Source organism: Streptomyces sp. NPDC107654 (genome assembly GCF_055639035.1).
On record NZ_JBVKBI010000001.1, the window covers coordinates 635195 to 691848 of the forward strand.

Annotated in this window: 51 protein-coding genes and 2 pseudogenes (1 of these 53 cut by a window edge); 11 read left to right on the top strand and 42 right to left on the bottom strand. The window is 65.5% G+C overall.

The genetic code is table 11. The features are described from left to right. The 13 genes from ACZ7N4_RS02870 to ACZ7N4_RS02930 all read right to left on the bottom strand — a co-directional run. On the bottom strand, nt 1-128 hold the 5' portion of the coding sequence (locus ACZ7N4_RS02870; protein WP_471353040.1) for a DNA cytosine methyltransferase. The gene continues 1363 nt to the left of window position 1, outside the view; the window shows 128 of its 1491 coding nt (coding positions 1-128); it begins with the start codon at nt 126-128; its stop codon lies beyond the left edge, outside the window. Nucleotides 129-333: 205 nt separating this feature from the next. After that, complete coding sequence (locus ACZ7N4_RS02875) at nt 334-954, bottom strand: hypothetical protein (protein WP_467394098.1); 621 nt, start codon at nt 952-954, stop codon at nt 334-336. A 93-nt stretch (nt 955-1047) separates the two neighbouring features. Continuing rightward, entirely contained in the window at nt 1048-1332 is a 285-nt protein-coding gene (locus ACZ7N4_RS02880) for a hypothetical protein (protein ID WP_470532442.1), read from the bottom strand. A gap of 94 nt (nt 1333-1426) precedes the next feature. Then, the gene (locus tag ACZ7N4_RS02885) at nt 1427-1606 is read right to left on the bottom strand and encodes a hypothetical protein (protein WP_471353043.1); all 180 of its coding nucleotides are present in this window, start codon (nt 1604-1606) and stop codon (nt 1427-1429) included. 133 nt (nt 1607-1739) lie between these two features. Beyond that, entirely contained in the window at nt 1740-2342 is a 603-nt protein-coding gene (locus ACZ7N4_RS02890) for a helix-turn-helix domain-containing protein (RefSeq protein WP_471353045.1), read from the bottom strand. Nucleotides 2343-2429: 87 nt separating this feature from the next. Further along, nucleotides 2430-3584 carry a PD-(D/E)XK nuclease family protein gene (locus tag ACZ7N4_RS02895; RefSeq protein ID WP_471353047.1) on the bottom strand — a complete coding sequence of 385 codons (1155 nt, stop codon included), beginning with the start codon at nt 3582-3584 and terminating at the stop codon, nt 2430-2432. Nucleotides 3585-3634: 50 nt separating this feature from the next. Beyond that, entirely contained in the window at nt 3635-4630 is a 996-nt protein-coding gene (locus ACZ7N4_RS02900) for a recombinase RecT (RefSeq protein ID WP_471353049.1), read from the bottom strand. A 16-nt stretch (nt 4631-4646) separates the two neighbouring features. Then, a complete protein-coding gene (locus tag ACZ7N4_RS02905; protein WP_471353050.1) occupies nt 4647-4991 on the bottom strand; it encodes a hypothetical protein in 345 nt (114 codons plus the stop codon). Nucleotides 4992-5096: 105 nt separating this feature from the next. After that, entirely contained in the window at nt 5097-5258 is a 162-nt protein-coding gene (locus tag ACZ7N4_RS02910) for a hypothetical protein (protein WP_471353053.1), read from the bottom strand. A gap of 133 nt (nt 5259-5391) precedes the next feature. Beyond that, nucleotides 5392-5961 (bottom strand): hypothetical protein, encoded by a 570-nt coding sequence (locus ACZ7N4_RS02915; RefSeq protein ID WP_471353055.1) that lies wholly within the window; start codon nt 5959-5961, stop codon nt 5392-5394. 324 nt (nt 5962-6285) lie between these two features. Further along, nucleotides 6286-8700 carry an NACHT domain-containing protein gene (locus tag ACZ7N4_RS02920; protein ID WP_467394116.1) on the bottom strand — a complete coding sequence of 805 codons (2415 nt, stop codon included), beginning with the start codon at nt 8698-8700 and terminating at the stop codon, nt 6286-6288. Then, complete coding sequence (locus tag ACZ7N4_RS02925; protein WP_471353057.1) at nt 8697-9053, bottom strand: trypco2 family protein; 357 nt, start codon at nt 9051-9053, stop codon at nt 8697-8699. Before ACZ7N4_RS02925 ends, ACZ7N4_RS02920 begins: the two co-directional genes overlap by 4 nt. 344 nt (nt 9054-9397) lie before the next feature. Continuing rightward, nucleotides 9398-9850, bottom strand: a complete 453-nt coding sequence (locus tag ACZ7N4_RS02930; protein ID WP_359586453.1) for a hypothetical protein — start codon at nt 9848-9850, stop codon at nt 9398-9400. A 79-nt stretch (nt 9851-9929) separates the two neighbouring features. On the opposite strand from ACZ7N4_RS02930, the gene ACZ7N4_RS02935 reads away from it, so the two are divergent. After that, the gene (locus ACZ7N4_RS02935; protein ID WP_471353060.1) at nt 9930-11048 is read left to right on the top strand and encodes a DUF4062 domain-containing protein; all 1119 of its coding nucleotides are present in this window, start codon (nt 9930-9932) and stop codon (nt 11046-11048) included. Nucleotides 11049-11054: 6 nt separating this feature from the next. On the opposite strand, the pseudogene ACZ7N4_RS02940 reads toward ACZ7N4_RS02935, so the two are convergent. Continuing rightward, nucleotides 11055-11153 (bottom strand): annotated as a pseudogene (locus ACZ7N4_RS02940) (IS5/IS1182 family transposase); the annotation flags it as partial. Between ACZ7N4_RS02940 and ACZ7N4_RS02945 the strand changes: the two are divergent. From ACZ7N4_RS02945 to ACZ7N4_RS02955, 3 genes and pseudogenes are all read left to right on the top strand, one after another. Beyond that, nucleotides 11154-12113, top strand: a pseudogene (locus ACZ7N4_RS02945) (transcriptional regulator); the annotation flags it as partial. Between the two features lie 285 nt (nt 12114-12398). Continuing rightward, nucleotides 12399-13439 carry a P-loop nucleotide/nucleoside kinase family protein gene (locus ACZ7N4_RS02950; RefSeq protein WP_471353062.1) on the top strand — a complete coding sequence of 347 codons (1041 nt, stop codon included), beginning with the start codon at nt 12399-12401 and terminating at the stop codon, nt 13437-13439. Next, the gene (locus ACZ7N4_RS02955; protein ID WP_471353064.1) at nt 13436-13996 is read left to right on the top strand and encodes a guanylate kinase; all 561 of its coding nucleotides are present in this window, start codon (nt 13436-13438) and stop codon (nt 13994-13996) included. The genes ACZ7N4_RS02950 and ACZ7N4_RS02955 overlap by 4 nt, the downstream gene beginning before the upstream one ends. A 36-nt stretch (nt 13997-14032) precedes the next feature. Here ACZ7N4_RS02955 and ACZ7N4_RS02960 read toward each other — a convergent pair whose 3' ends face one another. The 6 genes from ACZ7N4_RS02960 to queC all read right to left on the bottom strand — a co-directional run bounded on the left by ACZ7N4_RS02960 (nt 14033) and on the right by queC (nt 18423). After that, nucleotides 14033-14890 carry an NAD(P)-dependent oxidoreductase gene (locus ACZ7N4_RS02960; RefSeq protein WP_471353066.1) on the bottom strand — a complete coding sequence of 286 codons (858 nt, stop codon included), beginning with the start codon at nt 14888-14890 and terminating at the stop codon, nt 14033-14035. Continuing rightward, nucleotides 14887-15561 (bottom strand): HAD family hydrolase, encoded by a 675-nt coding sequence (locus tag ACZ7N4_RS02965; protein WP_471353068.1) that lies wholly within the window; start codon nt 15559-15561, stop codon nt 14887-14889. The genes ACZ7N4_RS02960 and ACZ7N4_RS02965 overlap by 4 nt, the downstream gene beginning before the upstream one ends. Nucleotides 15562-15948: 387 nt before the next feature. Further along, nucleotides 15949-16716, bottom strand: coding sequence for a GTP cyclohydrolase, FolE2/MptA family (locus ACZ7N4_RS02970; RefSeq protein ID WP_471353071.1), 768 nt, complete (start codon nt 16714-16716; stop codon nt 15949-15951). A gap of 2 nt (nt 16717-16718) precedes the next feature. Then, nucleotides 16719-17075 (bottom strand): 6-carboxytetrahydropterin synthase QueD, encoded by a 357-nt coding sequence (gene queD / locus ACZ7N4_RS02975; protein ID WP_397948885.1) that lies wholly within the window; start codon nt 17073-17075, stop codon nt 16719-16721. Continuing rightward, nucleotides 17075-17710: a 7-carboxy-7-deazaguanine synthase gene (queE, locus tag ACZ7N4_RS02980; RefSeq protein ID WP_467394172.1), complete on the bottom strand. Its 636-nt coding sequence runs from the start codon at nt 17708-17710 to the stop codon at nt 17075-17077. Before queE ends, queD begins: the two co-directional genes overlap by 1 nt. Nucleotides 17711-17712: 2 nt before the next feature. Next, complete coding sequence (gene queC / locus ACZ7N4_RS02985; protein WP_467394174.1) at nt 17713-18423, bottom strand: 7-cyano-7-deazaguanine synthase QueC; 711 nt, start codon at nt 18421-18423, stop codon at nt 17713-17715. 204 nt (nt 18424-18627) lie between these two features. Here queC and ACZ7N4_RS02990 point away from each other — a divergent pair, with 204 nt between their 5' ends. From ACZ7N4_RS02990 to dbpB (ACZ7N4_RS03005), 4 genes are read left to right on the top strand one after another with little or no spacing between them, the layout of a single operon-like run. Then, nucleotides 18628-19419, top strand: a complete 792-nt coding sequence (locus tag ACZ7N4_RS02990) for a hypothetical protein (protein WP_397948890.1) — start codon at nt 18628-18630, stop codon at nt 19417-19419. Between the two features lie 3 nt (nt 19420-19422). Further along, nucleotides 19423-20565 (top strand): DGQHR domain-containing protein DpdB, encoded by a 1143-nt coding sequence (gene dbpB / locus ACZ7N4_RS02995; RefSeq protein WP_467394176.1) that lies wholly within the window; start codon nt 19423-19425, stop codon nt 20563-20565. Next, nucleotides 20562-21818, top strand: a complete 1257-nt coding sequence (gene dpdA, locus ACZ7N4_RS03000; protein ID WP_471353074.1) for a tRNA-guanine transglycosylase DpdA — start codon at nt 20562-20564, stop codon at nt 21816-21818. Before dbpB (ACZ7N4_RS02995) ends, dpdA begins: the two co-directional genes overlap by 4 nt. A 48-nt stretch (nt 21819-21866) precedes the next feature. Further along, nucleotides 21867-22961 (top strand): DGQHR domain-containing protein DpdB, encoded by a 1095-nt coding sequence (dbpB, locus tag ACZ7N4_RS03005; RefSeq protein WP_397948894.1) that lies wholly within the window; start codon nt 21867-21869, stop codon nt 22959-22961. A gap of 59 nt (nt 22962-23020) precedes the next feature. Here the strand turns inward: dbpB (ACZ7N4_RS03005) and dpdD are convergent, their stop codons facing one another. Genes dpdD through dpdE form a run of 8 tightly spaced genes read right to left on the bottom strand, consistent with a single transcriptional unit; the run spans nt 23021 to nt 40735 of the window. Next, nucleotides 23021-25072, bottom strand: a complete 2052-nt coding sequence (gene dpdD / locus ACZ7N4_RS03010; RefSeq protein WP_471353077.1) for a protein DpdD — start codon at nt 25070-25072, stop codon at nt 23021-23023. Then, nucleotides 25069-25590: a phospholipase D-like domain-containing protein DpdK gene (dpdK, locus tag ACZ7N4_RS03015; protein ID WP_471353079.1), complete on the bottom strand. Its 522-nt coding sequence runs from the start codon at nt 25588-25590 to the stop codon at nt 25069-25071. The genes dpdD and dpdK overlap by 4 nt, the downstream gene beginning before the upstream one ends. Further along, nucleotides 25587-30083: a protein DpdJ gene (dpdJ, locus tag ACZ7N4_RS03020; RefSeq protein WP_471353080.1), complete on the bottom strand. Its 4497-nt coding sequence runs from the start codon at nt 30081-30083 to the stop codon at nt 25587-25589. The genes dpdK and dpdJ overlap by 4 nt, the downstream gene beginning before the upstream one ends. Next, a complete protein-coding gene (locus ACZ7N4_RS03025; RefSeq protein WP_467394185.1) occupies nt 30080-30742 on the bottom strand; it encodes a hypothetical protein in 663 nt (220 codons plus the stop codon). Before ACZ7N4_RS03025 ends, dpdJ begins: the two co-directional genes overlap by 4 nt. 20 nt (nt 30743-30762) lie before the next feature. After that, the gene (gene dpdH, locus ACZ7N4_RS03030; RefSeq protein WP_471353082.1) at nt 30763-33897 is read right to left on the bottom strand and encodes a protein DpdH; all 3135 of its coding nucleotides are present in this window, start codon (nt 33895-33897) and stop codon (nt 30763-30765) included. After that, nucleotides 33890-34798: a protein DpdG gene (dpdG, locus tag ACZ7N4_RS03035; RefSeq protein ID WP_471353084.1), complete on the bottom strand. Its 909-nt coding sequence runs from the start codon at nt 34796-34798 to the stop codon at nt 33890-33892. Before dpdG ends, dpdH begins: the two co-directional genes overlap by 8 nt. Beyond that, entirely contained in the window at nt 34798-37434 is a 2637-nt protein-coding gene (gene dpdF, locus ACZ7N4_RS03040; protein WP_471353086.1) for a protein DpdF, read from the bottom strand. The genes dpdG and dpdF overlap by 1 nt, the downstream gene beginning before the upstream one ends. Further along, nucleotides 37424-40735, bottom strand: coding sequence for a protein DpdE (gene dpdE, locus ACZ7N4_RS03045; protein ID WP_471353087.1), 3312 nt, complete (start codon nt 40733-40735; stop codon nt 37424-37426). Before dpdE ends, dpdF begins: the two co-directional genes overlap by 11 nt. A 540-nt stretch (nt 40736-41275) precedes the next feature. On the opposite strand from dpdE, the gene ACZ7N4_RS03050 reads away from it, so the two are divergent. Beyond that, a complete protein-coding gene (locus ACZ7N4_RS03050) occupies nt 41276-41791 on the top strand; it encodes a VUT family protein (protein ID WP_471353089.1) in 516 nt (171 codons plus the stop codon). Between the two features lie 667 nt (nt 41792-42458). Here ACZ7N4_RS03050 and ACZ7N4_RS03055 read toward each other — a convergent pair. The 13 genes from ACZ7N4_RS03055 to ACZ7N4_RS03115 form a co-directional block, all read right to left on the bottom strand. Next, the gene (locus tag ACZ7N4_RS03055) at nt 42459-42800 is read right to left on the bottom strand and encodes a hypothetical protein (RefSeq protein ID WP_467394197.1); all 342 of its coding nucleotides are present in this window, start codon (nt 42798-42800) and stop codon (nt 42459-42461) included. 69 nt (nt 42801-42869) lie between these two features. Further along, nucleotides 42870-43157 (bottom strand): hypothetical protein, encoded by a 288-nt coding sequence (locus tag ACZ7N4_RS03060; RefSeq protein ID WP_471353091.1) that lies wholly within the window; start codon nt 43155-43157, stop codon nt 42870-42872. Further along, nucleotides 43157-44206, bottom strand: coding sequence for a major capsid protein (locus tag ACZ7N4_RS03065; RefSeq protein ID WP_471353093.1), 1050 nt, complete (start codon nt 44204-44206; stop codon nt 43157-43159). The genes ACZ7N4_RS03060 and ACZ7N4_RS03065 overlap by 1 nt, the downstream gene beginning before the upstream one ends. Nucleotides 44207-44221: 15 nt before the next feature. Next, nucleotides 44222-44638, bottom strand: coding sequence for a head decoration protein (locus ACZ7N4_RS03070; RefSeq protein ID WP_470532524.1), 417 nt, complete (start codon nt 44636-44638; stop codon nt 44222-44224). 107 nt (nt 44639-44745) lie between these two features. After that, a complete protein-coding gene (locus tag ACZ7N4_RS03075) occupies nt 44746-45228 on the bottom strand; it encodes a hypothetical protein (RefSeq protein ID WP_471353095.1) in 483 nt (160 codons plus the stop codon). 27 nt (nt 45229-45255) lie between these two features. Next, nucleotides 45256-45450, bottom strand: a complete 195-nt coding sequence (locus ACZ7N4_RS03080) for a hypothetical protein (protein ID WP_471353097.1) — start codon at nt 45448-45450, stop codon at nt 45256-45258. 90 nt (nt 45451-45540) lie between these two features. Next, nucleotides 45541-47310: a hypothetical protein gene (locus ACZ7N4_RS03085; RefSeq protein ID WP_471353098.1), complete on the bottom strand. Its 1770-nt coding sequence runs from the start codon at nt 47308-47310 to the stop codon at nt 45541-45543. A gap of 574 nt (nt 47311-47884) precedes the next feature. Continuing rightward, nucleotides 47885-49378, bottom strand: coding sequence for a terminase large subunit domain-containing protein (locus ACZ7N4_RS03090; protein ID WP_467394212.1), 1494 nt, complete (start codon nt 49376-49378; stop codon nt 47885-47887). Next, nucleotides 49375-49908 carry a hypothetical protein gene (locus tag ACZ7N4_RS03095; RefSeq protein WP_467394214.1) on the bottom strand — a complete coding sequence of 178 codons (534 nt, stop codon included), beginning with the start codon at nt 49906-49908 and terminating at the stop codon, nt 49375-49377. Before ACZ7N4_RS03095 ends, ACZ7N4_RS03090 begins: the two co-directional genes overlap by 4 nt. A 25-nt stretch (nt 49909-49933) precedes the next feature. Continuing rightward, the gene (locus tag ACZ7N4_RS03100) at nt 49934-50836 is read right to left on the bottom strand and encodes a ParB N-terminal domain-containing protein (protein ID WP_471353101.1); all 903 of its coding nucleotides are present in this window, start codon (nt 50834-50836) and stop codon (nt 49934-49936) included. Between the two features lie 2 nt (nt 50837-50838). Further along, nucleotides 50839-52275, bottom strand: coding sequence for a putative antirestriction adenine methyltransferase (locus ACZ7N4_RS03105; RefSeq protein ID WP_471353104.1), 1437 nt, complete (start codon nt 52273-52275; stop codon nt 50839-50841). Between the two features lie 31 nt (nt 52276-52306). Beyond that, a complete protein-coding gene (locus ACZ7N4_RS03110; protein WP_471353106.1) occupies nt 52307-52720 on the bottom strand; it encodes a DUF488 family protein in 414 nt (137 codons plus the stop codon). A gap of 208 nt (nt 52721-52928) precedes the next feature. Next, on the bottom strand, nt 52929-54077 hold the full coding sequence (locus tag ACZ7N4_RS03115) for a ParB/RepB/Spo0J family partition protein (protein WP_467394222.1): 1149 nt from the start codon (nt 54075-54077) through the stop codon (nt 52929-52931). An 858-nt stretch (nt 54078-54935) separates the two neighbouring features. On the opposite strand from ACZ7N4_RS03115, the gene ACZ7N4_RS03120 reads away from it, so the two are divergent. Both ACZ7N4_RS03120 and ACZ7N4_RS03125 read left to right on the top strand, forming a co-directional pair. After that, nucleotides 54936-55469 carry a hypothetical protein gene (locus ACZ7N4_RS03120; protein WP_471353108.1) on the top strand — a complete coding sequence of 178 codons (534 nt, stop codon included), beginning with the start codon at nt 54936-54938 and terminating at the stop codon, nt 55467-55469. Nucleotide 55470: 1 nt separating this feature from the next. Beyond that, entirely contained in the window at nt 55471-56271 is an 801-nt protein-coding gene (locus ACZ7N4_RS03125; protein ID WP_471353110.1) for a hypothetical protein, read from the top strand. Here the strand turns inward: ACZ7N4_RS03125 and ACZ7N4_RS03130 are convergent. Further along, the coding region (locus tag ACZ7N4_RS03130) for a transposase (protein ID WP_471353112.1) at nt 56237-56654 on the bottom strand (418 nt) is incomplete at its 5' end. The two genes, ACZ7N4_RS03125 and ACZ7N4_RS03130, sit on opposite strands and share 35 nt — an antisense overlap.

Consider the following 56654-nt stretch of genomic DNA (forward strand, 5'->3'; position numbering starts at 1 on the left):
TGGTTGAACTCGAAGGTGTCGACAGCGGTCTGCCAGTGGTTGATGCCCAAGATGGGGTCGAATCCGGCTTCGAGCAGGCCGGTTGCGTCTCCGCCCGCTCCGCAGAGCAGGTGGATGGATCGGGGCACGGGTTTGTCTCCAACATCTGGGGCCGCACGGCCCGGCGGGCCGGGCGGCCGTGGTTCAGGACTGGTCAGGGGCGCGTAACGCGCGGTTGTGGCGGCTGTCCTCGATGCCGAGGGCGGTGAACGCCACCAGGCTGAGGGCGCACACGATCAGCAGCCAGATCACCGCTCCGCGCTCCCGATGGGACGCGGGGCGCGGCGTGGCCGGTCAGCCATCGCTGACGGTGACGCGGACGGTGGTGATGTGTCCCGCGCTCTCGAACAGCGCCAGCGGGTAGCCGTCGCGCTCGGACCGCTGCCAGACGCGGCGGTAGCCCTCGTGGTCGGTGAGCCGCTTCGACCACTCCGTGAACCGGGTGATGGCGGTGGCCGGGCCTTCGATCCCGGCGGTCTGGTTGTGGTTGGCGCCGTACGGCGAGGTGTGCGTGGCGGAGACGATCAGCCGGGGTGCGCGGCGGAGGACGTCCAGCGAGTCGATGCGGGCGAACAGCGGGATGAGGCTGTTGCCGTGGTGGCGCTGCGGGCCGTTGGGCGTGGAGTCGTACAGCACGGTGTGGCGGGCCGGGTCCTCGCGGTGCTGGCGCAGCGCGTGCCAGCCGTTAACGTCGGCCGGGTCCTTGGGAAGGGCGTCGGTAGAGGCGATGATCAGCTCGGTTCCGTCGCCGAGGTCGGCGCGGACGTGGTACTGCCCGCCGCAGGTCTCCAGGTCGGTGATCCATCCCGAGTAGCGCAGGGGGGTGATGAGGTGCCGGTAGGCGTGGAACAGCCGCTGCCACTGCGGGTCGTTGAGGCGGTTGTGGTCGGGCAGGGCCGCGATGGGGGTGGTCATGGTCTGGTCTCCAAGAGTGTGTGCACGGCGGGCACGCATCAGACGCGCCCGCCTACCTTGAAAAATGTCACCTATCTGAGGTGAAAGCGGATGTCAGATGGCGGGCAGTTCACTGCGGGCGAGGATCTGCACCGCCCACATCCGCCCACCGGGTGTGACGACGCAGCCGACCGCGCGCCCCTGGTAGGGCAGAACGAAGCCACTGCCGCCCTGCTCGGCGCGCAGGTCGCTGACGAGTTCACGGACGCCGTGTTCGGCGCACTCGGCCGAGCAGTACAGGGCGCCGCCGAGGCGCGGGGTGAGGCGGGGGCCGTGGATCACTTCGGCGACCACGACGTAGGCGTCGGGGGCGGGAGTGAGGGTGTCGGTGTCGGTCACTGACAGTCTCCAAGAGGTTGGTGAGGTCGGCCAGTTCCGAACTCATACTTATATTTAAATCGCAGACACGGAGGCGTCAATGTTGCTGATCTTGCTAACCACCCTGTCTGCGCCGGGAGTTGGCCGCTTGTTCCCGTCCCATGCGGGCGAGTTCCCGGGTGCGCTGGCGGGCCATCTCCAGCTCCTGGGGGTCCGTCTGCGCCACTCGGCGCTCCTGCTCGGCGAAGAACTCCCTTAGCCAGTCCTGCTGCTGGCGGTGGGCACGGTCGGCCACCTCGCGGCGCACCTGCTCCCGCCCGGCACGGGGGTTCGTGCCGCACCCGCGGCAGTTCCCCACCGGCTCGGCGTGCTTCGGGCAGCCCCTCTGCTGCTGCTCCCCGCGGCGCGCCTCGGCCTCGCCCGCGGCGTCAGCCGTGGGGGTAGGGGGGTGAGGAGGAAGGAGGGGGAAGAGAAGGGGTTTCCCCAGGGGAACCCGCTCGGTTTCCCTGCGGCAACCCACTGGGTTCCCCTGGGGCAACCCTGTCTTCGGGCTCACCAGGGTTCCCCTGGAGCAACCCTGTCGCCTCCGCACCTCTATGCACCGCACGGGCTTCCTCGCGGGCGACGACGTCCTGCTGGGTGCAGGCGGCCGAGGATGGTTTGCGGCGGGAGGTCTTGCGTGCCAGCCGGGGATTGGTCGGCGCGCTCTGCGCTGCACGGCGCCGCTCGACCAGCTCCTCCGTCGACGGGATGGGCGGCACGCCGTGCGGGAACACCCGGTACTCGGCGCGGCGGCCGACGCGGCCGACCGAGATACGTTCGACCAGGCCCAGGCCGACGAGCTGTGTGACGACCGTGATGACTTGCTTCTCCCCCACGCCGGCCCAGGCCATCATCCGCTCCAGTCCCGGCCGGGCCAGCCGCGTCTGATCGTCGGCCGAATCCGCGATCTTCATGAGGACCAACTTCTGCGTGGTGTTGATCACCTCCTTCGGCAGGTAGGCGGCCACCACCATCAGCTGGATGCTCACCGGCACCTCTCCGTGTTCCGTCCGTTTCCCGCCGCGCTGGAGCGGGAGCGGAGCGCACGTCGGCCCCGCCCCCGCCGGGTAGCGCGATCAGGGCTCCTTGTACGCGGTGACGTTGATGCTCACCGCTGTCCGCCGGTCGTGATCGAGGCGCGTGGGCACGGGAATGCCCACCTCCTTGAGCGTCGCCTTCATCGCCGCCGCGTCCGGCACCATCGGCACCTGCAGACCAGCGCGGCGGTACAGCGCGACCATCGCCTCGACGTCGTCGACCCGGGTCGGGTTGCCGCCGCTCCACTTCAGGACGTTGTCGCCGTAGACGCCCGGCTCGGAGCCGTCGAGCTTGGCTCGCAGGAACTTTTGCTTCTCCCTGAGCGGCTTGATCTGCTCGGAGACCTCGGCGTACTCGGCCAGCGCCTTGGCGCGTTCTTCGTCGTCGTGGATGAGCTGGCTCTGCGGGGAGCGACCGGCAACCAGCGGCCCCCAGCACGCCGTACGGAACGGGCAGTGGTCGCAGATCGCGGAGATGCCCGGCCCCTGGAAGGTGCGCGGCAGCTCCTCCGGGGAGGCGGCGGCCCGAACCTGCTGGACCCACCAACGAGCCCGGCGGGCGCGCTCGGCGTCGTAGGCGATCTCCTGCACATGGTCGTCGCCGTTGTCGCGGTTGATGAACCGGAAGCGGATGCGGGTGACCGGCACGGGCCCGAGGCGGGCAATCTGCCGCTGACCCCGGACGCCGGCGAACCCTTCAGTGCGCAGCAGGTCCGCGTACAGGTAGACCTGTCGCAGTTCGGCTTCGCTGGCGCCGTACCGCAGGACGTTGTCCCACTGATAGGTGCTCTTGGTCTTCACGTCCTCGACCGTCGTCTCCTCGGACGGGAGCGCGGGGCGCAGCCGCTTCGGCAGCCGGGCCGCGGTCGTGCTGTCGAGTTGGACGGCATCGATGTGGCCGCGGACGGTGTGGTCCTCGACCTGGCGCTCGACGAGCCAGCCGTACTCCTCGCGAGCCGCTTCGAGTATCCCGGCGTGCAGCCAGGTGCCGAGGATGGCCTTGCGCTTCTCGCCGGTGTCGGTCGGGGGACGGCCGTGCAGGAGATATCCGGCGCGGCGTGCGCACACGGTGTCGCTGGCGCCGAGCTTCGTCTGCCGGGAGCGGGGACGGCGTACGTCGGCCGCGTGAGCGGCGGGCCACAGGCTGACGGGCCGCTCAGGTGTGATGAACAGGGTGGTCACGAACTTCTCCACGAGGATCGGGGTACCGCCCGCTGGCCGCGGGCGGTACCCGTGTCGCAAAGTCAGGAGGCGGCGCAGCGGGAAGCGGCGGCCCGCTTTCGCGGCGCACGCTTCGCCGGCGCCGGGGCCTCGCCGGAATCGACGTCCGCGTCGGCGTTCTGCGGTGCAGTCGCAGCCGTCTTCTTCGCGAGACGCGCCCGCTTCTTCGGCGAGGGCTTCGCCGCGCTCGCGTCCTGGGCCTCGACCTCCGACTCGTCGGCCGGCTCCTCCTTTCCATCCCCGCCGGAGCCGCCGCCCGCTTCGAGACCAGCGGCCTCGCGCAGGCGCCGCGTGGCCTCTTCCGCCTCACGCACGACGGCTTCGGCGTCGGCCCGCTCCATCTCCTCGTCCACATACACGCCGGACAGGTCCTGCGGAGCGGCCATGCGCAGCGACCCGGCCTCGGCACACTTGCGCAGCATGTGGGCAGGCATCTGCTGCCACATCTTGGCCACGACGTACGCGCCCTGCTTGCGGTCGTAGTAGGTCGGGGCGAACTCGTCCCAGCGGGCGATGAACGGGAAGCGCGCGGTGCCGCGCATGACGGTGACCTTGACCGCGGCCGGGTACGCCTTGGACAGCCAGACGTCGTGGGCGTTGCCCTCGGAGTCGTAGTAGACGGTGTCCTCGTAGGAGATGGACTCCCCCGCCCTCGCCGCCGCCCGGTGGGCGACGGTGCGGAAGCCGTCGATGCCGGTCTGGATGGTCCAGGTCTTCTCGGGCTCGTCGGGGTTGTCGGCCGCCTTCCAGTTGGTGCGGCCGATCATGTAGATCTGCCGCGCGAACGGGTCGAGCCCGGTGCGGACGCAGTAGTGGAAGAACATGGCCAGGTGGCCACGCGGGGCGCTGGCCAGGCCGGGGCTGATCAGGTTCAGCGTCGAGAGCTGCTTGTGGTCGAACTCTTCCTGGTCGGCGCGCAGGACGATGGCGCTCGGCCGCACGGCCGGGTGTGCCGCCTTGTCCGTTTCGACCACCGCGCCCTCCACGGCGGTGGGCTCGGCGGGTTGTTCGTCGCTCACTCTTCTCTCCAAGAAGTCAGTCGGTCCGCAGGCTGCGGACCTCGAAAGCGCCCGCCCATTCGGGGTGGCGCTCGATGAGGAGCCGGACGTACCGGCTGCGGAAGTTGTTGTTGAGGCGGAATTCGTCGCCCTCGGTCGCCGTGACGTAGCGCCAGCGCAGGACCTCGAACAGCATCCCGATTCCGATGCGGCTCGCGCCGCGCTTGAGGTAGTCGGCGGTCAGGGTTTCCAGGGCGCGGAGCACCCAGGGGTTGAGCTGGTGGAACGTCTCGAACTGCGCCTGGATCGACGGCGCCTGCCCTTCGGGCTGCCGCACGGTGTGGATGACCAGGCCCGGTATTTCGTCCTGGACGGCTGCCATACCCACCCCCTGATGACCAGTTTCAAGAATGTCACCTATCTTGCAGGGGAGTGCGCCGGCGATCAACCCCACCGAGGGCAGGGGCAACTTCACATCTAGCGCAGGTCAGACAGAGGTGCTCTCAGCCGCGTCCTCCATACGCGCCTCGCGAGCCTGGTTCAACCGCGAGACGTCCCGCAGGGCTTCAATGGCGACGTTGGAGTCGGGGTGCTTCACGACGTAGAGCGAGAGGGCACCTTCAATGACGAGCACTTCACGGCTGTCCATGACGGCGACCTCGCCGCCGCCCGGGGGTGGTAATGAACTGCACTACTGGGCCTCCTTGGTGAATTGCGGCCCCCGTAAAGGGATTGCTTATATCTTATTCGCGATACGAGGCTAAGTACAGTGTTTGAGCAGGTCAGAGCACCTTCCGGGCGTGACGACCACGGGTGAGGACACGGCTTCCGGGCCCGTCATAGGTGCCGTGCCGCAAGGCGGCGACGACCGTCTCGTCCACCTCCCACGGCAGGCTGCGCGCGCTGTCACGCAGCTGCGGAACAGCGTCCAGCACGGTGTCCAGCAGCCAAAGCATTGACCCGGACAGCAACCAGTCGTGCTCCGGGAACCGCCCGGTCGTGATCGTCATAGCAAGGTTCCCCTGCGCGGGCAGGTGGAACATCTCGATGATCTCCTGCTGGCCCACGATCGGCGGCAGCTCATCCCCCAGGTCGGCCTCCCAGCCCTCGGCCTGCTCAGTGATGATGCGTGCCTTGACCTCGAGGTCAACCGGGCGGAACCGCTTCGTCGTGCTGCCGAATCGGACCGCGAAGCCCAATGGCCAGTACCGCACGCCGCTGACGACGATGGAAGTCGACGGATCCAGCACGCCGCGACTGGGTGCCAGCCACTGACCGACCATCTTCGGATCGACGCGGTACAGGGCGGCGAACTCCTGATGCCCGACCAGATACGGCTTGCGCCGACTCATTCCCCGTCCTCCGCTGTCGGTCCTGAACGCAGAGGGCAGCGTAGCCGCCCGGCCACGCCGGCGTACGCGACGGTCGCTGCTATCGTGGCCAGCGGTCTTCTCTCCAAGAGGCCACACGGCCCCTGCTTCGGCGGGGGCCGTGTGCGTTGCCGCGCTCTCTACGCGGTCTTGCCCTCGGGCTGGTCGCCGGTGGAGCTGACTCAGGTCGAGCCCTGCTCCTCCCTCTGTCGCGTGAACCGAAGGGCGTGGGTGGTGCGCCCGATGGTGACCTCGCGGAAGGCGGTCGCCACCTCGGCCTCCGTCAGCCCTTTGACGACAGGGTTTCTAGGCGCTGCCGTTCGGGGCACCGCCCGGCGCCCCTCCGATACGGTTGCGTCCCCAGCGCACCCGCGCACGCACCGCGGGATCGGCATGTCCTTGGAAGAGTTCCAGGACAGCCGCCGCGGCGGGCCCGCCGATCTTGCAGGCCGTCAGGACCACGGCTCGCGCTTCCTCCACCGTGAGCCCGTCCAGACCAGGTAGCAGCTCGAGTACCGCCGCCCCTGCACCCGCCAGTACATCGGCCGCCGCGTCGTCACGGGGCGGGACGAGCGCCTCGGCCCGGCGGAGCACTTCCTTGCTGACCTCCGGGTCGACCCGCGTTGCGTACCCAAGGGACGCCGTTGCCAGCAAGTGAATCCGCGTGCGGTGTTCCGGCTCGCGGTCACCACGGTTGACGAGGGCCAGCAGCAGCTGACTGGCTTCGCGCTCGCGGCAGTGGCCGACGGCCATGCGCACGACGTCTTCGTACTGTGGGTCGTGCGCGTGATTGATCAGGAAGCCGAAGTGGCCCCTGTCCACAAGCGCGTGGGCGGCGAAGAAGTCCTGGAAGGTGCTGTGCTGAAACGTGATGGTGCTGGCCATCTCGCGCAGGACTCCGCTGCGGATCAGGAGATGGCGCAGCGCCGACTCCGCCTTCGCCTGGCGTACGTCGAACTGGGCCAGGTCCGCTGCGAGGATACGGGACGCACGGCTCCTGCTGATGTCGGCCGCCCCATTGAAAGTCATCCACAGCGCAAGGGCCCCGAGGAGATGCTCCTGTGGTTCCTGGCCCAGGGTGATTCCCTCGGTGGAGGCGATTGCACGTTGTATGTCGCGCCGACCAAGTAGGAGGTTGAGGGCGACTCGGTGCAGCGACATGGGGTCGTCGGGCAGGCACCCCCGCTCTTCCAACCAGACCGCGCAGATCAGCGTACAGAGGCGGGGGTTCGCTGCCATCTCCGTCAGAGACGCCCTGGTGTCAAGCGCGGCCCGCAGGGCTCTGCGGTAGTCCTCCGCTTGGTGCCTGAACCAGCTCCAGTCCTCGCTCTCCCGCAAGGCGGCGAACCAGCGGTCGACGAAGGTGCCTACGTCCGCCGGGCTCATCGGCAGCACGCTGAAGGTGGTGAAGCCATACCCGGCGAGCCAGTCGTCCGGCACAGCGGACGGACGCGACGTCGCCACAACAGCAGTGTCGGGGTAGAGGGAGAGGAGCCCTTCCAGCCAGGAACGCACCCGTGGGCGCTGGTCGTGCTGGACCTCGTCGATACCGTCGACCAGGAGCAGGCCCCGACCCCGGTCCAGCACACGCGTCAGCCAGCCAACGGGCTGGTTGTCCGCCGCTGGATATTGTAATTCGCCGAGCAGCTGCTTCACTTGGGGAAGCCCTTGCGAACCGGTGAGGGCGCGCAGCGGGACCACGAACGGCACCCTGCTCTGCAACTGGCCCAGCTCGGAGGGCAAATCCCCCTGGGCGGCCCGCACCGCGAGCCAGTGCATGAGCGTGGTCTTTCCGGAACCGGCTGTGCCTTGGAGGAGGATCCGGCTTCGTCCTTGCAGCGCGGCCTGCACGCGTTTGCCGGTCGCCACCTCAGCGGCGGAGCGGTCGGGGCTGCGACGGGGTGCCGTCTCGGCGAGTTCGAGGGCCAGGAAGGCAGTGTCGAGGGGCCATACGATCCTGCCGAGTGCTGAGCCGTGGCCCAGCGTCTCGACCTTTCCGTACCGGTGCGCGACATAACCCCGGTACCGCACCTCGAACTCGTGGTCTTCGCGCTCCCGGTCGGAGAGTTCGTCCAGGGCTTCCACAGCGACGTCCGCGCCGCAGTGCCTGCCGAGAGCCTCCCGGAATCCCGGATCGTCGGCGATCACCCGCACCGGTATCGCCTCCACACGCCCGTTGTGCCAGCCGGCCGGTGCTGTGATGACCACGCCGATCAGGGCACCCTGGCAGAACAGACCGGCCCCCGACAGGCCCGACCAGGGCGACCGGTCCGCCGTCGGCTGTGGTGGGGTGCCGCTGCTCTCCAGCACGTACCGCCCGCCCAGGATCGAGGACCCCGGCTTGACCCGGCCTGAGAGTTGCTCGCTGTCGAGGTTGCCCCGCTCGTCACGCTGGACCAGGGGGAAGCCGATGGCCTGGCAGTTCTCCTGGGTGTCGAGGCGAATCAACTCGCCCCAGCGCAGCGGGGCGAATCTGTCCGACACGTCATCCGGCACGACAGGGGCACGGGCCACTAGCAGTGCCGCGTCGCACGCGTCGTCCTTGCGTCTCCACACGACATCGCAGGGCACCTCGCCGACGCCGCCGAACACCACTGCTTCGGCAGTGTCCTTCTCCCCTACGACGTGCGCGGCTGTAAGTACCAGCCGTGGCCCAAGGAGGTAGCCGCTGCCCTGCTGCGTGCCGAAGACGGCCGCGACACGCGAGCGGTGCGGATTCACGACCCGTCACCGGGTGGCTGGGGGGTCCGTGTGAAGCCGGCTGTGCCGCCACGGTCGGTGTTGCCGATCTCCAGGGCGCGTCCCGTCGCCGCGTCCTTGGGGCTCAGCATGAGCTTCACCCGGTGCGTGTCGACCCGGCCACGCGACAGATCGGCTCCGGCGGTGACCACCCACGCCTTGACGCCAGCCCTGCCCGTGACGTCCTTGCGTAGCTCGACCGTGAACTCCAACTCGATGGAGTCCACCGCGAAGCGGACCGCTTGATCAGCGCCCCGCGCCGCTGCTTCCAGCAGTTCGTCGCGCAACGACTGGACGGCCCTCGCCAGTTCGACGCCTTCAAGATCCTGACTCATCGTTCCCCCGTGCACAGGGTCGTGCGTTAACACGGGCGGAGAGTGACCGCCCGGGGGCCGAGCGTAGCGCCTCGCTCTCGGACCTGTCAGGTAATCGGCAGCCGCTGCGAGAAGACGGCCACCATCTGCCCAGCCGGACTCCCAATCGCGAGAATCTTCCACGGGTCCGCCCGCTGAGCCAATCGAAACATTAAGACGTTATGTCATTTGGTGTCTGGGTCGCAGATGAGCGTGCAGGCGATGCTGGTGAAGGGGATGAAATGCCCGGCTTTGCACTCTGGCGGCGGTGCGGTCGGCGGCATCATTTGCAGGCGAGGCTCAGCCGACAGCCCTCCAGACGAACATCAGGCCACTGCCACACACACGCTGAAGAGGCACAGTCCGTACAGGGCGATGGCAAGGTGCAGAATCACCCACAGGCGATGAAGACGAATGCGATGCAGCCGAGGAAACCGACGGTAATGATCGGCTCTGGCACGTACCAGTCCTTCGTCGGAGCCCAGCACACCCAGCTCCACCAGGTCCTTCGTCAAGGCCCGCGCCTGAGAGAGGTGGTAGGAAGCCCGTTCGAAGTACTTGGAGACTGCCACCGCCCCGTACCCACCGGTCATCGCCACGAAGAGACACAGAGGCATGACGTACGTCGAGAACTTCTGCTGGACAATGAGAGCACTCAAGGCAGCCGTGATGACGAGCAGGAGGTTGGTCAGTGCCGAGCGTTGGGTCTCACACTGTCGTAGCTGCTCCCGGTGCTCCTTCCAGTAGGCGCGTATCGCCTCTTCCGAGACTTCAGCCATGAAGAACCCCCGCATCCCAGGCACTCGCCGGTCATCCGGTTCACTTCGACGAACCCCTCAGTAGTGGAGACACCGTAGCGTGAGAATCTTCATCAGCAGCGTCCGCAAGGGACTGGAAGAGGAGCGCGACGCGCTGCCTGGACTCATTCGCGCGCTGGGGCACACCCCGGTCCTGTTCGAGGACTTCTCCGCGCAGACCACGCCCAGCCGACAGGCGTGTCTGGCAGCTCTCGACTCTGCGGATGTCTGCGTCTTCCTACTCGGACCGTCCTACGGTCACGTATTCCCCGAGACAGGGCAGTCGGCAACACACGATGAGTGGGTCGCGGCCAAAACAGCGGGCAAGCCGCGCTGGGTCTATCGCAAGCTGGGCGTCACGTTCGAGGACACCCAGCAGGATTTCGCCCGAACCGTGGAGGCCTACGCCACCGGGGTGTTCCGTGACTCGTTCCACGACACCGCCGAACTGATGACCAAAGTGGTACGCAAGGTCAAGGAACTGGAGTCAGGCCCGTCCCCGCTGTCCTTCGCGCCCCTGGCACAGCCAGTTCCACTACGTTGGAGCATCGACGAGGCTGGCGTCGAAGGCGGCGTCAGCCTCCCTCTGCTGGAACTACATGTTTTTCCGGTGGGGTTCGCCGGCTACTCGGCAAGGGAGCTGAAGGAGGTCGGCACATCGCTGGCGGACCGGATCCGCCGGACCGGGGCAGTCAAGAACGACGTTGCCCTGATGTCGTCCAGTTCCCACGAGCATGCAATCGTCAGCATCCCCGTCAGCCGGCCCCGTACGTGGGATGCCCCTCAGCCTGAGGAACTGGTGGAAGTTCGCTTGCACAAATCGGGCCAGGTCACCCTGCGGGCCACACTCCCCCGAGACAGCATGGGCTCCATCCTCGATCACGACGCGCTGCCCCGGCAAGTCACCTCCCTGCTGAGGTTCAGCGGCGCACTGGATCTGATCCAGACTGACCGCATCGTCGTGGCGATCGGTGTGTCAGACCCCAAGCTGACCCAAGTCGACAGGTTTAACCCGCATCAGTCACGTACGCGTGCTCAACTCAGCTCCTACATGCGCTCTTTCACGCTGCGAACCGAGCCGGATGAGTCCATCAGCCAGGCCGCGCTGGACACGGGTGCCGAGGAAGTCGGTGGCATCCTGTCGCGAGCCCTGATCAAACAGCACCCCTCAGCCTCCTAAGAGGTGCTAACAAAGGCGTTGGACGTGCCGGTGGGTGATCAGGCAGGTCGCGAGGCCGAGGAAGGCTTCGTGGATGTCGTCGCGCCGTTCCCAGCGGACGCGTAGGCACGCGACTGGCTGATGAACACCCTCGACCAGAGTCCAGAGCCCGGCCCCCGCGTACGACTTGAGGACGTGACGGCGGTCAAGAACATGTTCGGCGAGTTCCAGAAGATGGACGTACTCCAAGGAGGCGGTTCTGGTCGCCTGATCCTCGCCGAGTACATGAACCAGCACGTCTACCCCCTGCTCCGTCGCACCTACAGCGATGACGTGCGACGGGCACTCTGCGAAGCGGCGGCCGAGCAGACATACCTTCTCGGGTGGATGGCCTACGACAGCGGCGAGCACGGCGTAGCCCAGAGGTATCTCATCCAGTCCTTGCGTCTCGCGGAGGAATCCGGCAACGCTGCCTTGGGCTCCCACGTGCTCGCGGGTATGGCCGACCAGGCGACCCTGCTCGGAGATCCCGCCGAAGGACGGCGCCTGGCCCAAGCGGGGCGTCTCGGACTCTCCCGCGCGAACTCGTCGGCCTGCCTCGCGGACCTCTGGTGCCTGGAGGCACGGGCGCTCGCACTGCTCGGCGACAAGACCGCGGCGGCTCGCGCCGTGGTCGAGTCGGAGCAGGCGTACGCGAACGCACGGCTGGATGAGGAACCGGAGTGGGCGGCGTTCATCGACCCGGCCTACCTGCACGGCGAGCACGCCAATACGTTCCGGGACCTTGGGGACGCGGCTTCCGCAGACGAGCACGCCCGCAGGTCTATTGACCACGCCAGGAGCCAGAAGCGCGCTCGACGCGGGGCCATGTCGCAAGCCGCTCTGGCCGTCGCTCACTTGCAGAGGAACGACCTGGAAGCGGCCCACGCGGCTGGCGTTCGCACTTTGAACCTGACCAGGCAGGTGAGGTCCTCGCGTGCCGTAGAGGCCGTGCATGACCTTCAACGACGTATGCGACCCTTCGGCAGTCATCGGCTCGTGGCCGACTTCAACGAGCGCGCCAGGGAGCTCACCGCGGCGGCGTAGCGAGGATGCGGGTGCTGGGCTCGGTACGGCGGCGCAGACGGACTCGTCGATGAAGGTATGCACGTCCTCGGGCAGCGCATGGTGAGGCTCCATCAGTAGATCGCTATTGGAGGGAGGCGGACTTACAACGACCGCGTCGGTGTGACCATGACAGCGGTTCGGAGGTGTGCGGAGTATCACGAGCCGTTGCCGAAGCTGCTCATCAGCAACTCATGGCCGATTGACCTGACTTTTCAACATCCGCTTTCACATGCGTTCATGAGAGGCTGACTTAGGCTCCGGATCGTGATCAGGGATGGGCAGGCGGTAGGCGCAGTGGGGAAGAGTCGCCCGGGGTGGCGCCCGGACAAGCTGAGGCAGCAACACGAAGCCCACGGCCTGACGCTCGAAGGCGCGGGCGAGCAGCTGCGCGAGGTGGCCCGGGCTGCGGGACTCGCGGTGCCGGCCGCCAACTTCCAGACGCTGTGGCAGCACGAGCAGGGTGAGGTCTATCCCGGACCGCACTATCGTCGCGCGTACTGCCTGCTGTACCGCGCGACCGAGCCCGAACTCGGCTTCCGTAACGCCCTGCCGGACGAGGCCAGGAAGCTCAAATTCACTGCGTCGAGCGAACCACACACTGGAGCCCACGTGCTGGCTGTGGAGCGCGCGCTGCTCCAACTCTCACCTGGTACGGAGGACACCGACGGACAGGGCATTCAGCAGCGCATCCTCGACGCCTGGAAGCGCCGTCACACCGGCGGTGACCCGAACAAGCCGACCCTGATGATGGTCGGTGGCTATGCGGGCAGCGGGAAGTCAGAGTTCGCCCGCTTCATCTCCCAACTCACTGGCTGGCCCGTCCTCGACAAGGATCCGATCAGGGGCCCACTCGTCGAGCGACTCCTCGTGGAAATGGGCAGCGACCCGAACGACCGGCACACCGACCTCTACCGGGAGAAGGTCCGTCCGCTCGAGTACCAGTGCCTGCTGGAAACCGCCTACGCCAACATCGACTGCGCGATCAGCACCGTACTCACCGCGCCGTTCATCGCCGAGGCAACCGACCCTCGCTGGATGCGGCGCCTGATCAACCGCTGCGAAGCCCGTGGCGTCACCGTTGCTGTCGTCTGGATCCAGTGCGACATCGACACGATGCACGAGTACATCAGCTTCCGTTCCGCCGCACGGGACAGCTGGAAGCTCCAGAACTGGAACGCATACGCCGCCGGGATCGATCCCGATCTGCGGCCTGTCGTGCCGCACTTGGTCGTCGACAACCGGCTAGGTGCCGCGATATCGCTCACGGACCAGGTGCGCCAGGTCTTCGGGACGGTGTTCCAATGAGGCACGGCATCCTGCTGTACGGACCTCCGGCGGCAGGCAAGGACACGGTCACCGACGTACTCACCGAGCTCGACGCGCGATATGTGCGGTTCACCCGACTCAAGATCGGGGCGGGGAATACCAAGGACTACCGGATGGGTACGCCGGAGCAGTTGGCCAACCTGGAAGCCCGTGGTGACGTCATCTACCGCAACGAGCGGTACGGCAACATCTACATCGTTGATCAGCCTGGCCTCGAGCAGGCCATGGAGGGTGGCCGGACCCCTGTTGTCCACCTTGGCCAGATGGCCGGGATGCAGCAGGTATCCGCCCTCTTCTCGGCGCACTGGGTGCGCGTTCTGCTGTGGTGTTCCAAGCAGACCACCGCGCTACGCTCACCGCAGCGAGGCGACAACGACACCGCGGCTCGGCTGGCCGCATGGGACGCCACCGAGGCCGATCTTGCGGCTCATCCGCGGGCGCAGTGGGAGCTGCGCGTGGACACGGATACGACGGCGCCCCGTGAAGCCGCGAAGAGGATCGACGACATCGTCCGCACAACGTCCCCTCGCGCCTGAGAGCCAGGACTCGGCGACCCAGCGAGTGCTGTCAGCTCAACTCGGGTCGTCCTGATCTCGCTCACCGCGCAGGGTTTCCAGCGCCTCGGCGATGTCCAGGCGCTCGTCCTTGTTGCCGTTCCACCGTGCGAGCGTCGCGGCAGCGGCGTGCATAAGGGAGTCCGGCAGGCCGACATCGGCGAGCAGGGCCGCCGCGTCCTCAAGCTCCGGGCCCCACCGCCAGGCGCGCGCGGCGGTTTTGGGAATGTAGTCGGTCTCCGCAAGGTAGCTACGGGTGCGCTTGGCCGCGATCACCAGCAGTTCGTCCGCGACTCCGTACGATTCAGCTGCTCCGTACGCCACGGCGGCGAGGACACGGGAGACCTTCTGGTAGCTGGAGTACGCGAGCTTGAGTGCGGAGGCCTGGCCGATGCTGTCCCCCAGGACGTGAGGCCGGACATCGGTTCCAGCGAAGATTTCGGCGATCCTGTCGGCCTGCTTTCTGGGGCCGGACAGGTAGAGCGTGGGGGTCTTGCCGCCCACCGGAGGCGATCCAACCACCGCGGCGTCGATGACCGGCATGGGGGCCAGGCGGTCGGCGATGCGCTGCGCCCGCGGCGGCGCGACGGCGTTCGCTTCGACATAGATCGTGTCCGCGCCGGCCATACTGAGCTCGGCCACTTGGGCGGCCACCTCCTCCGCGGCGGTCGGCGGGCACAGGGAGAGCAGCACATCGGAGCGGAAGACGAGTTCGGGCAGTGTCTCGGGTTCGAGACCCGCGTGCTCAGCCCTGCGGTGAGTAGTGTCGCTGCGTCCTTCAGGAGACCACAAAACGGTGTGGCCGCATGAGCGCAACTGGGAGCCGAAGGCGGATCCCATGCTGCCGGGGTGCAGCAGTCCGACGGTGTACGTCATGCCGTGGCCCTTGCCTGGTCGGCGCCGTGCAGAAGCAGGCGGTCGATGGCGGCGCGCGCATGGGGCACCGTGTGGTCTGGATCAGGGTCGGCGAGCGACCATGAGCGGCTGTTGCCGACCCAGATAGTGCGCAGCCCCGCGGAGCGTCCGCCGCCGATGTCGTTGACGGGGTTGTCACCGACCATCCAGCCACCATCGGCCAGCACGGCGCCGCAGCGGGCCGCAGCCAAAGCGAAGTGCCGACGCTGCGGTTTGCGAGCGTCAGCCTCCTCGGAGACGAAGACGCCGTCCACACGCTCGGCGATACCAGTGGTCTTCAACTTGGCGCGCTGGATGTCCACCGCACCATTGGTCGCTACACCCACCCGCCAGCCGGCTCTACGCAGCTCGTCCAAGCCGTCGAGGATCTCCTCCGGGCACGAGACCGAGGTCGCGATGTCGGCGCAGTACGCGCGCCACAACTCGTCGGTCGACAAGGGCAACTGGTACCGGGCGCGGATCACTTCGAATGTGGACGGATAGGCCCGCTCGGCCACCATGCCCAGCACGTGCGCCCGCTCCTCGTCAGCCAGACCGTGCCGGGCGGTGAACTCGGCGGACCAGTCAGCCAGCGTTCTCCGTCGGTCCACGAGTGTGTTGTCGAGGTCGAAGAGAACCAGGAGACGCGCCATATGCCGCACCCTAACTGCTGCGCTCCCGCCTACGAGGCGTCCGGTGCGGGGCGCTGTGGGCCCAATGCTCACACCCGCAACACCAAGGCTTCAGGTTGTACAACTGTCGTACAACCTTCGTGTCGCTGTCACTGGAGAGCTCCCGATTCGCTTCGGGTGACGGAGCAGGAGGTGACGAGCGGCAGAACCAGGCGGGCGTTCGCCGCGCTCGCGGCACCAAGTGTGGCGCGATCGAACTCGGCGAACGGTCCGTCCGTCCCCTGCCTGCCGCTCGGGTCAGCCGCACAGCACGGCCTCACGACCCAACTCCCCTCCCTCTGGAAGGAGCCCCAGGGAAAATGCAATGAGCAGAACGATGGGTGCAGGTCCCTACATCGGCCGTAGAGATCATCCAGCGACGTAAGCGACGGCGTCGTGGCTATGGATGCTTTCCAGGTTGCGGACCTTCACACGGTGACGAAGACCTCGCTCCCGGCAGTCGTGGCTGACTTTCCGCACCATGTCCTCGACGAACATGGGGTGGTCGTACGCCTGCATCGTCAGCACTCGCTCATCGGGGCGCTTGACCAAGGGCACGACCGGCGCGGACGCGCACCGCTCCAAGAGCCTTACGGCCTGCTGTACGCCGAAGGGGTACGGCGTATCTCCGTCTCCCGTCACGGAAAGGGTGACTCGGCTGCGCTGATTGTGCGCACCGTAGTCCGAGATAGCTTTCGAGCACGGGCAGAGGCTGGTCACCTCGGTGGTGACGGAGGTGATCACCGTCGCGGCACCGTCGTCCCAGCGGCCTTCGAAGCGGACATCGTGGACCTGCAGCGATTCTTGACCGCTTGCAGGTGCCACCACGGTCGTACTCAAGGGAACATCGATCGCCACAGCGAATGCTGGTGCATCCAGGAGGTCCGCCCCGACCTTCAGGAGGTACGGCAGCTTGCGGGGATCGAACCGGCGCAGGTGCTCATGAGCGAAGGCCACCATGCGGCTCATGTGGGTTCCGCGGCGGTCGTGCTGGAGCCGCACGGTTACTTCGATCTCGGCGACGCCCTCCTGGCGGAGGTGACCGTCCTCGACGTACAGCGGGTACCGAAGGCCGCTGATGCCTACGTCGTCGATCTCGATACCTCGGGCATCGGTCTCGTTCTGGATGTCGTGCATGCTCACTCGCCCCGATAGGTGCAGCCGGAGGTGCACGTCTCGCGGACCGTGAGCGCAGAGAGGTCAGGCAGGGCCGGCTTCAGCCGATCCCAGATCCAGCGGGCGAGGACCTCGCTGGTCGGGTTGTCCAGGCCCTCGATGTCGTTGAGGTAGTAGTGATCAAGCTGCGCTTCGATGGGCTTGAAGGCCTTCTTGAGGTCCCCGAAGTCCATGACCCAACCCGCCTCAGGGTCCACGGGCGCCTCTACATGGACGATGACCTTGTAAGAGTGGCCGTGCAGGCGTGCGCACTTGTGTCCCTCGGGAACCCGGGGCAGGCGGTGCGCGGCTTCGAACGTGAACTCGCGGAAGATTTCCATTACTGAATTCCCAGATACTTGTGCGTCTGGAGAGAGAGGATCCAGCGCGGGTTCTTCATGCAGTACTCGACCGTCGCCCTGGTGTTGGCTTCAACGTCAGGGTTGTCCATGGGCTGGAGCCGGAAGTACCGGAAGTCCAACTGCTCGAACTGACGGGGGTCACCTCCCAACTGGGGGTAGACCAACTTCAACTCGTCACCGCTGGTCACGACCAACTCAGAGCCGATCTTGGGACTGACGCAGAGCCAGTCGATGCCCTTGGGGGGCACACGCGTGCCGTTCGTCTCGACTGCCACCTCGAAGCCGCGGGCATGCAGCGCATCGATCGCTGCTTCGTCGAGTTGCAGGAGCGGCTCACCACCCGTGCACACCACAAAGCGGTGCTCTCTGGAGGACGAAGGCCACGCGTTTTCGACTGCTTGAGCGAGGTCGTCCGGGCTCCGAAACTTGCCGCCACCTTCTCCGTCAGTTCCGACGAAATCTGTGTCGCAGAACTGGCAGATCGCACGGTGACGATCCTTCTCCAGACCCGTCCACAGGTTGCACCGGGAGAAGCGGCAGAAGACGGCTGGCCGGCCTGCGTGGCTCCCTTCGCCTTGCAGGGTGTAGAAGATCTCCTTGACCTGGTAGGTCATTCTCACGCGCCCTGGTACTGCACGGGGTCGGTGACGCCAGCCTCGGCGAAGCCCTTGAGTCGGAGCAGACAGGTCTCGCAGTGCCCGCAGGCCCGTCCCTGCTCATCCGGGTCGTAGCACGAGGACGTCAGGGAGTAGTCCACGCCGAGGCGCAGCCCTTCACGGACGATGTCAGCCTTCGACATGGTCATGAGCGGGGAGTGCAGCTTGAGCTTCTGCGTGCCCTCGACTCCGGCGCGGGTGGCCAGGTTGGCCATCTGCTCGTACGCCTGCATGTACTCAGGCCGGCAGTCCGGGTAGCCGCTGTAGTCGACGGCAGTCACGCCGGTGAAGACGTCACTCGCCCCGACCGTCTCCGCGAAGGCCAGCGCGAAGGACAGGAAGATCGTGTTGCGCGCCGGAACGTAGGTGATCGGCACGCTGCTGTCGATGCCCTTGTCGTCAGCGGTATCCAGGGACTCGTGCTTCGGAACCTCGATGTCCGACGTGAGCGCGGAGCCACCGAAAACTCGCAGATCGATGTCCGCGATCACGTGACGCGCAACCCCCTGCGCCGCGGCTACGCGCTTCGCAGCCTCAAGTTCCACACTGTGCCGCTGGCCGTAGCGGAAGCTCAGCGCGTACGGCGTGTAGCCCTGGTCCTTGGCGATTGCCAGAACAGTCGTCGAGTCCAGCCCGCCACTCAGAAGAACGATCGCGGGACGCTCCGCCATGCCTGCTCCCTATCTAGGTCTCATGTGTACGGGTGAACCCTAGCGTGAAAACTGACAGGTAGAGTAACGACAACAATCTTCCAGTTAGAGGCGTCGGGGAGTAGGGGCTGCGTGAGGCAACTAACGCTGGTCGTCACATGCACGGACCGCAAGGCTGCTGTGCCAGAGACCGAACTGCAGGCGAGGCAGCTTCCCGCAGGACCCGTGAAGGAGCGCGCCGCGCTCTGGAGCGAGCGCATCAACAGTGCGGCTCACACGCACTCGCTCGCCGAGCTCTACCGCGGCGACCATTGGACCCAGGCGCGCCGGCTCAGTGAGGCGGCTGCTCAGGCCGGATTCAAGGCCGACCTCTGGGTGGCCTCCGCTGGCCTAGGCCTTCAGCCGGTATCTGCCTTCGCCCCCTCTTACGCGGCAACCTTCAGCACCCGACATGCCGACTCAGTAGCGACCACTCCAGAAGACGGCGCCCTGTGGTGGAGCCAACTCCAAGAGGGAACCGGTCGGGCAACGCTGCAGGAGCTTGGCAAGGCCAGCCCTGTCCTCTTGGTCCTCTCTGAAACCTACGCAAAGGCCATGGATGCGGAACTTCGTGCCTTGGCCGACGTCGCCAGCGAGGCCCTCCTCTTCGGCGGAGTGGAAGAAATCGCTGGCATCCAAAGAGTCCCCGCCGACGCAGGGCTGAGGCGCACCTTGGGCGGAACACTGACGAGCCTGAACGTGCGCATGGCCGCGACGTGGTTCCAGCACTGCCAGGAAGGTCAACTCACCTCAACGGCCACCAGCGACTCCTGGAACAAATGGGCCGCCAGTGAGTCGAGGCCCGAACAACACAACCGCCGACCGATGACCGATGACCAAGTGATCGCCTTCATCCGGAAGGAGACTTCGTCCCATCCCGGCATCTCCCGGACGCGACTCCTTCGTCTGCTTCGAGACGGCGGCCAGGCCTGTGAACAGAGCCGCTTCGCCAACCTGTACATCAAGACCATGGGGTGAGCCGTGACCGAGAACCTTATCCGGCGCAGAGCCCTGCGCATCGAGCAGAACCCCAGCATCCCCCTCTACCTCTTCGCCCTTGAAGCCGGAGAGGTAGATCGTGTGGCTGACGTCGCCCGAATCTCCCGTGACGAGGCCGGGAAGTTGCTCGGCTACCAGCGCCCTGAGAAGAAGCACCACGTCAAGCAGATTCTTGATTACCTGGACGGCGAAGACGTCCTCTTCCCGAACGGTCTCATCCTCGCCCTTCCCTCCTCGGTCCGCTTCAAGGGCAGCCGAGGGCCCAACACCACCGATGGCTTGGCGACCATCGGGACCATCGAGATTCCGCTACCGGATTCCGATGACGCACCCCGCCCTGCCCTGATCGTGGATGGGCAACAACGAAGCCTTGCCCTAGCACGGACGAAGCGGTCGAAGCTTCCTATCACCGTTGCAGGATTTGTCGCTGAGGACCTCGAAGTGCAACGCGACCAGTTCCTTCGGGTCAACACCGTGTCGCCGCTTCCCAGCAATCTGGTGTCAGAACTCTTGCCAGAGGTCAACACCAAGCTACCCACAAGGCTGTCCGCTCGGAAACTTCCCTCCGCACTTGTCAATGCTCTAAACCAGGACAGCGACTCTCCGTTCAAGGGGCTGATCAAACAGGCCTCGACGACCGGGGACAGAAGATCTGAGGCCGTCGTCAAGGACAACAGCCTCATCTCCGCGATCGAGGAGTCACTCTCTCCCTCCGGAGTCCTCTTTCCGTACAAGAACCTCTCTAACGGGACGACCGACACCGCAGCGATGAGAGATATTCTCGTCGTCTACTGGACTGCGGTCAGGGATACCTTCCCAGAGGCTTGGGGTCTCTCGCCGGCAAAGAGTCGCCTCATGCATGGTGTCGGAATTAGGTCAATGGGGCGCCTCATGGACCGGATAATGGACCGTGTGCTGTTGAGTGCAGAAGTCGGGTCGAAAGACGCCTATGACAAGGCCATGGCAGAGCTGGAACTGGTCAAGCCTCACTGTCACTGGACCAAGGGGCGCTGGCCAGAACTCAACATCCCATGGAACGACTTGCAAAACACACCCCGCCATATTAGCACTCTGTCAAACGTCTTGATCCGGATCTACCTTCAGTCGAGGATGAGCGCGTCGTGAAGTTCTATTTCCCAGACAGTCAGGACCAAATCAGCCCGGGGTACGATTTCATCAACGACGAATACCCGTATCATCGAGTCCGGCAGAGGGACGATCTGTACGCCCACCAAGCGGTTAACCCAGCGCCGTACGACGGGATACTGGTCAGCAAGGCCATCGTAGACGGAACGGTAAACGGGGCCGGAAAATACGCCGGAAAGTACACTACTGGACAGCGGGACCGACTCTACCGAGACGGAGTGAGTCACTTCTTTGGGCTGCCCGACACGATGAGAAGCCTCGGCGACTGCGGGGCATTCAACTACATTGATCAAGAGTACCCGCCGTACAGTATCGATGAAGTCCTCGACTTCTACTATAAATGCGGATTCGACTCGGGAATCAGCATTGACCACGTGATCTTTGGTTACAAGCCCGACCTTCCCGAGAAGGACGCCGATCCGGCATGGGTTAAGCGTCGCGAGATTTCACTTGATTTGGCGGAAAAGTTCATCAAGGCTGTCACGAGCCGCAATAAGCTGATGCCGGAGGGGAAGAAGAGACTTGAGCCAGTGGGTGCGGCTCAGGGCTGGAGTCCGGACAGTTACGCGGACAGTGTCTCCAGGCTTCAAGAGATGGGATACAAGAGGATCGCGCTAGGTGGCATGGTCCCGCTGAAGACACCGGAAATCATCGCATGCCTCGAGCGAATCTCTGACGTTCGCCAGGACGGCGTTGAATTTCATCTGCTCGGAATCACTCGCGTCGATAGCATGGAACGGTTCGTTAAATTCCATGTGACCAGCTTCGACAGCACGTCGGCGTTCCGTCAAGCCTTCATGGACGAGCGGAACAACTATCACACAGCCGACCGCGCATACATGGCGATCAGGGTTCCCCAGGTCGATGGAAATCTCGCCCTCAAGCGGCTGATTCTGGCGGGGGTGGTTTCGCAATCCGAGGCCATGAAGGCTGAACGAGAATGCCTCAAATTGCTTCGCCGGTACGACGCAGACGACGGCGTCGAAGTTCAGGAAGTCATGGATGCGCTGCGCGCGTACCAGTCCCTCCTCGGCGACGAGAAGAAGCTGAAGAAGGTCGAAAAGTACGAGGCCACCCTCGCTGACCGCCCCTGGACGCACTGCTCATGCGATCTGTGCAGGAAGCACAAGATCGAGATGGTTATTTTCCGTGGAACGGAGCGAAACAAGCGCCGCGGATTCCATAACATGACGGTACTCGAAGCCAAGATGCGCAAGCTGCCGCTCACATAATCGCCCAGACCGCGCATAGTACTCAAAGCAACTCAAACAGGAGATGATGTGGCCGACCGCTACGTGTTGAAGGTTCCCGCGCTCAAGGTGCTCCAAGGCAGCAAGGAGATCTACTGCTTCGCTGTCGATGGCAAAAAACTGCACGACTTCGCCTCCGTCTCGCGCATCCGCCGCGACGGCAAGAAGCAGTTGCAGGGATACCAGCGGCCAGAGGTCCTCAGCCACATCCGCTCGATCCGCCGCTACCTCGAGTCAGAGGGAGCGATGCTTCCCAACGCTGTAGTGCTGGCCTTCGACGAGCGGGTGACGTTCGAACCGGCAGTCCGCGGCGGCGATGTGAAGTACTCCATCCCCGGCGAGCTGATCATCCCAGTCGATGAGTCACTTGCTGATGACCAGAAGCCGGCCTGGTTGGTGGACGGACAGCAGCGCAGTGCCGCCATCAGGGACGCCGACCTCGCAGAGTTCCCAGTCGCAGCCGTCGGCTTCATCGCGTCGCAGGAGGAGCAGCGGTCGCAGTTCATCCTGGTCAACTCGACCAAGCCGCTCCCCAAGGGGCTTGTGTACGAGCTTCTTCCCGAGACCACCGGCCAGTTGCCGCGCTCGTATGCCCGCCGCCAACTCGCCGCGCAGCTCATGGTCCTGCTGAACATGGGGGACGGCCCCTTCAGTGGAAGGATCAGCAGCCCCACGTCGCCCAACGGCAACATCAAGGACAACAGCGTCCTCAAGATGCTGGAATACAGCATCTACGAAGGCGCTTTGTACCAGTACCGGAACGCCACCGACGGTACGGGCGACGAAGAGCGGATGCTGGCTCACCTGACGGCCTTCTGGACGCCAGTGGCAGACATCTTCGAGGACGCGTGGGGGAAGCCTCCCAAGGAGTCGAGGCTGACCCACGGTGTCGGCATTCAGGCCATGGGCTTCGTTATGGACCGGCTGACTTCGGGCACCCCGGTTGAAAAGGTCAAATGGGACAAGGTTCGGCGCACCCTCCGAGCCCTGGAGGACCACGTGGCCTGGACCTCCGGCACCTGGAAGTTCTCGGATGGCCAGGAGTACGGCTGGAACAGCCTCCAGAACACCATGAGCCACGTACGTCTGCTCAGCAGCCACCTGCAGGCTCTGGTCACGAAGTAGTGCCCGACGGCACTCCCCGATGGCGGCCGCCCCACCTTTGTGGGGCGGCCGTCATGTCGTCAAGACGCCGCAGCAGCAGCGCGAAGCGTGTCGATGGCAGCCCGAAGAAGAGAAGCCGAGCCACTGCCGTTCGCGTACCCGATGTGCTTTGTCTCCGCGTTCTGATCGATGAAGCCGGTTGCAGCGTGCTTCGCACAGCGAGTCGCCAGGACGATCACATCCGCTGAACGGGCCTTCTGCCGGAGTTGCGGCGAACCGACATGATCCGAGGCCGTTACGACCTTCACCGCCGGCGCGAGCTGCTTGACCTCTTCCTGGCAGCGGGCGAGGACGGACTCATCCAACGAGTACAGCAGGAGTGTCAGCGGCGGTAGGGCAGTCGCCAGCTCGTCATCGGCTTCATCACCGGCAGGAGACTCCCACGCAAACTCGATGCCGAGTTCTTGGGAGAGACGCTTGGCGAACGCCAAGTCGGCTGCGTCAAGGCGTTGCTGATGCAGCCACAGTGGCTCCAGCAGGGCATACGCCAGGTTGCTGCGAGCATCCTCGCTGGGACATGCCGCAAGGAAGAGCCGGTCGACGAAGTCGAGGGCGATCGCTGCCCGCTCGGCAGCCACCCACCTGCTCCGCTCCGCCCCAATCTCTTCCAACAGGTCCCTGTACTCGGCCTCGGTGGGTGCCGCTCGTAGAGCAATCTCCATCAGGGCCTGGAGGACGACGAGATCCCCCGGGCCGAACCGGTCGAAGGTCAGGGCATTGCGAATGAAGGCGTGGGCCGTCTGCCCTGCGGGTGCTTCATACCCAATGGCATCGATGAAGGCGCCTACCCCGCTCCACACACGGTCTGCCTCATGGTCCTGCAAGCCGTCCAGGAACTCAGCGAACGTCGCATCTTCGGTCGCCGGACTGGGCCAGTCCACCCATCTGCGGTCCTCCAGGACGGCCTGGCCCTCGGGACTCCCCTCTGCGATCGCCTTCAAGAGATCGCCCCAGGACTCGACCGGCACGTGAGGTTCCAGCGCAAGCGCGACTGTCGACTCGACCAACGTTGGCTGCTGTTCGGGGAGCAGGTCTGCTGACGCCTCGGTCGTCTTCTCCTGCTCCAGCAGTTCCACGACGTGCTTCCACACGGACGACGGGATTGCGCTGTCATGGCCGCTGTGCTGGGTGGCGGCTACAAGGCGTTGCAAGACCGCCATGTCCTCACGGACTCTGGCTGCAAGCAATAGCACTGTCATGGCCTGGGGTCCGAAAGTGCTGAACTCGCCGGAGAGTAGATCTGGGATCACCCTGCCAGCTTCGATCAGGCTGCTCTTCGCGGCATCTAGATCGTTCTCCGTTAGCGGCTTCTCCAACGCCACCGAATAGATGGCATTAAGAATCGCTTCCCGGACTGGAGCAGGCGGGTTCTGGCGAACAATGTCAAGTAGCCCGGGGAATGCAAGTACATCTGCACTGCGCCCCAACCGGTCCAGCCTCTTGATATGCAAGTTGGCCAGATTGGTTGCAGTAATGCCGCCGGTTGCGGCCAACTGCTCCAGCACATCAAGAGATGCCGACTCGCCACCTGCCGACAGCGACGCTTCGAACTCGGCCAAGAGCCGTCCCATGGGCTTGGCGAGTCGCCACAACCTGGGCGGCCGGTTTGCGACTGTCCGCTGCATCAGTTGGAGTGCCTCAGCTAGGTTCGTGCGGTGCTGAGGGGTCTTGCCGGTGGTGAGACGGAAGGTTACCCCGAGCCCGAAGTGGTCCAAGATGGCCTTCTCGATGGGATCGTCGGGGTCGAGTTCGGCGGGACGCAGGCCCCACAACGGGTTGTAGGCGATGTACGTCGGGCCGGCGAAAGCACGGATCAACTCAGCCGTCTTCGCCGCGTCCACTGTGTCTCTCGCGATGACGTACATCACGAACCGACGATCCCCGCTGGGGTACGTGCGGGGGAGCACGATGGGAGCATCGTCACCGCGCCGAAACGCCTGCACGAAGGGTAGGGTCCGGTGGCCGTGCCGGTAGTCCGGGTCGAGGTCCGGCCAGACCCCGTTTCCTGCTCCGAAGAACGTCTGCAAGAAGTGCTCGGACAGCTCGCGCGTGCGCTGCTGGATCTGATTCACGCGCCGGCACCCCACCTCTGCCTCAGGTCCAGCCGGGCCTGGCTTGCCTCTGGACCGCCGACTTTGTACGTGACCGATTCATCGTTGACTGCCATGCCGCGGACGGTGTAGTTCATCGATCCGGTCAGAATCCATTCATCACCACAGAGTGTCTTCTCATGTACATCCGGGTTCAGCACAATGCGGATGAAGTCGCGCTCCGTTGACGGCTCCAGCCTTCGTAGGAAGGGTGCGTTGTGGGGGTCTGGTCGCGTCACCACGTGAACGCGTGTCCCTCGGCTCGCGATCTGAATCAAGGCCTCGGACAACCGCCAGTCCAGCGGAGGCACATCGCCGAAGAACGAGTCGTATGCGCCTTGGCTGTTGTCCAGAACCTGAATATCCGTGATCCACGGTGAGACCAGCCAGATCTCACTGCTTGGGTTCACTACTTCGGCGATCAAAGCGGACGACAGCATTACATCGACCCGAAGGCCCGTACCCGCTCCGATGCGGACCGTCCGTTCCAGGACGCTCACTGCGCTGCCTCCCGAAGTTCCACTCGAACTTGAAGTTGATCACCTTGGCGGGCGAAGCCGCGGACCTCGCCGTATACCCGCAGGACGTCCCGGTCTACTGGCAGGGCTGGGACGCGTACGAGGGCCTGTGCCATCGCTGAGCCCGCGCGCGCGGGACACACGAGATGTACCGCAGCGCCTTCTGACATCGCTTTCTGATACGTCAGGGCCCAGTCGGTCTCGGTTACGTCGATCTGCGCGATGCGCTCGTCGTGCGCGACCTGCACGAGCAGCCGGTCAAGCACGGGCGCCCCTACGTAGGGCTGATAGTGCTGGAGATCTTGGGTTCGGGCCTGTCGTCCGCGAGGCCACAGCAGGCTGAACGCCTGGTCGGCTGTTACCTGCGAACTGGGCAACAAGAGGCTGCCCTTCCCGGCTGCGTATGCCACAACGCGGGCGTCAACCTCGACGCCGAGCCGGCGCTCCAACTCGTTCCAGGCGTCGACGAGGCCCAGCGCCACCGCGTCTGTATCAGGGCTTGACCCCGGACGCAGGAGCCGAGTCGACATGGCCGACACCGCCGTGCGCCTGGGCGGACCGTCCAGACGCTCCCAAGCTGACCGAAGCCTTTGGAGCGCCTCGGCCGCTGCCGTCGAATCATCAGCACCGCGAAGAGCCCTTATCGCGGCGGCGGCCTCGCCGCTGGGTTCCTGAATGAGGTGCTGTAGGAGACGAGTCAGCGTCGCGTCTACGTACTCGTAATCGCTGGGGGCCAACGCGCTGGCAACAAGCCCCCAGAAGCGGCGTGGGTCTTCGGTGTAGTACTGCACGAGGTGCTCGACGACGCCCAGGCCCCCGATGGACGTCTCACTCAGCCACACAGTAGCCGGGTCACCCGGGCCGTCTCCGGGGAGCACGTCGACGATCAGGTCGCCTTCCTGTGCGTCGGGGCAGGCGCGCTGCGCCGCGCTGGCTATTGCAGCTGCGAGGGTGTCTCGGTACGCCCGCTGAGCCAGTTCTTCGGTCAGCACAGCCACGTCGGGTGCCACCAGGAGTTCCGCGGCCCTGTCGAGGGCGGCGATTACACGGGTGTCGTGGGACAACTCCAGGAGGGCAGCGACGAGACGATCACCGTCCACGGGTTGTTCGGAGTCGCTGTTGTCCCGGTAGAGGACCTTGAAGATCTCAGCGAGATTTTGGCTCCATGATCCATTGGCGAGCGAAGCCCGCACCTGCTCGCCGGTACGCAGACTGTCGAGACCGGCCAAGGCGAACGCGGTCATATAGACCTGGGCCAGCCACTCACGCTGGAACGTGTTCGTGATTTCGGCGAGTGTTGGATCTTCGGAGACTGCCTGGGAAAACGCCAGCGATCGCCATTGAGGAGAGGCGAGATACGCACGGAGAGCAGGATCCGAGAGGTCCAGCGGCCGCAGCCTGACGTGGAGCGCATCGACATCAAGCCGGAACCCGAGGGCCGCTGGCTGGCCGTTCACTTCGTAGCGCACGGTGCGCTTCTCGCTCCCGCCGCGCTTACGAACGACCTCGCAGTCTGCACCCATCGTCATACGTCGAACCTCGATGGGATTGCCGCCGGCATGCGTCGCAAAATTCACCGACACGACGCGCTGAGACCACAGAGACGGGTAGGGAACAGCTGCCGGGCTCAGCGGCACGTCCTGGGAGGCAACGATCTGCGTGCCCCATCGAGGAATGCCCTGAGATCGGGTGTCGATCTCCTGCGGAGGCTGATCGAGGATGAGCTGATGCGGGCGGAAGACCTCAACAGAGGCGTCTTGTCCGTGAGGGTGCCAGGCCCCCTCGGGGTCGTGGCCGCGGACGATTTCATTGAGCGGCAGGGTGTCCGTACCGTCGGGAGGCAGCGGAAGCCACGTCCGATGCTCGTCGCGACGATATCCATAGCGGCGGCTGACCCGCCCCGGCACCGCCTCGCGCAGAGCCCGGGCGATCGGCAACTGCTCGACGCTGTCGCCCTCGGAGAACGGAAGCAGTAGGTCCACTTCGGGCAGATTCAAAGGCGCGAACAGCGACTGGGTGACGAACTCTGGTAGTAGAGCGCCTTCCCTTGCCCCCGAGTCTTCACGCAGCGGGTGCCATCGGCTCCGCAAACGACGCAGGGCTGTCGGTACTACGGCTAGGAGCAGCGAGCGGGGCTGCTCCCACAGCAGCGCCTGAGCTTCGTCTGCGCTGATCTGGAGGGCTTTCACCAAATGGTTGGCGAGGTCATCCTGGAGTCCGGAATCGTCGAGGAGAGCCTGGAGCAGGTCTGCGAGCAGGTCTTCAGATGCCGCGTCCCGCTTCTGCGTGGCATTGCTGTATGGGGCCTCCAGCAGCTTTCGAGGGTCGGCCCATGGGTTCCGACGGCGGAGCTTACGGGCCGTCCAGTCAAGAAGAGCCTGCGCACCTTGGATCTTCAGGACGAACCGGTTGCCCACGGGCAGTGTTCGGGCCGGCACCTCGGGGGCGAACAGAGTCTCGTAAGCCTGGTAGGCAAGGCGGTCACGACCGTAGTCAGACAGCGTGACCACAGTGATGGGACGAGTCCCGCGCTGACGTCCGGCCCGGCCGCGGCGCTGGATGAACGCGGCGGCATCCCGAGGCGCCTTGTGCTGCAAGACCAGTCCGACGCGTGGGTCGTTGAAGCCTACCTCCAGCGAGGCAGTGGCCACTGTGAGGTCCGCGTCGTGGTCGACGCCCGCGTCCTGCGATGACGTACGGCCGATGCGCAAGTGATGGAGGCGGAGGCTGGGATCGAGGTCGTGCCCGATCTTCTCGACCAGATCCCAGGACTGTCCTTCGCGGTACCGGGCACCGTGCTCGTCCCGATCCGGGGAGCGAAGGCCTGCGAGCACCGGGTCCCAACCGTTACGGCGACCGGACCGGGTCTGGCCGCCTTCGGCATCACGGAGGTCGTCGTAGAAGCGGTTGGTGACGTCGAGGTCATCCGTGAACAGGAAGCCCTTTGAGCCGTATAGGAAGCGGTCGCTTTCGAGGTCCAGTACCCGCCCGTAGAGCATCGCTGTCTGGATCGATGCCGACAGTAGGCTCGCCCCGGCGACCGGATCCCCGCGGAGGGCGATGGCATATTCGCGGCCTTCGGCCTCCAACTCAGCTTCGGCCGGCTCGATCGACTCGATGTCGCCCGGACGCAGCCCCGTGAGCTGCGCGAAGAAGTGCTTGGCGTCTCGCAGCGTGGCGCTCAGCCCGACGAACGTGACGGGCCGATCGACCGCATCCCACCAGCGGCGGAGGAGAAGAGCGACCTGCGCACCGTGCACACCGGTGTAGGTGTGAACCTCGTCGAGCAAGACAAGGGCCGGACCGGGGTTGCCGCCGCACCAGCCAAGCAGACGCTCAAGGTTGCTGTTGCCGCTGGCCTGATTGAGCGTTTCCGTGGTGGTGAAGAGGAGGTCAGGCTCCTTGTCCTTCAGCGAGTCTCGCGTCAGTGCCAGGCAACCATCCTTGATCGTATAACCGCACTTCGCACAGGCGAGCCGTTCGCGGCGCTGAAGCCGGTCACTGTCTGACCACACCAGGTCACCCGTCCCGCAATCGGGGTTGGGGCAGGGCAGGTACGGACAGATGGCCCCGTCCGCGGTTCGCGCCCAGGCTCCGCGAGCCTGACTCCCGGGCTGCAACTTCGGATCGTTGATGCCCCATGGCGTGCTGCCGTAGAGCGCGCCGATTCGCAGGGGACGACGTCCTTGAGCACGCAGGGCGGGCTCTACGCCTTCAGCCGCACGAACTGCTTCTCGCAGTTGATCGCGAAGCAGTTCCAGTCGCGGGTAGAGCGCGAGAGTATGCACGCGCGGTTTTGTGCCTGGGCGTGCGTGCTCTGCCATGGCGGCGAACGCCGGCAGATAGAAGGCGAGCGTCTTGCCGCTACCTGTGCCGGCGCCGACGATGATTCCCGCTGAGCGCCGACCACCGAGCGCCGTAAATACAGCACGGGTGGCTTTCAACTGGAAGCGTGCCAGCTTGTAGTTCCCGACGTGGGCCGCTGCCACAGAGTGCTGGAGTTCGCGCCAGTGATCAAGATTGGCCAGGTCGGCCAGGGCGACATCCGCTGGGATGTCACGGCGGGGGTAGCGGCGTGGGGCTACGTGGAGCCGGTAGTCGGCAACCAGTCGCTTCTGCTGTCGCCACCAGCCTCGTTCCGGCGGCGAGGACCATCCGCCGCGTACGAAGAGTTGCCGGAGCCCAGCCGTCAGTCGCAAGGTCTCTGCCATGCGGGTGCGGTACCGCGGTGGAGAGACGACGGGAACCGGTACCTCGAGTAGCAGGGCCCGCTCGAGGCACTCCTCAAGAACCTCGTCAGGTGAGGAACCGGGAGGTGCGTCCTGACGTATGAGGAGGAGTTCGTCGATGGTCTGCAAGACTTCGGCTTCAGAAAGAGTGCTCTCGGTCACCCCCCAAGAAAGCAAGGGTAGTTCACGGTCTTCCAGCCGGTTCAACAGCGCATTGGCGAACCCTTGATTGAGAAGCTGTGTCACGCGCCCTTCCTTGTCAGTGTGACCTGGCCGTCCATGGCGAATTCGCGCAGGAGGGCGATTTCCTGATCTGTGATGTCGAGGAGAGTTGGGGCAGGCCGAGTGTCGAGCCGCTCCAGCAGCGCGAGGAGTTCGACTGGAGGCTCTTTCGCGTCGCGCAGCGATTCCGCGAGAGCCTCACATTTGGTCACGAACAGGGTGATGTCTCCTGTGGTGACCGCCTTGGCGGACGCAGCCCGTTCGAGGTCCAAGCGACGAGATCGAGCCGATGCCTGCTCTGTCGGCGGCAGCATCGGAATCCGTGCCAGGGGAAGAGAAGCGAGGCGTCGACCGGACCAATCGGCCCATGCTGCGAGGTTCTCCTCGCGGATTGCCACGGCTGCTGCTTGGACCTTGCGCTTGGCCGTGTTGAACGCTTGGTCCCCGGGCCATCCACTCTGTGCGCGCTTCGCGAACGACTCCAGTCCGTCGCTGGCAGCCGACAGGCTGGGACCCGTGGCTGCACCCTGCTCCTTCAACGCGAGCGCCACTGTGACTTCCTTGCGCAGTTCTGCCAATCGTGCACTCAGCTCGGTGATACGCGATGAAACCCGGGCTGCCTCCTTCTCTCCAGCCTCTCCCTCAGCCAACTGCCTGGCGCGATCTTGCAGTTGCAGCGCCATCTCATACACGGGTCTTTGCGTCACTCGCTCTCTCCCTCCTGCACGACAGGATCCTCGATCGACTTCGGCGCACCGGAGGCCAGTTCTGCTACCTCACTCCATTCGCCGAGGACGGTTTGCATAGCGAGCGAGACACTGTCCACTGCGGTGGTGCCCGCTCGCGCCTCAGCCCTTCTCAGCGCAGCCTCCAGCCATGATTCGCTCTCGGAGAGCAGGAGGTGGATGTCCTGGATGGCTGTGCCCCGATCCTGCGCTGCAGCAGCGATGCGGGCGGCCTGTCTGGCGCGGTCAGTCCTGCTGTCGTCTGATGCCCGGGCAATGTCGTCCTCGAGTGCTGAGACCGTGCTCCATTCGGCCTGCTTGCCCTGCTCAAGGAGTGCCTCGAAACGGAGTGTCTGATCAACTCCGAGGGGCATCAACCCGCCAACCTCCTTCGCTGCGGTGAGAGCGCCCTCAATTGCCGAGAGGGTGTGTGCACTGTTGGTGCCACGAGAGTGACGGCGTCGGACCTGACCCAGCCGTTCCTCAAGTTGGGCGAGTTGGTCATCCACCAGGGTCGGCAGCGCGGCAAATCCCGTCACCGCCTTCTGCACCCAAGAGGGAACCTGCGTCCCGTCGACCGTCCATTCCCACTGAGCCGCCGCCTGCTTGAGGAGCGGAAGCATCCGGGCAGCGTCAATCATCCTCACCGCGCCGGTCACGCCCTGAGCGACACCAACAGCCTCCCTCAACCGCTCAATGAGATCAGGACGTGCATCGAGGTGACGCTTCAAGACGTCATTCCACTGCTTCGTCCGCAACCCGACGTCTCCCCGCTCCCATCCCTGGCCTTCGTCCAGAACAGCGGTGAGTAGAGCGGTGGTTTCCATCCCCGGGTGCGCCTGGCCGGCGAGCATCGCTCCGAGCAGGGAAGCGCGTAGCCCGAGTACCAATTGCTCGTCGGCGATCTCTAGGTGACGCTGAACGCGTGAGGTAAGGGCTGCTCCGTATTGATCAGCGCAAGCAGCGAGGCGCCGGATGTCCTGGCTTCTCACCTGCCCCCTGCCGGCCTCTGCACACAGCAAGCTCTCGAAGAAGTAGCTGTCCTTCGCTGTGCGCCCGAAGCGGATGGGTGCGGCGGCGGCGCCGGCCAGGCGCTCATCAGCGCCAGTCACTGAAACCACGGTTGCATTATTGGGCCAGGCCTTATCCATCACCTTCTTGGTCTGCTCATGCATCAGAGGCGATTCCCAGCGGTATCGCTGGAGCACGGCCGTCGCAATGATAGAGCGGACGCTAAGTGCTGTGGTGTTGTCGAGGACCTCTTCCTTGGTGAGCCAGACCTTGACCGTCTCCAGTTTCCGCTTCAGGGAGCGGGGGATGTTATCTGTGCTGGAACCGGGTCCGGGCGGCCCAGGCTCATCTCGTTGATCCTCGGCGCCTCGACCCTGTGTAGAGGTCGCAGGCGCCGCTGCCGGGATCCTGCGTGATTTCCCGTCCAGGGATGGCAGGGAGAATGCTTCCAGGATTGTTTCGTCGAGTTCGTTGGCGTCCTCGGGGGCGTCTCCCCAGAACAGCAGGAGGGTCTTTCGGCGTTCGGGGTCGACGTGGTCATGGTCGTCAATGAAAGCGTGGACATCGCGACTCAATTCCTTGTCGATGTCAGCTCTCGTGAATCGGTGTCGAAATTCAGCGTCGGGGAATTCTCCTCGCCGGATGGGTTCGGCGTGATCAATCAGTACTGGTCGTACGACGCTGCCGAGGACGGTCCGAGGGACGAAGGACCATGGTTTCGTTGGGTCAGCCTTTGAATGAACGGCTCTGACGAGCGCGGGAGCGTTGAAAGGGAACAGGCCGTAGCCTTGCGGCGTGGCACCGAAGGCCTCGTGGCAGCGTTCCTGGAGAGAGCATCCTTCGCACGCGTTAGGTGTCTCGCCGTCGCGTGCTTGTTCCAGAGCAGTGCGGCCCACGCGGGCAGCGTTGAGATAGCGCCCGACGAACGAGGAGATTTCCTGACTTCCGGTGTCTGTCTCACTGAACGGAACATCGAGGTTGTAGACGTATCCTGCGGTGGCCCGGATGCGGGTCAGCGCCGTCTCCGGAATTTGGGCCAGGTAACCTGGGGTGACGGCCATTAGCGTGCGAATTGGGGCGAGAGACGTGATTCCGTCCCGATTGGATGCCTCGATTACTGCGTCCAGAAGGTCTTGTTGTACACCCTGGATTAGGGCAAAGTCCTCGATGAGGAGAATAATTTCCTTCCCGAGGCGGTGATACTCCTTACGCACCTGCATCATGGCGTCCAGGAGACGCCCCGCACCGAGATTAGCCGCGTTTTTGACGGCGGCCTCCAGGTGCCTGTTGAGCAGGTCTACGGCAGCAACTTGAAGGTAGTCTTGCGTGGCGATTTGGTTAAGCAGTCGGGCGACCATATCCGAAGCAGCGTTGTCGTAGTCAACGTCCGTCGGCAAGTCGTCGACGGTGAAGCTTTCAGGGCGCTCGTCCTGCCCGCTACGACGATCCTTGAGGAGTTGAGCCGCGAGCCGGGGAACAAACTTCCCTTCCGACAGCATGTGCTGCCGAATGAACGGGTCATGCAGCATTGCTGCGAGCCTGCCAGGGCCAGCAAGTACCCTTCCATCCCTAGGGAGCTCCTGCCGCGGTGTCGCAGAGACGAGTTCGCTCAGTTCATTGAGAATTCGCCGGCTCAGCGATTCCTTGTCAATGTCGGAAGTGAACCTGTCGATATCGCCCTTGAGTTGTGCCAGCTCACTGCTGCCTGCCTTGGCGATCAGTGCCTTGACTACCGCTTTGAGGCTGGTCATAGAGCGTTCGAGGTAGATGACCTCGTGGGCGTCTGAGTTGGGCAGGAACTCGGGAATCTTCTCGCGTACCCACCGGATGAGGTGCGACTTCCCAGACCCAGAGTCTCCGAGCACCAACATGAGGAGAGCGCCTGAGTCGGACTGCTTCGTGAGGAAGTCGTTGACTACCGACTGCTCATCGATCAGATCGCCAATGGGCTGAATCTGCTTGTCCTCCGAGACCGAGGCGCGCTTGATCCGCAGTGGCGCGTGTGTGGCAAGGAAGACGGACCGGTGTGGGCTGATGGCCTCGGTGTTGATCGTGGCGGCTGCGGTCGCCGGGTCCCAGCAGAGTTCGCGGAAATCAGCCATTGACGGCCTCCAGGATGGTGATGGCGCTGACCGGTCGCGCGGATGACCTGTCCGGGTCGTGTACCTGGAGTACGTGCTGTGCGTCGTCCTCGTGCTCCAACCGCAGCCACTTCTCGTCTTCGCCTCGCAATAGTGCGAACGAGAGTGCTGCACCAGCTTCTGTGTCGCCTGGTGAACGGAGTCCCACGGCGCGTGAGTGCGCGCCACCGGGCAGCACAGGAATCCGCTCGCGGAGGATGCGCAGGACCTCCACCGCATTCATCCTCAAGTCGATTTGCTGCAGTTCAGCGAGGGTTTGCCTCACTGCGATAGTGCAATCAGGAACGAGCCGGTTTGCGTTGCCGTCCTCGATCTGGAAGAGGGGCGCCGCTGCGAGACCCAGAGTCGGCGCCCAGTAGTTGAACCGGAGCCACCGAGTGGGATTGGAGAACACGGGGCCCGCCTCTGGGCGCAAGGCGTCTCTCTGCTCGTTCTGCACCCGACGCCAGTCCATCGGAACTGTTGGATCAAATGTGAGCAGCCAGGCCAGAGCCCGGGTGAGATCGCGAGGTCCGGTCTGGTCAGGTGAGTCGCCGAGCGATGTGTTCCTAGCAGGGTCGAGCACAGCATGACGGAGGACGCCGGCGAACGCGGATACGTCCTGCCCATCGAGGGAAGTGGCTGGGCCAGCCAGGGAGAGTTGCTGATCTCCTCCCTCGGCCCGAATGAGACCCAACTCTTCCAAGGTGCTGATTGCCTTATCAAAGGGCGGCTTATCCTGTGTCTTTTCACCACGGATCGAAGGCGGGGAAAGCAGCGAACGCGCCTCCTCCAAGGGCACGGCCTCTTCTAGGTAGGCGAGCAGCCGTACGACCGCCCATGCTTGAGAGGGCAGTGCCGCGCTTACGTTAAGAAGCGTCATTAGAGTTCCTCCAAGGCGCGGAAGACCGGAAGCTTGGCGCGGTGGATATCGATCAGTGGGTCATTCGTCCGGTCTGGGTGGCGAGTGTGGCGTGGGTGGAGGAGATACGTGACATCCTCCGAACTGAATCGTGCGGCTGTGTCGTAGTCCAGTGAGGGCGAGTCGTCTAGCACCCACAGCACAGGGCCAGCCCATGACGTCAGCAACTCTGCATCCTCGTCGAGCACGACGGAGTGGGTCCGTGCTGCCTTATGTAGTACCGCTCTGCAGCGTGCCGTGACACCTGGGCCGCCGACGATGGTCATGCCTCGCCGGACCAGTCGTTCGAGAAGGCGGGGAACGTAGAGGCGTTGCTCTTCCTCGTTCTCCCACCACAAACTCAAGCACGACAAGCCGTCACGGTATCGGGCCAGGGGATCGTTGGCAGGAGGCACGGGGAACCGCAGTGACGGCCGGGGCTCACCAGCGAGTCGATAGAAGCCAGAGGTGTCTGGGTGCCCGGCTGCTCTGCAGTTCGGGCAGCCACGGCAGGTGATACGAGTGGGGAGGGATCCTCGTCCTCGGCGCAGGCGATAGTACTCCCCGAGTACGTCACCGATGCACTGGCCTCCGCCGAGTGCCTCTTCAAGACCCACGAGCGACTTCTTCTGGTCTTCCAAGAGCTTCTTACGTTCTCCCTCGACGCGGGATGTAAAATGCTCAATAGTGTTGACCTGGGGGTCCTTGATCGTGACTTCAGCCTGGGCCCCCACACGTTTCCTGAACTCCTCTGCGCGCGCCTCCCAGACGGATTCAGGTTCTCCCTCTTCGCGCTTCGGTGGTTGAGGTACGTGGAGGTCGATCAGCTTGGCGCGGACCATGAGGTTCAGGACACGTACATTCCATGATCTGTTGGCTTCGGATTCTTCGCTGACATGGCTGGGACGGGAGTCAAGGTCGAGTCGGTAACGGTGACCGTCGAGTTGCTGTTCTCGTCGGAACATGGCGTCCCAACGCTTGCGCGCCTTTTCGGAGGTGATGACTGGCTCGCTGCCGAGGGTCTCAGCAATGCCACGGTCTCCGGGTGCCGTCACCATGTAGGCGAGAGAAGGAGTTCCGTCACGTCCACCTCGACCGATCTCTTGGTAGTACCGGTCGACGGTTTCGGGTAGACAGGCGTGCAGCACGGTTCGAACGTCAGGTAGATCGACACCCAACCCGAATGCTGAGGTGCCTACTACGAGGTCGTAGCGAGTGGGGGTCCTACTGTCATTCTCGGTGGATTTCCCTCCCCAGCCCTCAACGGCATCCCGACGGTCTTGGTCGCTCGAGGTGCCGGTCACCTGAGTCACACGGCGAATCCCAGCAGCCCGAAGAAGGTTCACCCACTCATTTGCGTCCTTCACCGTGGAGACATACAAGGCCATGGGCTTGGGCAAGAGAGAAACGGCCTCGAGAATCGAATTCCGTCGACTTTGTGACGTCTCAGATGCGCAGACGTAGTAGGTAGGTTCGTGACGCAGTTGGGAAGCCCAGACGATCTGAGCTTCTTCGGGTCCGGAGAAAAGACCTTCGAGCGTGCCGACCTGTTGTGTGGTCAGGGTGGCACTCATGGCGACAGTGACCGGGGCCAGTCCGTCACGAGCCTTGCTCAGCCAGGTACGGCGATGGCTGGACATCGTCTGGAACTCTGGACGAAAGCCGTTGCCCCACTGCTCCACGAGGTGAGCTTCGTCAATGACGAAGTACTTGAACAGACCAGCCTCTGCCGCGTCTTCGAGTGGCTTGCGCAGACTTGAGACGAGCGCCTCGGGTGAGGTGAACACGATGCGCTGCTGTCCCGTGCGGATATCGTCGCGGATCTGTCGCTTGACGTCCTCTGGCAAGCCACCGACATACGCGTAGCGACCTGTAGGGCTGGGCCGTCCATGTGCTTCCACGAGGGGACGGGTGCGGCGCTCCATGTCAAGGGCGAGAACGACCGTGGGGACCACTACTACCGAGACGCCGGCGCTTCGGCTTGCAAGAAGTGCAGGCGCCTGAACAACTGCCGTCTTGCCGTGGCCCGTGGGCAAGCAGAGGATCACGGTGCTGCCTGGCTGCGCGAGCGCAACCGCCCGCGCAGCCTGCCTCTGCCCGATCGACAAGTACCGATCGTGCTTCATCCCGAGAGCCGCCGTCCAGAAAGGATCCGCCGGGTAGGGCTCAAGGCGGCGCTGATGCTCTGACTCTTTCCCGAGATAAACCTGCCGCAGGTCTTCGCGAGCTACTGCTGCCGCGTCACTCTCAGCTACAGGAGGGTGCCAGAGCTTCGCCGTGACATACAAGCCCCGCTCATGCGGCATTGCGTCGCAATGCACTTGGGACCACTGCTCTCGGGAAGGCAGCAGCGGATGATTCGGAACGACGAGGCCTCTGTTGTTGCCGCGCGCCTGAGCCTCGAGCAGGACTTGGCGGAGGAGGGCCGCGATATCCCTCCAATCGGACAATCCGTTGTCCAGGCTGGCGAGGGCGTCCCTGAGTCGCCGCAGCGTTCCCTGGCTGTCATTCATGGGCGGGACCGACGGCCAGGCACGAAGCATTTCGTCGGCTCCGGTCCAGCTGTCGATCCCTAGACCGGCGCTACGGAGGTCAGTGCCGCTTGGGTCACGAGTCATGCTGGACCCTCCGGTACGCGCTCTTCACGATGCACGTGGCCGCGACGAGTCGCACCGTCGGCTGAGTCAAACCTTCGACCAGGGCATCCGCGACGGCCACGTCCGTCCAGTAGCTCTCGGTATCTCCCAAGAGGTGTCCGGCAGCCCGACGAGACTGTGCTTGGGCCGCGGCCACGGCGAGACGACGGCGAGCGGAATCCTGCGCACGAGCGCACTGGGCCGAGAGGTCCGTTACACGCGCAAGTTCTCCAAGGGCCACGGTGTTAGCCGCCCTCGCAGTAGTCGCGTAGTAGTCCCAGCCGCCAAAGAGATCGGTCAGCTCGCGAATCTGCTTCGAGTTGTAGTTGTGGTCCTTGCTGTTGTCGTAGGGCCTCTCCAGCCATGCCAGGGTCTGCTCGTCGGTTATGGCTTTCGTGCTTCCTGCGGCGACCCACACCTTGAGAGCGAAGGGAGGAAGGATCCGGTCCGCCTGTCGCCGCAGCGCGAAGCGCGCCTTCTCCGCGTCACCGACCAACTGCTCGGCACTGCTGATATCGGCTTCCGCTATGAAGTCGAAGCCGAAGTACGGCTCCAGTTCTCCGTGATGGCTGGGGTCGAGCCGCCAGAAGGCTGTGGCCTGGCCGCGGTCATCGGTGTAGATCACCGAAGCCAACATGTCGACCATCGGGTTACCCATCCGAAACAGCCGCGTGCCCGGGGCGCGCAGCGCGTCGGCCCTGAAGAACGCGCCTTCAGCAGCTTCGCGTGGCACCTTGGCGCTCAACGTCTTGTAGAGGTGCGGCGAGACCAGAGGCTGAGCATCGAGGTTGAACTTGTGCCGGATACAGCCGTTTACCGAGCGGGTCCAGTGCGGCAGCTTGATGCCGGAGGATCCGTCGCCGGCGTAGTTGAGCAGGGCGTTCTCGATCTTGCGCCGCCGCTGCTCAAACTTTGCGATCTCAGCGCCAACGTCTGACTGATAGGTAGAGGACTCGTGGACGGACTCAACCCGTTCGAACTTCGCGATGGCAGCCTGCGCGTCCTTCAGCTGAGCCGCGATCCGCGACGCCGAGTTGGCCAGTCCGTCCGGCCCTTCCGCGAGCGCGGTGGACCACACGCCGGAAAGATCCTGTGCGATGGCGTCCTGCAAGGTGGACACCGAGTCTGCGAAGATCTGATAGCCGTCGCTCAGCAGAGCATGCCAGGCTCCGGTGAACTCCTCGGTCTCGGCCAGGACGAACTGAGTGGCAGGATCCTGCCCTGTCTCCTCGAAGTCGGGGTATCGGTCGATGCGACCGAGCCGCTGCTCGAGGCGGTTTGGTGACCAGGGAAGGCGCAGGTGCACCGCGATGTCTGCGCTCTGCAGGTTGAGGCCATCGTCAGCCGAGTCATCCATAACGAGGACGCGAGGCGGCTTCCCAGCCCTCCGCGCGGCCCGAGGGTTCTTCGGGTAGGGCTTCCGCCAGTCCTCTACAGCCTCGTGTGACTTGTCGGAGCCAGCCTGGCGGGTGTGCTCAGCGATGAGCACGTTGGGGAGATGACTGTGCAGGTCTTGAGCCAGAGCCGAGGCGAGTGACCCGGCTCCTGCGAAGATTGCGGTTCTTCCGCCACGGGAGATGATCGGTAGAAGGGCGGCAGCGAGTTCGTCCGTTTCTTCCTTGAGAACGTCGTGTTCGAGCTTCGCCTCGAGACGCTCCAGGAGAGTCGCCTCGTGCGTCAGCAGGGGCGGGCCGGCCAGCAGACCGCGCTCCTGGGTTGTCAGGCCAGCACGGTCTGCTGCCCGCGCGTCTTGGTGTACACGCCACCGCATTGCGTCAAGGAAGTCGTTCGACGGGCCGCCGAGCCGCGAGGTGAAGATCCCCAGGGCGAGGCCATACCCGGGCTGCTGATCATCGAGGTTCTCGTCAAGCAGGCGGTCCCACGTTTCACGCTGCCAGCTCCGCAGAGTCTCCGCGGCAATGGAGTGCAGCGTCCCGTCGCCAATGAGCCGAGGGAGAGCGCGGCCGCGTACTGCGTAGGGGATGAGGTCGGAGTCTTCGTTGTCGCGCAGGATACGGGCCCGACGGTGACGAATCACCCTGCGGTCGAGTCGGTACGTCTCGCTGATGTGAGATCGGAGCGCCTCGACGCGCAGAGCCAGTTCAGGCGCATCCGCTGGGTCAGCGAGCTCGTCGTACTCGTCGAGGAGCGCAAGGATTCGGGGAGCCAGGTCCTCGAAGAGCGGGTCTTTGGGGATGACTTCCCTGATGCGATCGATTGCGGAGGGCAGAACATCCGGGAGCTTTTCGTCGAGGCCGGAGACCCGGTCTGCGAGCTTCTCACGCATCTCATGGCGCTGCTCGAAAGCCTGCTGGCTTTCCCAGCTGTAGAGATCACGGTCGAGGAGGTGCAGAAGTGCCAGTTGGGCTGTCGGCCCCGCCGTAATAGGTGTGGCCGACAGGAGGAGGAGCTTCGGTGCGGCGTGGGCCAGCGCACAAAGCTCGCGGTACCGGGGGTCGGTGTCGTCCACACCGTGGACCAGTTCGTGCGCCTCGTCCACGACGACGAGTTCACTGTCGTGGTAGGAGGCCCATTTCACCGGCGTCTCGTGGGATGTGAACCGCACGCGAGCGTCCACGAAGTCGTCGATGAAGAACTTCTCGCGCATCTCGGTTGCCCACTGGCGTCGCAAGATCTCCGGCGTGATGACCGTGATCCTGCCGCGAGGGTTATCAATCAAGGTCTGTCGGATGACGTAACCAGCCTGGATGGTCTTCCCTAGGCCGACTTCATCTGCGAGGAGATACCGCTGGACCGGATCGGAGAGGACGGTCAGAGCGGCGTCTACCTGGTGAGGGTAGATCTCCACTGCCGACGACAGCAGGGCGGGTGTGCTAGCGCAGGCTGCCCGCTGGCCGATGAGGTTGTGAAGCAGCGGGAGCCGGGTGTTGTGGTAGTAGCCAGACTCGTTGCCCCCCGAGACCAGTACCTGGAGTGGGTCGCGCACGGGTTTGTCCCACCGGACGCGAAGCCAGGTCTCTGGGACTCGAGACTCGGAGTTCGTGTTGGGGAAGTGGACGAAGTACACGTCTCCGTCTGCCATCTGTACGCGTCCAGCCAGCCAGGCACCTGTGTTCGGGTCGTGGCAGAAAACACGGGTCTCCCGCTTGAGGACAGCCCGTCGGCATGCAGTTGCCAGCACCGTGCGTGACTCGACTTGCGGCTCGGCGACAGACTCGAAGAAGTCGACGCGGAGAGTGCCTCCGTCCACGGCCCCGACTCGGCCGATGCCGGGCGCTCCCGTGAACGTGACAAGGTGCCCGACTGCGAAGCCCGAAGACATCCTTCTGCTCGCCCCCCACCTGCTGATTTAACGAGTGACATGAGGATAGGGGCACCCACTGACAACACGGTCGACGGTGCAGTACGGAAAATCGCATATAGATTCGAAGGTGGAGTAGAGATGCGTTGCTAGTGACGCGTCACCGAGGCGACACACGGGACCAACGAGGATGAAACCCGCGGAAGGGACGACCCTGTGGGGTGCAACGTGCCGCCCAGATTGACCGAATCGGAGCCTTGCCGCGAGAGCGGGCTCGTGAACGTGCTGCAAAGAACGATTCGGTTTGTGCCTCATCGCCGGGATCGGCGTGCCCAGCGACCTGCAATGACCTAACCGGTCTCGTCATGCCGCAGGCGCCTTCCCGGTGGCCCTCACGCGCATATGTCCCTGGCAGTGCACTCAATCCCAGCCAGAGTCTCGACATCTGGGTCCGGTACCAGTGTCAGTGGCTTGGGCTGTACTGTCTGGGCGCTCACCTCGCTGTCCGTCCGCGGCGTGGTACCGGCGCAACGACCACATCACCGAGACAGAAAGAAGACCGTGAACGTCCCCGCCCCTGCCGGTGTCGCGACCCTCGTCGCTTATGTCGCCACCATCCCTGCGGCCAACCTCGCCGTCACCCACTTCGGAGCCGTCCCCGTCGGCTTCGGCTACGCCGCCCCTGCCGGCGTCTACATGGTGGGACTCGCCTTGGTACTTCGGGACCTCGCCCGTGAGTCCGCTGGCCGTGGTGCTGTTCTCGCGGCCATAGCCGTCGGCACCATCCTGTCGTACTTCCTTGCTGATCCGGCGCTGGCTGGCGCCTCAGCTGCCGCCTTCGCGGTGGCCGAGACGATGGACTTCGTCGTCTACGAGCCGCTCCGGAAGCGGGGCCTGCTGACCGCGATGCTCGCCTCGAACGCGGTGGGCCTTCTCGCGGACAGCCTGCTCTTCCTCAAGCTCGCTTTCGGCTCCTTCGAATACCTTTTCGGCCAGATTCTTGGCAAGGCGTGGATGACCCTCGCCGCCATCGCTGTGCTCGCTGTACTTCGACGCCGGAAGCAAGCAGCCGCCTGAGCGGCCCATCGATGGGCTCCTACGGCGGCGTGGTCGAGCGACCGACCGAGCTTCTTCCGGACCTTTAAGATCGCTGACGCCCAGGTGCATCGGTATGCAGGTCAGCACTCGCTACGACCAACTCTGCGGGGAAGAGGGCAGGTTATACGAAGCCACGGCAGGTCCTGGGTCAACTTGCCATGATCCTGGGCCTTTCGCTACGGTCGCTTCATCAATGAGGGCCCCACCATGCCTAAGGTCTGGTGGGGCCCTTTTGTGTCCTCTCGAGCTTCGGGGGGACCGAGTGTCGCGTGCCACCGTCTTCTTCAGGTTTGCCGGCCAGGGAGACGGCGGCCGTGCTCATGCGAAAGGACAACTGGTGAGTACACACCATGACACAGGTCCCGGCCAGCAGTCACCCGGGGAGAGCCCCGCAGGCGGCCCATGGGTTCCGGAGGCCCCACCGTCGACCTCCTCGTCCGTACGGCGAGCAAACGTACAACTGCTGATCGGCGGCCGCACCGTCTTCGCGGTGTACGTCTCGCCCGCGATTCTGGCAGGTGCAACCGGTGCATCCCTGGTACTTGGAGTGGTGAGTTGGGGCCACTGGCCTTGGCTGTAGAGCCCTGAGGCAGGCCGCAGGGGCACCTGCTCCTGCGGCCTGCAGGGGGCGCTTCGAGGGCAGGCACTATCTGTAACGACGGGCCGGCACAAGCCAAGCCATAGCCAGATCCTCGCTCGCCTGCTCTCCGTCCCCTGACGGTTCGTCGGGCGCAGGTACCTGCCGTACGACTTCAATCTGGCGCTCGATGCCGCGCAGGTTCTCCTGCAGGTCCATGGTCACCACGCCGTCAACGGTGACCTTCAGGGGGTCAGCGAGGAGCTTGGCCCGCCGCTCGCCCAGGACCTCAAGTGCGACCGCCCGCACCGAGCGCAGCCGGAAGAACCGGCGCTCCAGGTCGGTGGGGTCGCTGTCCGGGCCGAGCTGGGCGAGCAGCCAGGACCGCTGAAAATCGTCCACCTGGTTCACATCCCCAACATGAGGTACGGCACGAAGCCAGACGGGGGAAGCTGGCTCCGTGCCGTACGCGTGAGCGTATTACGCGGAGGACGAGCGTGTCCGCCGCGACGGCGGCTTCTTCGTGCCGCCCCTGCTGGCATCGCCCTGCCCAGAATCCGGCTCGGCACCGCCCGCAGTCGGATCCGGCTCACCAACAGCGATCGGCTCTGTCTCAGCGTCCTCCGGCATCGGCCCATCCCAGGCGTCCGGGTTCGTCACCAGCGCGGCGATCTCCGGCGCCGGGCTCTCGCCCGGCAGCAGGACCAGGTCCTCGTGGGTCGTCGGGTCCTTCACGTACACGGCGGCGATCAGTCGGCGCACCTGCATCAGAGCACCTTCGCCACGATGTGCGCATCCGGGGTGTGCATCACCGGCATTCCGACAGCGGCGCCCTTGGTCCAGATTTGGACCGGGTCATCCTGAACGCCTCGGGTGATGATCAGGCCCGGCGCGTCCTCCCGGATGATCTCCGGGTTCGTACCACGGGACAGCACCAGCGCCTCCGCCGTGACCCCGTACATCGTCTGCGCCCACTTCTCCCGCTCCGGCGGGACAAGAATCCACAGGTCCTCGGGCAGCACCTTGCGGGGCTTGCCGTCCACCCGCACCTGCGCCTTGTAGAACTGGATCGGCGGCAGGTTGTAGTTGCCACGCACCACGTTGATCTGCTGCGGCGTGAGCGTGGCCGTCGGCGTGGTCGACGGGTTCACGCTGCCGTAGTACGCCGCCCTGTAGGCGTTGTTCGCCGCCAGGTAGCTGAACGCCTTCCGCGAGGTGATCACCAACTCCGGTTCGGGAGCGCCGATGTCGTCCAGGTGCTGGATCCACCGCAGCTCGTCAGCGATCGGGTCGGAGGCCGGGTCCGACCACGGCCGCGCGGCGACCGGCATGTTCTCGGCGGGAACGTTCCAGTCCACCTCCAGCGTCAGGCCGTTCTCCTGCACCAGCGAGAACTTCCCGTCCGCGAGCACATCGCCGGCCGCCAGCTCCAGCCGGGGCCGGATCGCCTCCACGTGACGTTCCACGTCGTCGTACAGCAGCTCGATCAGCCGGTCCTGGTCCGAGCCATGCGACGCCTCCAGCAGGATCTGCTCCTGCTCGGAGACGACGAGCTTCTGCCCCACCGCGGGCAGCGCACCCTCGCGGGACGTCTGCCACGCCTCACGGGTCGCGAACGGCACCGACGCGTTGAACGCCCGGTACTTGGCGACGTTGACGTACCGGCCGGAGTCCTTCGTACGCCACTTCACCTCCCGCATCTCCACCGTCGGGAAGACGGTCTGGGTGAGGAGGAAGTCCTTCGGGGACGGGATCGCCCTGGCGAACGCCGTCAGGTCCATCACCGAAACGTCCTTGAGCAGGTCCTGAATCGTCACAGTTCACACCCCCGCTCACACGAAGCGGATCTGCGCGGCACGCGGGTGCCACACGAGCTGGGACACGTCGATGCCGCCCGGCACCTTCGACGCCTTCACCGCGCCGTGCCACAGCAGCGCGGCTGGAACACGGGTCTGCCCCGGAGCGAACGGGGCCTCGGCGACGATGAACCCGCGCAGGATCTGGCGGCCACAGACCGCCTCCGGGTCGTACGGCCCGTACAGGCCGGACTCGGCGACCCTGCCGACCGGCACACCGGACAGCACCCGGCCGTACGGCTCGCAGCCGTCGCCGCAGACGTAGTGTGTGCCCTCGCAGAACAGATTCAGGTCGAGGGTGATCGTGTCCGTCGAGTCGGTGCCGTGCAGGGACGCCAGCCACTCACGGTTGGCGGTCGTGTACTCGGACTTCGAGACGGGCTGGATGGTCATATGGGTGTCTCCATGGACGCTGCGGTCGAGAATCCGCACACCGCCCACGGAGGCGATGCCGTCCACGAAGTTCAGGGGGCGTGGTCCCCCACGTTCCGGGCCCGGGACTACCGGGCAGCGGAGTCGCTGAACTCGGCTATCACGCCACGGCGCTTGGCCATCTCTAGCCCGGCCGCACCAGGCTTGGACACCGGCGCCGTACGGGTCGGGCCGCGCCCGGCCGGTGCACCCGCAGGAGCCGCCGGCACCAGCTTACGGAACTCACCGAACAGCTCCGGACGGCGCGCCTGCAGGGCCTCGGCCGCCGCCTGGATCTGTGCCTCATCCGCGTCCTCGTCGTCCACAGCCAGCAGGCGCTCCGCGTCCGCCAGGTCCTCGCCCTCCGCGCCGAGCGTCACCAGAGCAGCCCGCCGAAGCGCCGCCCGCTCCCGCTCGGCCGCCAGCCCCTCCCGACGAACAGCCTGCAACTCCCTTTCGGCCGCCATCTGTTCCCGGCGTTCCACCTCCGACAGCGCGGCCCGCTCCGCCTCCCGCTGCGCGGTAACGAACTCGGTCAGCGCCTTCGGGGAGTCGAATCCGAGCGTGGACAACAGCCGCTTGATCGCGACCCGTTCGCCCTAGGCCTTCTCCCGGGTGAGCAACTTTTCCAACCGGTCCTGGGTGACCGTGACCTGCTGCTCCTGGCCGCCATCTGCGGTGTCGTCGAGCTGGTCGTTCGTCTCGTCCTCTGCCGAGGCACCGAGGATCGGGTAGATCGGCCGCCCGTCACGGCGGAAGCCGACAGGACGGCGAGACGGCAGGGGCCGGACCATACATTTCCTCCAGAGCGCGCCCCCGCGCTGCCGATCAGTGTAGCCACCGCCGCCGACAGACCAAGAACATCCATCCGCAGGCGCGCTGCCTCACCGATCTGCCGCCACCGGCTCCCGCTCGCCCTCCGTGCCCACCGGCTTCCCGGCAGCGGCAGGTCCGTCCCCGTCGTTCGACTCCTGGTCCCCGTCGTCCTCGTCGCGCCCGCGCCGAGCAGCCGCCTCCGCCATCCGCACCGCGGCCTCCTGCTCCGCCTTCGCCCGGATGCGGGCCACCTCCTGCGATGCGTCCTTGATCGGGTACCCGGCCTCCAACAGCATCGTCACAGCCGTCTCCAGCGACAGCACGCCGGCCCCGTATGCCGTGACGACCTCCTCCAGCACAGCGGCACGGTCCGTCGGGGTATGCGGCGCCCACGCCAGCCGCGCCGGCAGCGTCTCCCCGGCCGTCCAGCCCTCCGCTCGCCCAGCCTGGTACAGCCGCTGCACCATCTTGAACAACAGCCGGTACTTGTGCTCGCGCGCGAGCCGCATCATGCCGACTAGCGCATCCAGCGGTCCCAGCGCCAGCTTCAGCGCATACCCCGACGGCACCTCCGTGGCGTCCAGCGTCCCGAGCCCGGCCGCCGTCACCCGGCTGTTCGCCGCGATCCGCTCCAGCAGGTGATCAACCCGCGCCCGCAACTCAGCCAACTGCGGAGACGTGTCCAAGGCATCCATCCGCCCCGTCTCCCCGAGTTGCCACACCGCACCGGCCTTCACCTGAAGCTCCTGCGGCTTGCCCGTGGCCCGGTCCACCGGCAGCCGCGCTCCGGCGAGCCCGATGATCGGCGTGCCCGTCGTCGCCGACGCCGCCGAGCTGTCAGAGTCGGTGGCCGCGAGCTCGTCGAGCGCCTGCAGAACCCGCGCGAGTACCGAACGCCCCCAGTGCTCCCCGCCGTCCGGGATCGTGTTCGCGAGGTGCACCACCGGCACGAAGTCGATCATCAGATCGAGCCGGTTCAACTCCGTGCCGTCCGGCCGCACCCGGAAGCTCGCCTTGTCCATCGGCAGCCGATCCAGGGTCTCGCCGTTCTTCAGGTCCTCCAGCAGCCACTCCGCGTCCGTCAGATAGCACGTCACGTTCGACGCCCGTCCCGGCTCCCACGGGTACGTGCACATTGCCGCAGTGCTGCCCGCGCCTCCGTCATCCTCGCCGTCCCCGGCAATCGGCCCCAGCTCGTACGTCACCCTACGCACCCGGGCCTTCAGCCCGGCGTCGTCGTCCGCCGGCAGGTCCCACGCCAGGTGAACACGGCTCGGAAAGTCCTCGTCCTCGTCATCCCACTGCGGGAAGAAGAACCCCGGATCGTAGACCCGCAGCGTCGGCCGCTGCTTGTCCGGGTTCCAGGCCAGCACCATCACGCTGTCCCCGAGCAGCACCGCCGCCCGCTCCGCCTGCTGGATCCGGAACGTCAGAAGTTCCTTGTCCGCCCACTTCCGCAGCCGGTCCTGCACCACTGCGGCCTCCACCGCACCAGTCGTCGGCGTCTCCTCGTCGGCGTGCTCCGCACCCTCGACCACGACCTTCTGCTCCGAGCCGAGAAGGTAACCAAGTGCGGTGTCCACCAGCTTCGCCGCGTCGCCCAGCTCCCGCCGCTCCAGCGCGCTCGCATCACCCCCGGCCGCCGCGAGCTGCCCGGCCTGGTTGTTGTCGTACGACGCGAGCACCTTGTACGCGGCCAGCCTTCGCAACTCGTGCGGGGGCACCCATGTCTTGGCCAGCTCCGGAAACGCACGGCTGCCCGGACGCCCAGCGTCCACCATCACCGGCTTGAAATTCAGCCACGACCAGGCGTCGATCACGAATTGGCGCAGGCCCATCGGGAACAGTTCCCTCCCGTTGACGGCCCCGCGCCGGTGATCAGCGTAACGGCACCCCTGCAGGCCCATCCTGCGGGAGCGGAGCGGCACCTACACGGTGGGCGGCGTCTGAATCGGGAGAGAGGATCCGGCGATCTCGGCAAGGGCATCAAGCACCTCTGAACTGGCGGACCCGCACAGTCGTCGTCTCCACTTCCGTCACCGTCAACTCACCCTTGTGCCGCTCACGTCAGGTCCATGCCATCCGTGAACTCGCAGCCCGCCGGCGTGCCAGGGCCGGAATGCGATCGCAGGGCTGTTGGGATTCAACAGGATGTTGTCTTGGGATCCAGATCCCGAGAGATATTTTAAATCTCGATGGAAGGTAGGACACTACTCCCCTGTAGCTGTCGCTGGGGCGTTGTCCAATGCTGTCGCCGCTCTCTTCGTGGTGGCCAGCTATATTTGCATCACCTAAATGGATGGTACGGTCGCCGCAGATCACCGCATTGCACCGAAATCCCATTCATGCTCTCCCAAGGGGCGATGGGTGCCGTTCTCCCCCCATAAGGGATCTTGCCATCCCCAGCCCCCTTCACCGACGTCCAGTCAGTCTCTGATCGTTCCTCGCATGCGGAGGCGGCATGGTGGGGTCAAGGAACAGATCCCACAGCGCCCACACCGCCGAGTCCAGCAAGTCCGGCGAATCCTCCGTCTCCCCCTGTCCGACGAACGTCGTCATCTGCTCCTCCAGCTCCGCGAACACCCGAGCGGAGCCCACGTGATGCACCCGGGCCTGCTCATACAGCTGCGCCGCCGGGGCCGCCCGCGCCCGCTTCCCCCGCGTGGCGTGAACGATTCGCCAGTTCACCGTCGGGTCCACCTGCTCCAGCAGCGCCGGCAGGTAGTCGCCGCCGTTGTTCGCCTCGATGACCACGCAGTCCGCCCGGTGCGCGTGGTACAGCTCGGCGGCCCTCTTCATCGCCTGCGTCGGCGTGTACCGGTCCTGCTCACAGTGCAGCAGATACCCGCCGGGCCGGTCGTCCCCGAACATCGTCTCCACCGGGAACCCACGCCCCGCAACCGTGAACGCGGTCATGTCCGCGTTCTCGTGCGACTTCGTCGCCGGGTCGACCGCGACCACCACCCGCTGGAGGTCCGGCAGATGCTCAGGCCGGGAACGGAAGCCCTCGACCTCCAGCATCCACCCCTTCCACAGCGCGCCCTCCACGTCCTCGAGCAGCTCCCCGGACAGCTCCTGCCGCCCCAGCCGGGTGCCGGCGTACTCCTGCTCCAGCTCCTCGCGCGCCGCCGCCGACAGGTTCGCGTCGTTCTCCCGCATGTGCCCGCGCGTCAGCACCACCCGAGGCGGCGCCCCACCCTCACGGTGCGCCTTCTCCTGGACCCGGCCGCGCTCGACGAGCCGCTTGACGTGCGGGAGCGGCTTCGGCGTCGTGGAGATCACCACCTGGGGGGTGTCCGCCTCACGCAGGCAGAACCACAGCATGTCGTAGACCTCCTGGGCCGTGTGCCGTGACCAGGCCGCGTACTCGTCACACCAAGCCTTGTCGAACGCCCAGCCCCGCAGGTTGTCCGGCGTCTCCGCACCGAACCCGCGGATCAGCGTGCCGTTCGTCAACCGGAGCGTCGTCTCGCCCAGGCTGGAGTTGTACTTCGCCACCTCCTCCGGCGGAAATACTGACAGCAGCCCGCTCTTGGGGGACTCAAAGCAGATGTCCCGCACCAGCGTCGCGTTCTTGGCCACCACCGCGATCTGCAATCCCGGCGTCTCCGCCCACTGCCTCACCGTCTCCGCCGCCGTCCGCGACTTCCCCCAGCCACGGCCGGTGAGCAGCATCCACACCGTCCACAGCCACACCGGCTGACGCTGCGCTGCACGCGCATGGTGGTGCAGCCATCCCGCATGGGGCAGCCCGTCACAGTCCGGGACCTCGCACGCCCACCGTCGCGCCGACAACTCATCCGCGCGGATCAGCGCAGCCACCTCGGCCCGGATCTGCTCCTCGCTCATCACCGACGGGTCCGCGAACCCCTCAACCATGCGGCGCTTGGCCCAGCCCCGGCTCACTGCGCGTCCTCCGACAACCGGCGCTCCAGCTCCCGGCGCAGCTGATCCATCCGGGCCCGGCGCTCCTCATCCGACAGCGCAGCCACATCCGCGCCCTGGTGCCGATCCTCGACTGCCCCGGCTTCCGGTGCCTCACCCACGGCTCGCCGCTCGATCTCAGCCGCAACCTGGATGTACCGCAGCAGCTCAGACGGCGACAGCTCCCGCGGGTCGAGCATCTGAAGGCGGGCCACCGCCTTGCTCTGCACGGCCTGCGCCAACTTCGCGTGCCGACGCGCCAGATCACGCCGCGCCTGCGCCTGCTCCGCGAGGAACAACCGGTCCTGCTCCCGGTCATACGCGGCAGCACGCACCACCCACGCGAATTGCCGCGACCAGCGGCCCACCAGCGCGCGGGATTTATCCAACTCCCGTGCCACCTTCGTGACACTGCGTGCCGGGCCGAGATCTCGGTACACGGCGAACGCCTCGAACGCCTGGACCGACTCCCCGCTCTGCCGCTCCCAGGACTCCACGGTGCCCTCGGCCACCGCTCACCTCCTGGCCGACGGCCGACTATTTGTTCTGCGTGGCCAGGACTTCCAGCGCCCTCCACGGCTCGTCGGCCGGCACGGTGCCGTCCTGCACCATCCGGTCGATGGCCGCCCGCGCCACGGCCGCCGTCTCCACCGGCACCTCCCGCACCCCGAAGACCGTCTCCAGCGGCGCCGTGCCCGCCCGCGTCGGCTCCCCAGAGGCCGTGTCGAACCAGCCCTCGGCCAGCTCCCCCAGGTGCCGCTCGAACACCGCGAGGATCACGCCGAGCGCGGTCGCGCTGTTGCCGATCTTGTACGCGGCCCGGGAAGTCTCCAGCGCATCGAGCACCGGCTCGTACTGCTCCAGCCCGGCGAGCCACCGCTGGTCCGCCGCAGCCGTCGACCGGGCGGCATCGAACGCGGCTTCCGCCCGCTCCAGCTCATCGGGCAGGAACATGAACTGCACGCTGGCGAAGTCCAGGTTCGCCTCGCCCAGGGAGGCGACGTCCACCTTCTCCAGCAGATCCAGCGCCTTGTCATCCAAGCCCGTGTACTGCCGCCACTCCACCGACTCCAGCTCGTCGTACAGCTCCTTGAGGATCGCCGGATCGTCCTGACCCGTGATCGCGTTGTGCGACAGCTGCAGCGCGATCTGCCGCTGGCGGGGCAGCGGCTCGTCTATCTGCATCCACCAGATCTGCGACAGGCCGGCCTCGATCGCGGCAAGCGTGCGGTGGTTACCCGACAGCACCACAAGCCGCCGCGTTTCGCGGTCGTTCCACACCAGCGGCGCCGAGGTCAGGCAGCCGTCGCGCTGGATGTTCGCCACGAGCTGCCGGAACTGCTCGTGCGGCAGGAACCTGGCGTTGACGTCGAGCAGCGTCAGCGTGCGCGGATCGCCCTGCACCATCTGCGGCGGGGCGAGGCGAGTGGTCTCCTCCATAGTCAGACTCCCGTCTTCGTCGTCGGGACGCCCCACCGCTTCGCCCACTTCTCAAGGGCGCCGGCCAGCGTGTGCTCGCCCATCGCCCCCTGGTACTGGAGCTGGTACTTCCAGCCGTCCTCGTTCGACGGGCCGCGCTTGGTCAGCCGCAGCAGCCCGCGGTACTTCATCGACACCGGGTTGTTGCTGAACGCCGTCGTGGACACCCGCCGGATGCGCCGCGAGAACGCCCGCTGGCACAGCAGCTGCGCCTCGGCGCTCGTGGCTGCGAGCACGATCAGCTTCGACAGCCGCGGGTAGTCGGTCGGCGCGACCGCGAAGTCCGACAGCACGTACGCCTCGTCCGGCTTGTACGAGCTCGGCGCCATCGCGAACACGCCGAGCACCCGGTCCTTGCCATCCTTCACCGCCACGGCCAGGTTCGCCGCCCCCGGCGCGATCTTCGGGTTCAGGTACCGGGAGCGCAGCGCGTTGAACTGGCCCGGCTTCAGCAGCGACAGGATGAGCGGGCCGACCAGCGCATCGCCCTGGCACAGGCGCGGGGCCTTCACCGGCTCGATCGGCTGGCGCGGCGCGACGATCCTCGTCCTGGCCTCGCTGGCGTACACGTAGAACGGAGCGGCGCGCGGGGTCGCCTTGATCACACCGCGCAGGTAGCGGTGCAGCTCCGGCACGTCGTGGTTGGAGGCCGTCAGCCAGTACGGCCGGTCCGTGATCGCGCCGAGCATACTGACCACGTCGCCATCGGACAGTGGCTCGTAGTCGGGCGCGTCCCAGGTGAAGTGCGCCTCCAGCGGCTCGTACAGCTTCTCGTAGCCGCCGCCGTAGAAGGGAGGGAACGAGCACACCGGGGCATCACTGGGCACCTTCTGGAGCCAGGAGCGCACGTCTTCGACCTCGTAGGAGGCGAGTTCGATATCTGAGCCGGAGAGCCGCTCCACCGTCTCCGTGTGCTTGGTCTTCCACTGCTCCCGGTAGGAGCGCACCACCCGTTCGTGCCAAAGCCCCTCGCGGCCGACGCTGGCGAGGAACCGCGTGCCGAGCATGAGCGTGGCCACGGTGCCGACTCCGTCGTCCAAGGAGTCGGCGAGCCAGCCGAGTTCATCTCGGCTTTCCTCCCGGAGCTGGATGCCGACCGGCTGGTGGGTGAGCCACCTGCCGACCGCGCTGGTGTAGATGGACACGTCGGAGGAGTGCAGGGCGAAGCCCATGCCAGCCACGCTGCGCTCGATGGTGAAGTTGCCGCAGCACGGGACGTACATCGGGCCGCTCGGCCACAGGCTTGCGGTCTCGCGCACGATGGAGCGCATAGGGCCTGGGATGGTGCCCTGGAACATCTCTCGCCTCCCGACGTACGACAACGCCCGGCCTAGGCGGGGTGCCGGGCCGGGCGCTGCGCTGGAACCTAACACAAGGAGCACGCAGCCCCTTGAAATCATGTCACCTATCTGCCGCGCGCGGTTTCAACGCTCACATCAACGTGCCCTGCTGGTAGGGGTCGCCCTCCACCGGGGACAGTTCCCGCACGTCATCTGCCGTGACGTCCTTCCACCAGGCGGCGAACACCCGACGGTGGCACCACAGGCCCGGCTTGGCCAGGTCCTCGAAGCAGAGCAGAACCAAACGGTGATCGCCTTCCGCCTGGGCGATCTGCCGCAGCCGTGCCGCGATACGCTCCGGCCCGAGCTGATCGAGGTCCGCCCGGTAGGCGACGATGAACTCGGGTTCGGGGCTGGAGAGGTAGTCGCGACGCGGCGCGAGTTCCCGCACCGAGTGGGTGAGGGGATAGGGGAGCTTGAAGCGGGGAGCGCCCAGGGTGATGCGCACCGGCACCCCCTGTGGGGCCTGGAACGCCTGGAACCGGTTGGTGAACAGAGTGAGCACGTAACGTCCTTTCATCTGTGCTCAGCGGCCGGGCGCGCCCGTCGGCGCCGCCGGCGTCGCACCCGGATGTCGTCGGCGCCCCGCTCAGGCCGCCGAGGACCTGAACGACACCGGGTCCGCAGGGAGCAGCCCCCTGCGGACCCGGCGAGTGGCCGTACACGCGAGCAAGGGGGAGGGGGCCCGGACTGAGAGCCCCCTCCCCCTTGCTCTACTTCGCCGCGGCTGCGGCCTTCTTGGCCGCCGTCCGGGGTGCCGGGACCTTGGCCGTCGTAGCCGCAGGTGCCGCAGGCTTGGCGGTGGTGGTCTTCGCAGTCGCCTTCTTCGCCGTCGGCCGCGGCTTGGCCGCTTCCTTCGCCTTGGGCTTCTCTGCCTCGGCCGCCTCCGGCTTGGCCTCGGCCTCCGCCTTCTTCGCCGCGGCTTCCTGCTGGACTTCGACCGCGGCCTTGTTGAACTCCGCCTCCATGGCCCGCTGGATACCCTGCGCCTTGCTCAGCAGGTTCCGCACCATCTGCACCTTGGCGTACAGGCGGCCGACGACGCGCACGTGGCGGCTGAGGTCGTCACCGAGGATGACCGCCAGGTCCTCGGGCTTCTTCTCGGCCAACTCCTCCAGCAGCGGGATCAAGACCTCCTCGGCCTTGCCGAGCCCGTCCTTCGCCTTCGCCTTGGCCTTCTTCCGCGTCTCCTGCTCCTCGGCTGTCGGAGCCTCTTCGCCAGTGAGGGAGGTCTGCTGCTCCATCAGCTTGAGCCCGTTGGCGAAGTGCTGCGCCTCGGCCTCACTGTCGAAGTCGCCGCGCACGTACCGCATAGCGGCCACCATCTGGTTGGCCGGGCTGAGCTGAGCGATGTGCCAGGCCAGGTTGTTCTTGATCTGGCCGTTGTCGACCATTTCCGCAACCTCGGGGCGCAGGGTGAGCAGGCCCAGCCGCCAGGTGATGTGAGTTTCCGTCTTGCCGAACTGCTTGGCAATCTTCGCCGGCGTCCATCCAGCGGCCTTGAGGTCGGCGTAGGCACCTGCCTCTTCCATGATGGTCATGTCGGCGCGGTTCACGTTTTCCGCGATGCTGAGCACGTACGCCTCCTCCTCGGAGGCGCCCTCGACGACCTTCGCAGGGATGACGTCCAGGCCGGCCGCCTTGCAGGAGCGCCAGCGCCGCTCGCCCGCGATCAGCATGTAGGGAACCTTGGCACCCTCGACCGGCCGGACGACGACCGGCTGAAGGAGGCCGTTCTCCTTGATACTGGCGGTCAGCTCCGCCTGCGCCTCGTCGGAGAAGAACTTGCGGGGCTGCTCCGGGTTGGGGGCGATCTCGCTGATCTTGATGTTGATGAAAGCGACCTTGTTGGTGTCGGCCATTTACCCGCGCCTTTCGTAAATTCCCTTTAGGGGGGTGTTTCCATTTGCTCTTGCACTTATATCTTAATGGCAAATACCGCCAAAGCAAGTGAAGAACTCTTTTAATTCAAAGGGAATTCAGAAAGGGAATTTCCCGCCTTTCCGGATTTCATTTTGCGTGCGGATGCGAGAGAGCCCGCCACGACCGAGCGGTCAGTGGCGGGCTTGCTCCCGTCACGCACCCTGAGACCGCACCGGACGGCCGACTCCTCGCCAGGCGGGGCGCGGGGGGTCGGCCGCCCGGCGAGGAGCAGGGAAGGACGCCGCTTGCGCGACGCTGCCGGGTGCGTTCCTGCGGCTGCTGTATCCACCCGGCACATCAGAACGTACATCAGCTCATCAAAAATGTCATCTATCTTGAGGAGGGAGAGGACGCACTCTGCCCTCACAGACGTCACGTCTCACCCCCGCCGCTTCCCGCACTCGGCTTCCGCTTCCGCATGAGCGCCATCACCTCCACGACCCTGCGCGCATCGTCCCCCGTCGACCGACTCACCCCACCGCGCAGGACCCGCGGGGCCCCCTTCGCAATCTCGGCGACCCGGCGTTCGTCAACCTCGGACATGGATATGCGGTTCCTCCCGTTGCACGGCGTGCGCCCCGCTTCGCCCGCCCTGTAAGCGACTCCTCGGGGCACCAGCCCGGAGGCAGGCGCATGGGAGCTCAGCCGGTGCCGCCTCACCGGTCGACGCTCCGCCGAGAAACTGTGCGACAAACCTTATAACCCCCGCCACCTGCATGTAGTGTTGAGCTCTACGCGCGGTGATCAGGGGCCGGTCACGCCGCCGGGAGCATACGACACAGCCAGAGATGACAGACATGGCAGACACCCACGACAGCGAGCAACCGCTCAGCCTGACGGCGAAGTTGCTCGCCCTGCTCAGGCTGCGTCGCGACCCCGATGGCTACACGCCGAGTGCGCGAGACGTCTCGGAGGCCACCCGAACTGGTCAAGGAGCCTCGATCTCCCACGGCCAGGTCACCAGCCTCTTGAACGGGTCCAGTGGCAATCCGCGGATGTCCACAATCAGTTCCGTGGCTGAAGCCCTCGGCGCGCCGGCCGGCTTCCTCCTCCCCGGAGCCGAGTGGGACGACCTGACCGCGCTCACGATGTACGCAACAAGTCCCGAGGCCCGTGAAGTTCTGCGTTTAATGCAGGGTCTTGAGGTGCAGGACATTCTTGAAATCAGCTCAAGGATCCGGGAGATCCGTCGTCGGGAGGGGCTGCCAGAAGTCGTCCCGACGATCCCCCCACCTCCTCCCGGCGTCGACCAGCCTCGCGAGGGGCGTCCGCGCCGCCGGAGCTTGGAAGAAGCCGCTGACCGGGCAGCGGATGACTTGGAAGGACGCTGACGTGGACGGCCCGATCTTCGGCCTGTGCTCGGTACTCACCCTGGTGGGTGCCGCAATAGCCATCAGCCGGAGCCTCGTGCAGGAAAGAAGCAGCGGCGAGACGTTCCGACTGGCACTGTCCGCCCGCATCATGGCACTGGTGAGTAGCTTCCTCGGCTCGCTGCTTGCGATCCCGGCTCTCGCGGACTTCACGGACAGAGCCACGGTAGCCGAGTTGTCCACGCTCCTCTCGGACATCGCCGCGGTGATCTTCTGCGTCAGCCTTCAAATCCTCGTCATCGACTGGGAGTACTACAGGGAACTGCCGCACTACGCGAGTGTCGCCTGCCGTATCGCCCTGGTCGCCATGGTGATCGGTCTGCTGATCTGGCAGTTCCACCGGACCAACCCCACTCGGCTCGGCGTGGACCTGTCCACCGCAGATGTGCAGGTGAGGGAAGTCCGCACGTATCTACTGACGTATCTGTGCTTTTTTGCTGCTGCTGGTGCGGAGGTGGCAATGCGCGCCACCAGGCTTGCCCGAGGCATGCGGCAACGTGGCCGGGCGGCGAGCACCGGAGTGGCCGTGGCGGCAGCGGGGGCGGTGCTGGGCGTCCTGTACGCCGTGAGTCGAGGCGGCTACGTTCTTGCCTACGAAGACGGCCACGCGTGGCCTTCGACGCTCGAACACGTCATCAGCTCCACACTGGCGGGGCTGTCCAGCGGCTGCATCGCGGTCGGCTTGTCGATGGCCGTGCTCAGCAGCAGCCGCTCCGGATCGTCAGCGTCTACTGACGTTGTTGCCGTGATGTCGTCAATGTGAGTCCGGTTTCGGTGAGGCAGCCGTTGATGAGGTTGCTGCGGTACTGGATCTGGCGGAGGCCGTGTCGGAGGGCGCTCATCAGGTGGTCGGGGTCGGTGAAGGCGGTGTTGGCCTGGCTGCTGCGTCGCAGCAGTGACCAGATGCCCTCGACGGGGTTGAGGTCTGGTGCGTAGGCCGGCAGGAAGTAGCAGGTGATCCAGTCGTGGGTGTCGATGAACTGCCGTAGTCGGCGGTCCTTGTGGACGTTGAGGTTGTCCCACACGAGCACAATGGGTGCGCCGAGCTGCTGGTGCGCGGCGATGAGCAGGTCGCGGTAGTCGGTCCAGGTGAAACTGCGTCTGCCGCCGCGCTTGTGATCGTCATGCCGCTTGGGCCGGTAGATC

Bases quoted from the DNA above. Each gene is read 5' to 3' on its own strand.
- ACZ7N4_RS03120 (WP_471353108.1), top strand. From the start codon at position 54,936: ATGGCAGACACCCACGACAGCGAGCAACCGCTCAGCCTGACGGCGAAG.
- ACZ7N4_RS03080 (WP_471353097.1), bottom strand. From the start codon at position 45,450: ATGGTCCGGCCCCTGCCGTCTCGCCGTCCTGTCGGCTTCCGCCGTGAC.
- dpdF (WP_471353086.1), bottom strand. From the start codon at position 37,434: ATGACTCGTGACCCAAGCGGCACTGACCTCCGTAGCGCCGGTCTAGGG.
- queC (WP_467394174.1), bottom strand. From the start codon at position 18,423: ATGGCGGAGCGTCCCGCGATCGTTCTTCTGAGTGGCGGGCTGGACTCG.
- ACZ7N4_RS02970 (WP_471353071.1), bottom strand. From the start codon at position 16,716: ATGCACGACATCCAGAACGAGACCGATGCCCGAGGTATCGAGATCGAC.
- ACZ7N4_RS03100 (WP_471353101.1), bottom strand. From the start codon at position 50,836: ATGGAGGAGACCACTCGCCTCGCCCCGCCGCAGATGGTGCAGGGCGAT.
- ACZ7N4_RS02930 (WP_359586453.1), bottom strand. From the start codon at position 9,850: ATGGCTGAAGTCTCGGAAGAGGCGATACGCGCCTACTGGAAGGAGCAC.
- ACZ7N4_RS02955 (WP_471353064.1), top strand. From the start codon at position 13,436: ATGAGGCACGGCATCCTGCTGTACGGACCTCCGGCGGCAGGCAAGGAC.
- ACZ7N4_RS02910 (WP_471353053.1), bottom strand. From the start codon at position 5,258: ATGGACAGCCGTGAAGTGCTCGTCATTGAAGGTGCCCTCTCGCTCTAC.
- ACZ7N4_RS02965 (WP_471353068.1), bottom strand. From the start codon at position 15,561: ATGGCGCGTCTCCTGGTTCTCTTCGACCTCGACAACACACTCGTGGAC.
- ACZ7N4_RS03105 (WP_471353104.1), bottom strand. From the start codon at position 52,275: ATGATTTCAAGGGGCTGCGTGCTCCTTGTGTTAGGTTCCAGCGCAGCG.
- ACZ7N4_RS02925 (WP_471353057.1), bottom strand. From the start codon at position 9,053: ATGAGTCAGGATCTTGAAGGCGTCGAACTGGCGAGGGCCGTCCAGTCG.
- ACZ7N4_RS02915 (WP_471353055.1), bottom strand. From the start codon at position 5,961: ATGAGTCGGCGCAAGCCGTATCTGGTCGGGCATCAGGAGTTCGCCGCC.
- dpdG (WP_471353084.1), bottom strand. From the start codon at position 34,798: ATGACGCTTCTTAACGTAAGCGCGGCACTGCCCTCTCAAGCATGGGCG.
- ACZ7N4_RS03060 (WP_471353091.1), bottom strand. From the start codon at position 43,157: ATGCAGGTGCGCCGACTGATCGCCGCCGTGTACGTGAAGGACCCGACG.
- ACZ7N4_RS02905 (WP_471353050.1), bottom strand. From the start codon at position 4,991: ATGGCAGCCGTCCAGGACGAAATACCGGGCCTGGTCATCCACACCGTG.
- ACZ7N4_RS03085 (WP_471353098.1), bottom strand. From the start codon at position 47,310: ATGGGCCTGCGCCAATTCGTGATCGACGCCTGGTCGTGGCTGAATTTC.
- queE (WP_467394172.1), bottom strand. From the start codon at position 17,710: ATGACCTACCAGGTCAAGGAGATCTTCTACACCCTGCAAGGCGAAGGG.
- ACZ7N4_RS02960 (WP_471353066.1), bottom strand. From the start codon at position 14,890: ATGACGTACACCGTCGGACTGCTGCACCCCGGCAGCATGGGATCCGCC.
- ACZ7N4_RS03115 (WP_467394222.1), bottom strand. From the start codon at position 54,077: ATGGCCGACACCAACAAGGTCGCTTTCATCAACATCAAGATCAGCGAG.
- dpdE (WP_471353087.1), bottom strand. From the start codon at position 40,735: ATGTCTTCGGGCTTCGCAGTCGGGCACCTTGTCACGTTCACGGGAGCG.
- ACZ7N4_RS02875 (WP_467394098.1), bottom strand. From the start codon at position 954: ATGACCACCCCCATCGCGGCCCTGCCCGACCACAACCGCCTCAACGAC.
- queD (WP_397948885.1), bottom strand. From the start codon at position 17,075: ATGGAAATCTTCCGCGAGTTCACGTTCGAAGCCGCGCACCGCCTGCCC.
- dpdH (WP_471353082.1), bottom strand. From the start codon at position 33,897: ATGGCTGATTTCCGCGAACTCTGCTGGGACCCGGCGACCGCAGCCGCC.
- ACZ7N4_RS03025 (WP_467394185.1), bottom strand. From the start codon at position 30,742: ATGGCGCTGCAACTGCAAGATCGCGCCAGGCAGTTGGCTGAGGGAGAG.
- ACZ7N4_RS03070 (WP_470532524.1), bottom strand. From the start codon at position 44,638: ATGACCATCCAGCCCGTCTCGAAGTCCGAGTACACGACCGCCAACCGT.